This window comes from Bradyrhizobium frederickii, assembly GCF_004570865.1.
GTDB classification, from domain to species: domain Bacteria; phylum Pseudomonadota; class Alphaproteobacteria; order Rhizobiales; family Xanthobacteraceae; genus Bradyrhizobium; species Bradyrhizobium frederickii.
On record NZ_SPQS01000023.1, the window covers coordinates 56,522 to 111,310 of the forward strand.

Sequence of the window (54,789 nt, forward strand, 5' to 3'; positions counted from 1 at the left end):
ACCGAAGCGGTCAAGGAGATCGAGGCCCAGCTCGCCAAGAGCCCGCGCCGCAACGCCAAGGCGGAAGCCGCCGAGGGCGAAGCCGATGCCGAGGGCGATACCGACGATACCGATGGCGACGACACCACCGTCGCCGACGAGGCCGCGTAAGCCGCTTCGTATCGATCGCAAGCGATCAAAAGCCCGGCCGTTCGGCCGGGCTTTTTGCTTGGCGTCCTGACGCAGCGGGGGAGTTCGGCTCTACGCGCCGCGCGGCTGGGTCCAAATCGAGATCGGCTGCTGAATACCGCGGATCGCCCGCGGCTCTCGCGCTTCCAATGACTGAAACGTTGCGGCTGCGTCGCCAAGCTCGGCCTTCGCTTGGCTGACGAGGTCGTCACTTGCCACCAGCGCGCAATCGAAGGTGCGGGTCAAGGCTTCGAGACGGCTTGCCACGTTGACGGTCGCGCCGATCACCGCAAATTCCAGACAGGTCTGTCCGATGTCGCCGAGCACCACCGGCCCATAATGCAAGCCAAAGCTCACATGAAGAGGTGGCTCGCCTGACGCTGCCCGCCGATCGTTCCAACCGTCCGCCGCCGCGATCATTGCCTGGGCACATCGCAGCGCGTTGCTGGCGTCGTGCTCGCCCGCGAAGGGTGTGCCGAACGTCGCCATCAATCCGTCCCCGAGATATTTGTCGAGCGTGCCGCTATGGCGGAAGACCTCCTGCTCCATCAATCCGTGGAATTCCCGCAACGTCCGCACAACCTCCTGCGGCGAGCGCGCATCGGCAAAGGTCGTGAAGCCGACGATGTCGACGAACAGCACCGCGACGTGTTGCGTGCGCACCTGCTTCAACGGCTCGTCTTGCTTCGACAATTCCGCCACGACATTGGGCGAGAAGTAGCGTGCGAGGTTGCCGCGCTCGCGCTCCACCGCGGCATGCCGGACCAAGAGGTCGTTGCTGCGGCGGACCGCGAGCGCCAAGGTCATGGCCACGATCATGAATACGACGATCTCCTGGATGCGAACGTGGAATACGATCTCGCTGGGCGAGATCATCGCAAACAAGCGCTGATCGCTGCCTGTTGCGGCGGCTATGCGGGCCGTCAGCGCAGGATCGCGATCGGGTTGCCACCAGACCCAGACCATGCCGATGATCCAGAGCGCAGCCGTCCACACGCCGACCGCAATCACGGTTCGCCAAGTATAGGCCAGTGTGGCGCCTGCGAGCAGCACGAAGAAATAGATGAAGTTGCCGAAATGGTACTGCATCGCGACCGGCCAGTGCGAGGCTCCGAACGGATTGGGAACCACGATGAGGCACGTGAGCAGCGCCAGGTCGCAAAACAGGAGTGCCAATTCCGGACGCGACACGCCGACCCGCCCAACCCTGACCTGGGCCCAGCCGATCAGTGCGAACAAGCCGAGCAGCGCCACGTAGTAGAGTTGCTCCCAGGCCGGGTTGATCACCAGCAGCAGGCAGCCAATGACGACGAGGGCAACATAGCGCGCCCGCACCGCGAGTTGCAGGCCCTCCCGCTTGGCGGACGTCAGCGCGGCTTGTGCGAACTGAACTGTTTCGGCATCGCGCTTGCTCGGCGCGGGCGAAAGCGCAGCCGGCAGGCTGAAGCGCTCGACGAGCATTGTCACGGCAGTCTCCTCACTTGGGCCTTCAAGTCCGCTGCGTCTTTGCGGAGACGCCGATTTCACCCCGACGGTCTTCTCCGTCAGCCCCAGCCGCAACCGACGCCCACCAGCCCCCCAGGGCATCGATCAACGGCACGAGAGCATGACCGGCGGCCGTCAGATCGTACTCTACGCGCAGCGGATATCCGCCGAATTCAGTGCGGCTTACGATACCGGCGTCCTCCAGCTTGCGAAGCTCGAGCGCGAGCATCCTGTGTGAGATGGTCGGATTGTCGCGGCGCAAGTCGCTGAAGCGCTTGGTGCCCTGCTTCAAATAGTAGATCAGCAGCGTCGGCCAGCGACCGCTCAGAATCTGCATCACTTCCTCGATGGGACATCTCGAAACGAGATCCTTCATCGGCGCCTCCAGGTTACAAAAAAGTTCGTAATTTACTTGATGCGGCGAGCGACTAGGGTCGCATCACCGCTGCGCAGCGTGATCATCAGACATCACGGAGAATGGATCATGGACCCAATTCTACTCTACGGCTTCCCGAAGGGAAGCTCCATGGGGCTCGTTGCGGCTCTCGAATGGCTGGGCAAGCCATATCGGCTGTGCCGGGTCGACATGATGGGCGAGATGCGAAGCCCGTCATACGCCCGCATCAATCCGCGACATGAGACGCCGGTCTTCATCACCGAGCAGGGCGAGGTGCTGACGGAAACGATGACGATCGCGGCCCGGCTCGAGGCCAGGGATGTCGAACGGCGCATCAGCTTCGATCCGCTGACGCGGCAAGCCGATCGCATGCATCAGCTCATGGCGTTCGTGAATACCGGTTTCACCGCCGCCTTCGCACCGCTGTGGGCCGCCATGGAAGCCGAAGCCATGGAGCCCGCCACGAAGTCGGTCCTGCGTGCTTTCGGCACAGCAAGGGTCATCGAGCGTCATGACAAGCTCGAAGGGATGATCGAATCGCGGCAATTCCTGCTCGGGGACCGGCCGACCCTCGCCGACGCCTTGCTTGTCGGCGTCGCGCGCTGGCTCGACTTCCACGCGGTCGCGGAGAGGAGCCGCTGGCCGAAGCTGGCGGCGCTGCGAGCTCGCCTCGAAGCCGATCCCGCGATCCTCTACGCCACCGCTCTGGAGGACGGCGACTCTGATCCGGGAACGGGATCGTGCACCGGCCACGTCGCGCTGGCCGAATTGATTGCGCAATTCGGCAAATAGGGAAGCGGGAGGAGCCTCGACGCGCTCCTACTTCACCGGCCGCTTCTCGAGCTTCCTTGCCAGCGTGCGCCGGTGCATGCCGAGCCGCCGTGCCGCTTCCGAGATGTTGAAATCGGTCTCGATCAGGGTCTGGTGGATGCGCTCCCATTCCAGCGTCTTGATCGAGGTCGGCCGTGCATCGAGTGCGACCTCGGTGTTCCCCGCGGCCTTGGTGAAGGCGGCTTCGATGTCGTCCGTGTTCGACGGCTTTGCGAGATAATGGCAGGCGCCCAATTTGATCGCCTCCACGGCAGTCGCGATGCTGGCAAAGCCCGTGAGCACCACGATCAGCGTGTCGGGGTCGTGTGTGTGCAGCAGCTCGACGCAGGCGAGGCCCGAGGCGCCGCCAAGCTTGAGATCGACCACGGCATGGCCGAAGGAGCGCTCCTCCAGCACCTGGCGCACCTCCTCGATCGAGGCGGCCAGCACGACGTCATAGCCGCGGCGCTCGAACGAGCGCTTCAGCGTGCGCGCGAAGCCGGCATCGTCCTCGACGACAATGAGCGAACGGTCAGGCGTCAAAATTGCCTCCGATCGCGAGCGTTGCCAGCGGTAGCGTCAGGCGGACCGTGGCGCCGCGCTTCCTGTGATTTTCCGCCGTGACGCTGCCGCCCAGCTTGCGCACCACGTTCACCACCAGGAACAGGCCGAGCCCGCCGCCGGCGCGGCCCTTGCTGGAGTGATAGGGCTTTCCGAGCTGCGCCAGCATTTCCGGCGCAAAGCCGGGGCCGCGGTCGGAGATCGACAGCACGAGGTTGTCACCCTCGCGCTCGGCTACGAGCTCGACCCAGTCGCGCGAGACCTCATAGGCGTTGTCGAGCACGTTGAAGATCACCTGCTTCAAGGCGATGTCGGAGACGATGGCAACGTCCGCGCCGAACGTGTTGACGAAGTAGAGCGTCCGTGCCGAGCGCGCGTTGCGCCATTCGTCGACCAGGGCGGTCACGAAGGCCGTCACCGTGGTCGGCGACGAGCCTTCGCCGCGGGCTTCGCCGGCCGAGACCAGAATGCCCGTCACGATCGACTTGCAGCGCTGCAGCGATGTCTCCATCTCCGCGAGGTCCTCGGCGAGTTCCTGGTCGCTGGCAAGATCCGGCATGCGGCGCCAATCGCTGAGGATGACCGAGAGCGAGGCGAGCGGCGTGCCGAGCTCATGGGCCGCGCCGGAGGCAAGCAGGCCCATGCGCACGATGTGGTCCTGCTCGGCGGCATGCTGGCGCAGCGCCGCCAGATGCGCGTCGCGCTCGCGCAGGTTTCGATTGATGCGGGTGACGAACACGACCAGCAGCACGGCGTTGAGCACGAAGCCGAGCAGCATGCCGAGGACGCTGAGGGTGTAGGTCTCGCTCAATGGGTTGGGCGGCAGATCCAGCGGCCGGTACGCCAGGGTCAGCCAGACGAAACTGGCGCAGGTCAGCGCGACCAGCGACCAGGTCGAGCGGGCATCGAGCAGCACCGCGCCGAGCGTCACCTGGAGCAGGAACAGCGAGGTGAAGGGGTTGGTGGCGCCGCCGCTGAGATAGAGCTGCGCGGTCAGCGCGGCCACGTCCAGCATCAAAGCGACCAGCAACTCGTTGTTGGTGATCGCGGCGCGATGGCGCACCCAGATCAGGCTGGAGACGTTGAGCAGCACCAGCGCGCCGATCACCGCTCCCATCCGCTCCAACGGCAGGGGGATGCCGAGGCCGAAATGCACGGCGCCGATGGTCACGATCTGGCCGACCACCGCGGTCCAGCGCAGCTGGATCAGCAGCGCCATGTTCTTGCGGTTGGTCCCGTCGTCGGTCGGCGCGGCGCCGATCAGCTCGCTGCGCGCATCCGCCTGCGATTGCAGCGTGACGACCATCTCGCCAGGCGCCTGGCGAGGCGTGCTTCCGCTGTCAGGTCGGCTCGACGATCGTTCCAGCATCTGATCCCGTCCTGCGCGCGGCGACATCTGGGCCGCCGGCCGGTTCGTGGACGAAGCCATTCAGGCCTCTGTTGCGGCGGAACAGCCCGCCGCCGAATGTGACGACAAGCCTGCCGGCCAGCATGAAGGCCAGGGCAAACCACGTCAGCGCGTAGATCAGGTGGTTATTGGGAAAGCGCACCACGGTCAATCCGCCGACGGGACCGCCAGCGGATTGTGATCGGGAATCGGCATCGACGAAGAAAGGTGCGACATCGTGCAGGCCGCGGGCCGCCGCGATCGCGGCGACATCCCGCGAGTACCAGCGGTTGTGCTGGGGCACGTTGTTGCGCAGGAACCCGCCTTTGGGCTCGGTGATGCGGAGCAGGCCGGTGATCTCGACCTGGCCGTCCGGATTGCCGTCCCGGCGCGTCGATGCGTCACGTCGCTCCGACGGCACGAAGCCGCGATTGATCAGGACCTGTGTGCCGTCGTCGCGCTGGAGCGGCGTCAGCACCCAATAGCCGGGGCCTTCCTCGGTGACAGCCTGGACCAGCGTCTCACGGTCATGCAGGAAGCGGCCCTTGAGGCTGACGTGCCTGTATTCGTCGTTGGCGGCGGAAACCGCCGGCCATGACGCGGGCGGGGGGATCGGCTGGGCTACGGCATGGACGCGCTGCTCGACGCGGTCGATCAGGGTCAGCTTCCAGGCGCGGCGCTCGATCTGCCAGATTCCGAGCGCGATCAGAACGACGAAGGCGACAAGCGAGAGGACCGTGAGCCACAGGGAAGGGGCCGGCGCAGCCCTGCCGCGCGGCGCACTCTCCCTGTCCGTCACGGTCCTGACCTCGCTCACTTCATTCCGCTCATCTGGTGCATGGGCATCATGTTGGTGTTGAGGTGGCTCATCACCCACAGCGAACCCGACAGCGCGATCACCACCATGACGATGGTGAAGATCAGGGCCATCATGGTCCAGCCGTTCTCGGACGTCGCGTTCATGTGCAGGAAGTAGATCATGTGCACGACGATCTGCACGACCGCGAAGGCCATGATGACCAGCGCAGTGACCTGCTTGCTCGGCAGCGCGCCGCTCATCACCAGCCAGAACGGGATCGCCGTCAGCACGACCGAGAGCACGAAACCGAGCATATAGCTCGAGAACGTGCCGTGGGCGTGGCCGCCCTCGTGGTGATGATCCTCGGCATGGGCGGCATGGCTATTGGTGCTCATCGCAGAACTCCCAGGAGATAGACGAAGGTGAAGACGCCGATCCAGACCACGTCGAGGAAGTGCCAGAACATCGACAGGCACATCAGGCGGCGGCGGTTGGCCTCGATCAGGCCGAACTTGCCGACCTGCACCATCAGCGTCACCAGCCAGATCAGGCCGCAGGAGACGTGCAGGCCGTGGGTGCCGACCAGGGTGAAGAACGCGGACAGGAAGGCGCTGCGCTGCGGCGTGGCGCCTTCGTGAATCATGTGGGCGAATTCGGTGAGCTCGATGCCGATGAAGGCGAGGCCGAACAGGCCGGTGATCGCCAGCCAGACTTGCGTCTGGGCGACCTTGTTCTGCTGCATCGTCAGCATCGCAAAGCCGTAGGTGATCGACGACAGCAGCAGCATCGAGGTGTTCACCGCGACCAGATCGAGGTCGAACAGGTCCTTCGGCGCCGGGCCGGCGGCGTAGTTGCCGCCGAGCACGCCGAAGGTGGCGAACAGGATCGCGAAGATGAGGCAATCGCTCATCAGGTAGATCCAGAAGCCGAGCGAGGTGCTCCAGCCTTCCGGATGCGGATGTTCGTCGGCGAGGTAGAAGACCGGCTCGCCGGTTTGGGACGGATTGACAGCGACAGTCATTTACTTGGCTCCGGCGAGCAGTTTGGTGCGCGCGTCCTCGGTCCGGATGACGTCTTCAGCCGGAATGTCGAAGTCGCGGTGATAGTTGAAGGTGTGGCCGATCCCGACGGCGAGCATCGCGATGAAGCTCAACGCCGCCAGCCACCACATGTACCAGATCAGGCCGAAGCCCATCGCGGTGGCGAGGCCGGCGAGAATGATGCCGGTGCCGGTGCTGCTGGGCATGTGGATCGGCTTGAAGCCGGTGAGCGGGCGCTGGTAGCCGCGCCTCTTCATGTCCCACCACGCGTCGTTGTCGTGAACGACGGGGGTGAAGGCGAAGTTGTAGTCCGGCGGCGGCGAGGAGGTCGCCCATTCCAGCGTGCGGGCATCCCAGGGGTCGCCGGTGACGTCCTTGAGCTGCTCGCGCCTGAGGAAGCTGACCGCGAACTGCATCAGCATGCACATGATGCCGAGCAGGACGAGGCCGGCGCCGATCGCGGCGATGATGAACCAGATCTGCAGGGACGGATCGTCGAACACGCGCAGGCGGCGGGTCACGCCCATCAGGCCGAGCACGTAGAGCGGCATGAAGGCGAGGTAGAAGCCGGTGACCCAGAACCAGAACGACAGCTTGCCCCAGAACGGATCGAGCCTGAAGCCGAACGCCTTCGGGAACCAGTAGGAGATGCCGGCGAACGCGCCGAACACCACGCCGCCGATGATCACGTTGTGGAAGTGCGCGATCAGGAACAGGCTGTTGTGCAGCACGAAGTCGGCCGGCGGCACCGCGAGCAGAACGCCGGTCATGCCGCCGATCACGAAGGTCAGCATGAAGGCGATGGTCCACATCATCGGCAGCTCGTAGCGGATACGGCCGCGATACATCGTGAACAGCCAGTTGAACATCTTCGCGCCCGTCGGGATCGAGATGATCATCGTGGTGATGCCGAAGAACGAGTTGACGCTGGCGCCCGAGCCCATCGTGAAGAAGTGGTGCAGCCAGACCAGGTACGACAGGATGGTGATGACGACCGTGGCGTAGACCATCGAGGTGTAGCCGAACAGCCGCTTGCCGGAGAAGGTCGAGGTCACCTCGGAGAAGATGCCGAACGCCGGGAGAACCAGGATGTAGACCTCGGGGTGACCCCAGATCCAGATCAGGTTCACGTACATCATCGGGCTGCCGCCGAAATCGTTGGTGAAGAAGTTGGTGCCGACGTAGCGATCGAGCGACAGCAGCGCGAGCACGACGGTCAGGACCGGGAAGGAGGCGACGATCAGGACGTTGGTGCAGAGCGAGGTCCAGGTGAACACCGGCATCTTCATCATGGTCATGCCGGGGCAGCGCAGCTTGACGATGGTGCAGATCAGGTTGATGCCGGACAGCGTCGTTCCGACGCCGGCGACCTGCAGCGCCCAGATGTAATAGTCGACGCCGACATCGGGACTGTAGCCGATGTTCGACAGCGGCGGATAAGCCAGCCAGCCGGTGCGGGCGAACTCGCCGATGAACAGCGAGGCCATCACCAGCACCGCGCCGCCGACCGTCATCCAGAAGCTGAAATTGTTCAGGAACGGAAACGACACGTCGCGCGCGCCGATCTGCAGCGGCACGACGTAGTTCATCAGCCCCGTGACCAGCGGCATCGCCACGAAGAAGATCATGATCACGCCGTGGGCGGTGAAGACCTGGTCGTAGTGATGGGCGTTGAGATAGCCTTCCGAGCCGCCAAAGGCGAGCATCTGCTGGCCGCGCATCATCAGCGCGTCGGCAAAGCCGCGCAGCAGCATCACGATGCCGAGGATCATGTACATGATGCCGATGCGCTTGTGGTCCACCGTGGTGAACCATTCGCGCCAGAGATAGCCCCAGAGGCGGAAATAGGTGAGACCGCCGAGCAATGCGGCGCCGCCGAGCGCGACCACCACGAAGGTGCCGACGACGATCGGCTCGTGCAGCGGCAGCGATTCGAAGCCGAGCCGGCCGAAGATGAGCTTGAGAAGATCAGGAGACATACGAACTCTCTTTAGGAGTCTGACTTCGGACGCTGTCCGAGGAAGAAGGACGAGGACTTCAGCGGCGTGAACGACGGCCGCTTCAGGCCGGCGCCGAGCAGCGGCGCGGTGTCGACGGGGGCCGCAATGGACGCCGTGGTTCTGCCCTGCGGCGCATCCGGCGTGCAGGTGCCGGCGACGAAGCTCGGCTCGGGCCCAAATGCGGTGCCGCGGCGGGCGTATTTGTCGTAGGCCAGCGGCAGGGTGTTGTTGAGGCCCTGATGGCCGTTGCCGCCCTTGGCGTCGATCGCCATCATCTCGCTCTGGCACATCTTGCCGGTCTCGACGCACATGTTGAGAATCAGGCGGTAGAGATCGGAATCGACGGTGCTCCAGCGGCGTATCGGCTCGTTCTGGCTCGGTTTCTCGAGCTGGAGATATTCGGCGCGGCCGAGCGAGCCGCCGGCGGATTTGGCCTGCGCGACCCAGGCGTCAAAGCCCTTGTCGTCGAGGCCCTTGAAGTTGAAGTGCATGCCGGAGAAGCCGGCGCCGCTGTAGTTCGCCGAGAAGCCCTTATACGTGCCGGCGTGGTTCACCACCGCGTGGAGCTTCGTCTCCATGCCCGGCATCGCGTAGATCTGGCCGGCGAGCGCGGGGATGTAGAACGAGTTCATCACCGAGGAGGCGGTGATGCGGAAGTTGATCGGGCGATCGACCGGAGCTGCGAGCTCGTTGACGGTGGCGATGCCGTAGTCCGGGTAGATGAACAGCCATTTCCAGTCGAGCGCGACGACGTCGACCTCGAGCGGAGCCTTGGACTGGTCCACGGCGCGGTCGGCATGGATGCGGCCGAGCGTGCGATAGGGGTCGAGCAGATGCGTGCCCATCCAGGTCAGCGCGCCCAGGCAAACGATGATCAGGAGCGGCGCCGACCAGATCACGAGCTCAAGGGCGGTCGAGTGATCCCAGTCCGGCTCGTAGCGGGCCGCGGTGTTGGACTGGCGATAGCGCCAGGCGAACAGCACCGTCAGCGCCATCACGGGGAGGACGATCAGGAGCATCAGGACGGTGGAGATGACGACGAGGTCGCGCTGTTGGGCTGCGATATCGCCGGCTGGCGCCAGCACGACGTAGTCGCAGCCGCTGAGCGCGGCAGCCAGAGGTAGTAGCGCCAGGATCTTGAGACGAGACACGGGCCGAGCCTTTGAGAATGAGTTTCTTTTGCGGGGCCAACGGGTAGCTGCGGCGCAACAATCCGGACATTGGACAATTTGTCCAATGTTGCAGTGCGAGATGTTGGGTCAGACAGGGCCAGATTGCCTGGCGCCCGCCGGGCGGTCGGCTTTGGTTTTCAGGACGTTAAGGGCGCACGCATGGCGACGGCACAGACCCCCGCAATGGCAGACCTCCACTCGGGCGAGCATGGCCACGACCAGGCCAGCCCCGGCGAGATCGCCATCGGCGTCATCATCGGCCGCACCTCGGAATTCTTCGACTTCTTCGTCTTCGCGATCGCCTCGGTGATCGTCTTCCCGCGCCTGGTGTTCCCGTTCGCGAGCGAGCTGACCGGCACCCTCTATTCCTTCATGATCTTCGCGCTGGCCTTCATGGCCCGGCCGATCGGCACGGTCATTTTCATGACGGTCGACCGTGCCTACGGCAAGACGGCCAAGCTGATCTCGGCGCTGTTCCTGCTAGGCACCGCGACCGTCGCGCTGGCGTTCCTGCCCGGCTATCACGACATCGGCGTCGCCGCGATCTGGCTGCTGGCACTGGCGCGCATCGCGCAGGGCCTCGCCTGGGGCGGCGCCTGGGACGGCATGGCCTCGCTGCTGGCGCTGAACGCACCGCCCTCCCAGCGCGGCTGGTACGCGATGGTGCCGCAACTCGGCGCTCCGCTCGGGCTGATCGTGGCGAGCGCGCTGTTCGCCTATTTCGCCGGCAATCTCTCGGCCGACGATTTCTTCGACTGGGGCTGGCGCTATCCGTTCTTCGTTGCCTTTGCCATCAACGTCGTGGCGCTGTTCGCGCGCCTGCGCATGGTGACGACGGAGGAATATGCCACGCTGTTCGAGACCCGCGAATTGCAGCCGGCGCGCATCTCCGACACCGTCGCGCGCGAAGGCCAGAACATCATGCTCGGGGCGTTTGCGCCCCTCGCCAGCTTCGCGCTGTTTCACATGGTCACGGTGTTTCCGCTGTCCTGGGTGTTCCTGTTCACCCGCGAAAGCCCGGTGCGCTTCCTGATCATCGAGATCGTCGCCGCGGTGTTCGGCGTCGGCGCGATCGTGGTCTCGGGCATCATCGCCGACCGCGTGGGGCGCAAATCGCTGCTGATGGGATCGGCGATCGCGATCGCGATCTATAGCGGCTTTGCCCCGCAGCTGCTCGACGCCGGCGCGTTCGGCGAGACCATCTACATGGTGATCGGCTTCATCCTGCTCGGCCTGTCCTTCGGCCAGTCCTCCGGTGCGATCGCGTCGAACTTCAAGCAGGCCTATCGCTACACCGCTTCGGCGTTGACCTCGGACATGGCCTGGCTGTTCGGCGCCGGCTTCGCGCCGCTGGTCGCGTTGCTGCTCGCCACCAATCTCGGCGTCATCGCATCGGGTGCGTATCTGTTGTCCGGCGCGTTCTGGACCCTGCTCGCGCTCTGGCTCAGCGGCCAGCGCGAGGCGGGCGATATGGACGCGGGGCGTTGATTAGGCGCGGGCTGCACCTCCACAACAGCTTCGTAGGGTGGGCAAAGGCGCATTCGCGCCGTGCCCACCACCTGTCGCCATCATTGAGGGATGGTGGGCACGCTTACGCTTTGCCCACCCTACGCAGCGCAATCTGTCGCTCCAGATCCCGGGTTCGCGCTAAGCGCGCCCCGGGATGACGTGCGCTTAGCGCACGTCAATCCGCCACGATCTTCACGCGGTCGCGCACCTTCACCTGCGCGCTGCGATCGAGGCCGTTGAGCACGCGGAAGCGCTCGGCGGGGTGATCGACGCCGGCCATGCGGTGGGAGAGCGATTCCACGGTATCGCCCGGCTGCACGGTGATGACCTTGATGCGGAGCGGGCGGGCGGCCTGGATCTCGTCGAGCGTCAGGCGGCGGAACGAATTGACGGTCTCGCGCGCGTTGCGCTCGCTCTCGGTCGATTTCTGCCTGGTCGCGAAGATGAAGCGATAGACGTCGCTGCCGAACCGCAGCGCATAGACCTTGAACTGCCACTGGTCGCCCTTGGCGGCGGCGGACGCGGCCGGGAAGCCGTTGATTGTGAGGTCTTCGGTGGACGCCTTCTCGACGCCCTCCATCCAGCCGGAATTGAGGTAGTCGCCGAGCGACTGTTCGGCCGGCACGCGCACCACGTCGAAACGCATCGCCTGTGCGCCGCCCTCGCGCACGCCGATCACGGCCTGGGCGGTGTTGTCGAGCGTGAAATTGTCCGGCGCCTGGAAGGTGAAGCCCAGCTTCGGATGCAGGAAGCGGCGGCCGCGCACGAAACCTTCGCTGGGGTCTTCGCCGTAAACGAGGTTGTCGATCGCGGCGAGATAGCTCTCGCGGTCGCGCTCGGCGCCTTCGGGCGCAGTGTATTGCCGCGCGATATTCTGCGCGTTCTGCACGCGCTCGGGGGTTGCCGGATGCGACGAGGTGAAATCCTGCGCGCGCGGATCAAGCGAAGATTTGCCGGCCTTCAGCTCGGCATTGCGCTCCATCGCCGAGAGGAAGCGCGCCGCGCCATAGGGGTCGAAATGCGCCTTGGCGGAAATGCTCACCCCGATGCCGTCGGCCTCGATCTCCTGCTTGCGCGAGAAACTCGCCATGGTGAGCTTGGTCTTGGCCAGCGCCAGGGCGGTGAGATCGGGATCGTTGCTCATGTCGGTGACGACGCGGGTCACGATCGCGGCCTGGCGCGCCTGGTCCTCGCGCATCGCGGCGTGCTTGGACAGTACATGCGCCATCTCGTGGCTGAGCACGGAGGACAATTCCGAGGTGTCGCTCGCGAGCGCAAGCAGCCCGCGCGTGACGTAGAGCTGGCCGTTCGGCAGCGCGAAGGCGTTCACCGCGCCGGAATTGAGGATGGTGACCTTGTAGCCCTGGTCGGGACGGTCGGAGGCAGCGACCAGCCGGTCGACTGTCTTGCTGACGAGCGATTCGAGCCTGGGATCGTCATAGGTCCCGCCATAGCTCGCCAGGATGCGCTCGTGCTCCTTCTCGGTGGCGGGGGTCTGCGCGATGGCCGGCTTGGGCTTCGGCATCGCGACGGCCGGAGGGGTCGCGGCAGCCTGGAACCGGCCCATGTCGCCGCAACCCGCCAGCGCTGTGCTCAGGACAAGGCATAGCGCAGCCGGCGCAGCCCGCAGGCGGCGGCCATCACCTCGTCCGTGCCGTTCTAGCACCCCATTCACGTCGCTTAACCCGTGTCCGGCCCCGCTTTAAGGCCTTACCCCTGTCGATTCGTTTGCGCCCAGCAACTCGACCTGTCCTACGAGGCGTATATCGATCCGCGGCCCCGTATTGCCCTCAACCCAGCCCCGAACTCGAATACGCTTGTTCTCCAAGGACTTAAGGGAAATGCCAGCGCTTTCAAACGCCTGCAGCGTGCGTTTGGAGATAGTCGCCGCAAAGCCCCGTGTCCAGCTTCGTCCGAAGTTGAGGTAGGTCATTGCCCCAGCTTGCCGGACGGACAGGACTTTGCCCTCGACCACCACAAAACGCCCGATCCCTGCCAAAATATCGTCCGGACTTTCCGCGTTTTTTATGGCCGACGGGTCAGCCCAACTGCCCTTTTTTTGGCGCCGGGCTGCGGCCTCCGACGCCATCAGGGCGGTTGCGCAGTCCTTGTCCGTGATCTCGGCGGAGACCATGGCCTCGCCCTGGGCCAGCAGCATGGCCTGCACCGGATTGTCGCTTTCGTCGATGAAGACCAGCGCGCCCTGGCGGCCATAGCGGTCCGGCGTGTCGTCGCTGCCGCGGAGCCTGACGTCGCGGCCGGCGAGCAGCGACGCCAGCGCCTGCCTCGTCGTCGCCGTGGGCTCGATCCCGATGAGACGGATTTCGCGGCCGTCGTCGAGACGCACGCTGCGCGCATCGACGATGGTGGCGACGCGGCCTTCGCCTTGAGACTCGAACTGGCATGGTGTCGCGACCGCGGTGTGACTCGCGATGAGAAGGAACACGCTGATGAGCTGAAGCAGTCGCGTCACGTTGCCCGGAGAGGTTGCGTTGTGCCTCGATCTTAACTCAAACGACGCCAACCACGAAGGGGCCCTCGCAGGGTGGGCAAAGCGACTTGTCCGCCGTAGCTCGAAGAGCGAAGGCGGAAGCGTGCCCACGTCTTTGCCAATCGCACGGGCGGTGGTGGGCACGGCGCGAAGAGCGCGCCTTTGCTCACCCTACGGCAGAGAGTGTGGAGCTTCGCTGTTGCCCCAAGCAATGACGCGGAAACGTCTTATCCCCCCATTCCGTTTTGCGGAAAACACGCTGCCATCGCAAGACGCGCATGGCGCCTCGCGCTTGCTGCGCTCTTGCGCATGCGGCATGATTGCGGCAACAGCGATTGCCAAGAACCAACCAAGAGCAATAACCAAGCCGCCATCAGAGCACGGCGCGATAAGGGAGATCGTTTTCCATGAAGACTATTTTGTCGGGCATCTTTGCCGCCGCGTTTGCCCTCAATGCGAGCGCCGCGCAGGCCCAGGACAAGCCACCTCTCAAGATCGGCGGCATCTTGGATATGTCGAGCCTCTATGCCGACATCACCGGCTCCGGCAGCGAGACCGCGGCCAAGATGGCGGTGGAGGACTTTGGCGGCGAAGTGTTGGGGCGCAAGATCCAGGTGCTCGCGGCCGACCATCAGAACAAGGCCGATCTCTCCGGCAACATCGCCCGCGACATGCTCGACAATCAGGGCGTCGAGATGATCTACGACGTCGCGGCCTCTGCGACCGCGCTTGCGGCCGGCGAGATCGCAAAGGCGCGCAACAAGATCATCATGTTCAACGGCCCGGGCTCGATCCGTCTCACCAACGAGGCCTGCGGTCCCTACACCGTCCACTACGTGTTCGACACCTACGGCCAGGCCAATGTGACCGGCCTTGCGGCGGTGAAGACGGGGCTCGACAGCTGGTACTTCCTCACTGCCGACTACGCCTTCGGCCAGGACCTGGAGAAGGACACCAGTGCCGTCGTGACCAAGACCGGCGGCAAGGTGCTGGGCAGCGTGCGCCATCCGCTCAACACCTCGGATTTCTCGTCCTTCCTGCTGCAGGCGCAGGCCTCCAAGGCCAAGGTGATCGGACTCGCCAATGCCGGCGGCGACACCGTCAACGCCATCAAGCAGGCGGCCGAGTTCGGAATCATGAAGGGCGGCCAGAAGGTTTCGCCGCTGCTCGTCTTCGTCACCGACATCGACTCGATCGGCCTCGAGACCGCGCAGGGGCTGCTGCTGGCGGAAGCGTTCTACTGGGACATGAACGACGAAACGCGCGCCTTCTCCAAGCGCTTCCAGGAGCGCGTGAAGCGGCCGCCGACCTCGGCGCAGGCCGGCGTCTACTCCTCCGTCACGCATTACCTGAAGGCGGTGAAGGCGGCCGGCACGACCGACGCGGCCGCCGTGATGAAGGTGATGAAGGAGACGCCGATCAACGACTTCTTCGCCAAGAACGGCAGGATCCGCGAGGACGGCCGCATGATCCACGACATGTACCTGTTCGAGGTGAAGAAGCCGTCGGAGTCGAAGGGCCGCTGGGACGACTACAAGCTGCTCGCCACCGTATCCGGCAACGAGGCGTTCCAGTCGCTGGAGCAGTCGCGCTGTCCGCTGGTGAAGAAGTGACGGCGTGACGTAAGTCACGGCGTCATCCCGGGGCTCGCGTAGCGAGAACCCGGGATCCATCGGGCGGCATCGACGGTTGAGAAATGGATTCCGGGTTCGCGACTTTGTCGCGCCCCGGAATGACGGAGCCAAACAACAACAAGGGAGAAGCCCCATGAACGACATGGTTCTGCAAAAGCTCGAAGGTGGGCTGCTCACCATCACCATGAATCGCCCGGAGCGGAAGAACGCGCTCAATCCGGAGATGGTGGTCGGGCTGGTCGAGGCGGCGCGCCGCGCGGCCGACGATCCCGAGGTGCGCGCCGTGCTGTTCAAGGGCGCCGGCGGCTCGTTCTGCGTCGGCGGCGACGTCAAGTCGATGGCGGCCGGCCGCGCGCCGCTGCCGTTCGAGCAGAAGCTCGCGAATCTGCGCCGCGGCATGGAGGTCTCGCGCATCCTGCACCAGATGCCCAAGCCGGTGGTGGCGCAGCTCGACGGCGCGGCGGCCGGTGCCGGTCTGTCGATGGCGCTGTCCTGCGACCTGCGCATTGCATCCGAATCCTGCAAGATCACCACGGCCTTTGCCAAGGTCGGCTTCTCCGGCGATTACGGCGGCACCTATTTCCTCACCCAGCTGCTCGGCAGCGCGCGGGCGCGCGAGCTTTATCTGATGTCGCCGGTGCTGACCGCGAGGGAAGCGCACGCGATCGGCATGGTGACCAGGGTGGTGCCCGATGCCGAGATCGACGCCGCGGCCCACGAGCTCGCGCTGTCGCTGGCGCAAGGGCCGTCGATCGCGCTCGGCTTCATCAAGCGCAACATCAACAATGCCGAGCATCTGGCGCTGGAGGATTGCTTCGACGGCGAGGCCATCCACCACACCCGGTGTGGCGACACCGAGGATCACAAGGAGGCCGCCAAGGCCTTTGTCGAGAAGCGCAAGCCGACCTTCAAAGGCGCATGACCATGGCGCCCTATATGCGGCTACGCCAGATCTGCCTCGTCGCGCCGCAGCTCGCGCCCGTCGTCTCCGACATCGCGGAGATCATGGGTCTTGCCGTCTGCTACCGCGACGGCAATGTCGCCAAATACGGCCTGGAGAACGCGCTGCTCCCGGTCGACACGATCCTGCTGGAGGTGGTCGCGCCCTTCAAGGACGGCACCACGGCCGGCCGCTTCATCGAGAAGACCGGCGGTCGCGGCGGCTATATGGCGATCTTCTGCTGCAACGATCCCGACGAGCGCGGACGCCATGCGAACGCGATGGGCGTGCGCACCGCCAACGTCATCGATCACGCGCCCTATCACGGCGTGCAGCTCCACCCCCGCGACTGCCGCGCCGCCTTCATCGAGTTCAACCACACCGAAGGCAGCGACGATATTCTGGGCGCGTATCCGCCGGCGGGGCCCGACTGGCGAAAATTCATCCGCAAGGATGTGACGCAGGCGCTCACGGCCGTGGAGATGCAGAGCCCGGACCCGGTGGGGCTGGCGCAGCACTGGGGCAAGATCATCGGAGTTGCGGCTGATGGCTCCGCGTTGAAGCTGCCCAACGCGACCTTCCGCTTCGTGAAGGGCGCCAGCGAGATCATGAGCGCGCTGGAGTTTCGGGTGACCGACGCGGCTCAGGTGCTGCATGCCGCGCGAGCGAAGGGGCACGCGGTCGCGGGGAACGAGTTCCTGCTGGGCGGCGTGACGTTTCGGGTGAGCTGATCCTATTTGTTATCCGTCACCCTGAGGTGCTCGCCTTTTCGGCGAGCCTCGAAGGGCGACGGCCACTGGCCGGGCCGTTCATCCTTCGAGGCTCTCAGCACGGCGCTATGCACCGTGCTGCTCGCACCTCAGGATGACGGGTCGAGACCGCCGGCGACGAGATACGGCGGGGCAGAACTACCTTCCCCTAAAATTCGCCGCGCGCCGCTCTTCCGTGGCTTTCACGCCTTCCTTGAAATCCTCCGTCGCGCGCAGGCGCGTCTGCTCAGCCAGCTCGTGATTGGTCGCCGCCATGACGCGATCGGCGAGCCCGTTGCGCATCGTGGCACGGGTGGAGAGCAAGCCGAGCGGCGAGCATTCGGCGATCTCGCCGGCGAGCTTCATCGCGGCCGATTTGACCTGGTCCTGCGGCACCAGCTCGTTGGCGAGGCCCCACTTGTAGGCCTCCTCGCCGGTGACGCGGCGGCTGGTGTAGAACATCAGCTCGGCGTTGTTCTTGCCGATCAGCTCGGGCAGCGTCACGGTCAGGCCGAAGCCCGGATGGAAACCGAGCTTGGTGAAGTTCGCGGAGAAGCGCGCCTCGGGGCAGGTGACGCGGAAATCGGCCGAGACCGCAAGGCCCAATCCGCCGCCGATGGCGGCGCCCTGCACGGCGGCGACGATCGGCTTCTTGGCGCGGAAGATGCGCACGGCCTGAATGTAGAGGTGGTTGATCGATCCGAGGCTGTCGGCGGGGTCGCCTTTCTTCTCGGCCTCGCGGGCCTCCTGCGCCTGCCGCGCCGGATCCTGGAAGTTGGCGCCGGCGCAGAACGCCTTGCCCTGCGCCGAGAGAACGGAGGCGCGGATCTCGATGTCGCGGTCGAATTCGTCGAGCGCGTCCGCGATCTGGTTGATCAGCGAAATGTCGAAGAAGTTGAGCGGCGGGCGGCGGATCTCGATGGTGCCGACATGCCCGACCTTCTCGACGCCGATATCTTTGTACGTGCTCATGTCTAATCTCCAATATCTCGGTAGCGAAGAACCACCTCTCCCACAGGGAGAGGTCGGCGTGTAGCGCCGGGTGAGGGGCTGAGGTCCCCGGCGAGGGCGTAACCCCTCACCCGATTTGCTGGCGCAAACCGACCTCTCCCTATGGGAGAGGTGGACAGAGCACGTGGCCGAGAGTTCGTTCTCATCAGAGTCAGCGCAAACCCAGTCCGCGGGCGATGATGCCGCGCAGCACCTCGGTGGTGCCGCCCTGGATGGTGAGTTTCGGTGCGGTCTTGATCGCGAAGTCGAGCTGCCGCTCCAGCGTCTCGCGATTGCTCGCGGTCTCCTCGACGAAGGCGGCGAGATCGCGCACGCGGTGCGGAAGCTGCTGCTCCCAGACCGTGCCGATGTCCTTGACGATGGACGCCTCGACCACCGGCTCCTTGCCGGCCTCGAGCATGCCGGCCACCGAGACCGACATGCGCCGCATGGTGTGGAGCTGCGCGACCAGGCGCCCGATGCCTTCGGCGCTGCGTGTGTCCGGGTTGGGGCCGACCGCGCGCACCAGCTCGGTCAGCACATAATAGGTTTCGAGGAAACGCTCGGGGCCCGAACGCTCATAGGCGAGCTCGCTCGTCGCCTGCTTCCAGGCGCCGTCGACCTCGCCAAGCACGTGGTCGTCAGGAATGAAGTGATCGGTGAAGACGACCTCGTTGAACTCGTACTGCCCGGTGATCTGGCCGATCGGGTTCACCTTGATGCCCGGCTGCTTCATCTTGACCAGGAACTGGGTCAGGCCGTGACGGCGGTTTTCCTTGGTCGGCGGCGAGGTCCGGAAGATCGCGATCATGTAGTCGGCGATATGCGCCGACGAGGTCCAGATCTTGGTGCCGTTGATGAGATAGCCGCCGTCGGTCTTGGTCGCGCGGGTCTTCGCGGCGAACAGATCGGAGCCCGAGTTCGGCTCGCTCATGCCGATGGCAAAGCAGACCTCGCCGCGGCAGATCCGCGGCAGGATCTCCATCTTGATATGCTCCGGCGCATATTTCAGCAGCACCGGTCCGCTCTGGCGGTCGGCGACGAAGAAGCGCCGCGTCGGCGCGTTGGCAACGCGCATCTCCTCGGTCACGACGTAACGCTCGAGGAAGGAGCGCTCCTGGCCGCCATATTTCTTCGGCCAGGTCATCCCCAGCCAGCCCTTGGCGCCAACTCGGCGGGAAAATTCCGGCGCGTCGGTGTCCTCGCGGTTGGGCTTGTGCGGATCGAAAGTGCCGGCGGCGATCTCCTCGGCGAGGAAGGCGCGCACTTCCTTGCGCAGCTGTTCGCACTTTTCGGGCAGGCGGATCGGATCGAAACGAAGCGCAGCGGTCATGTGTTTCTCTCCCCGATCAGCGCGACGCCACGAGCGGCCACAATTCGTCGGCGCCGCGATTTGCCACCAGCTTGCCGAGCTCGACGGCCCAATGGCTCTCCGAGCCGAAGTCGTCGCGCCAGGCCAGCGCCCGCAGCGAATAGCGGTGCAGGATGTGCTCGATGGTGAAGCCGATCGCGCCGTGCACCTGATGCGCGATGGCGCCGCCTTTTTCGGCCGCTTCCGCGCAGCGAATCTTTGCGGAGGCCGCTTCGAGATAGACCTCGTCATTGAACGTCTTGGCGTTCGCGATGGCATCGGCGGCGGATGTCGCGGCCGCAAGCGCGGCTGCGGATTCGCCGGCGAGACGCGCCAGATTGTGCTGCACGGCCTGGAATTTCGAGATCTTCTTCTCGAAGGCGACACGCTCGTTGGAATAGCGCACGGAGATGTCGAGCATCGATTCCAGCGCGCCCGCGATCTGCAGGCTGCGCGCAACGCCGCCCATCAGCATCAGCGTGGTCTGGTCAAAGCCCTTCGGCGCGGGCTTGAGCGTGACGGGCTGGACCTTGTCGAGCGTCACGGTATCGCTGTGGTCGTAGCCGACATTGAGGCCGGATTCGATCCGGGCCTTGGCTCCAACGACCAGCGCGATCGCGACGCCGTCCTTGCCATGCGCCAGCACCGCGAAATGCTTCGCCGCCTTGGCAAAAGGCACGCCGCGGGCGCGGCCGGAGAGCGAGCCGTCGGCATCGAGGGTGATGCGATCCCTGGGGCTTGCCGGCAGCACCGTCATCTCGCCCTCGGGCGATGCGATCTTCGCCTGCGCCAGCAGCCAGCCCGCGAGCATGGTCTCGGCCAGGGGAACCGCGACGGCGAAACGGCCGGCGGCGTTCAGCAGCGCAAAACCGTCGGCCAGGCTCGCGCCGGAGCCGCCGAGTTCATCGGGCACCCAGGACAATGGCAGGCCGGCCTCGCTCAGCGCCTGCCACAGCGGCGCCTGCCACGCGCCCTTCTTGTCGTTGTTGATGGTTTGCGGATCGGCGAGATCGGCGAAGATCTTCTCCGCGGTCTCGACGACGATGTTGTCACTCTCCGCCACAGCGTTCCCCGTGTTTTGCCGTTGGCGCGTCCCGCCAGGCCAAGCGGGCGCGCAGGTCTTCTTGCGCCCGATGATCCGAAAAAGCCATGGCCCTGACAAGCGTTGATCGCAGGTCAACCTGCGGCGCGGGCATGGGCGCAAGCTAATTCCGCTTAGCGGAGTTTGCTTGATTTGCAGGGCGCCGCAAACTCGCTAAACAAGGCGCGAAAGATCAGAGCCACGGGGAAGGAAATCAGGATGGCCAAGGACAATCTGTGCGCAATCGTGACGGGGTCTGCCTCCGGGCTCGGCGCGGCGACGGCCGAAATTCTGGCGCGCAGCGGGGCGCGCCTCGTCATCAACTATTCGTCGAGCCAGAAGGAGGCCGAGGCCACCGCGGACATCTGCCGCAAGGCCGGCGCCGCGGAGGTGCTGGTCGCGCAGGGCGACGTTTCAAAGGACGAGGATTGCCGCAAGATCGTCGCGGCCGCCAGCGGATGGGGCCGGCTCGATATCCTCGTCAACAATGCCGGCACCACCAAGCATGTCGCTCATGCCGATCTCGACGGATTGTCGGCCGAGGATTTCCAGCGGGTCTATGGCGTCAACACCATCGGCCCGTTCCAGATGGTGCGGGCCGCGCGCAGCCTGCTCGAGGCCGGCGCCAAGGCCTCGGGGCGGCCCTCCGCCGTGGTCAACGTGTCCTCGGTTGCCGGCATCAGCGGCGTCGGCTCGTCGATCGCCTACGCCGCCAGCAAGGGTGCGCTCAACACCATGACGCTGTCGCTGTCGCGCGCGCTGGCGCCGCTGATCCGCGTCAACACCGTTTGCCCCGGCTATATCGACACGCCCTGGTTCACCAAGGGCCGCGGCGAGGCCGGCGCCAAGCAGGTGCGCGACAGCGTGGTGGCGAAGGTGCCGCTGAAGGTTGCTTCAAGCGCCGAGGACATCGCGCAGCTCGTCTGCTTCCTGGCGATGCCGGCCTCCAGCAACATGACCGGCGAGGTCGTGCGCATGGACGCGGGGATGCATTTGATTACGTGAATGAAGTGTCTTGCCGCAGTGAGCTCCGCTGGTGCGGCAAATGCAGGTGTCGTCCCCGCCTAGTGCGCGATTGCGCACGGGGCGCGGGGATCCATAACCATAGGGAGAAGTTTGGCGAAGACTCGGAGTGATCAGTCTTCGCCAAACCACCTCCTGTGGTTATGGATCCCGGATCTGCGCGCGCTTAGGGCGCGCTTGTCCGGGACGACACCGAGTTGGTTGATAGGTCCCGCCACGACGCGACGAAGCGACGAAGCGCTACCCCTTGATCACGCCGCTTGTCACCAGCCGGTGCCAGATGAACAGCACCACCACCGCGCCGATCGTGGCCATGATGAAGCCGGCGCCCTGGTCGGGACTGTAATGGCCGATGGCCTGGCCGATGAAGGTCGCCAGAAACGCGCCGGCGATGCCGAGAATGGTGGTGAGGATGAAGCTGCTCGGATTGTTCGGCCCGGGCGCCAGCCAGCGCGCGATGAGGCCGGCAATGAAGCCGACAACGATGATCCACAACAGGCCGCCCATGCTCATGAGTGTGCTCCCCTTCCCGAAAGCGCGTCGATCAAGGTTGGATTAGAGTCTGCCCGAGAGTTCGTTCTCGGTCGGCAGGCGTCCGTCCGGCGTCAGATGATCGACCACCTGCGGCAGATACTGGCTGAGGCCGTTGAGCAACTCCTCGCGCGACAGGCCGCTTTGGGCGGACAGGCTCTCGATCTGGTCGGCGCCGAGTGCGCTGGCAAGATCGCCCGGCGCGATCGGCTTGTTCTCGCCCTTGCCGACCCAGGAACTCGCAGCGTCGCCGTGGCCGCCCTGCTGCAACTGGTTGAGAAGGTCGCCGAGGCCGCCGCTGAGCACGGTGCCGGCCGCGCCGCCCGCGAGCAGGCCGCCGAGACCGCCTTTGAGCAGGCCTCCGAGACCGCCAAGACCGCCGCTATCGGCGGTGTTCGTGTTTACCGGTGGAGGCGCCGGCGTCGGCGACGGTTGCGGTGCCGTACCGGATTGGTTCGCGGTCATGTGCTTGAAAGCCTTCCAGGCGAGCAGACCGAGCAGCGCCATGGTCATCGGGGACATGCCGCCGGAGGATTTCTCCGTGCTCGGCGTAGAGGGGCCGCGCGGGCCGTTCTGCATGCCGTTGAGGACGTCGAGTAGACCCATGGTGCTCTCCTTTGGCGTCTCGTTCGGCGAGTGCTCGCCGCCGATTGCCCCGGGGCGAAAACATATGGGGCCGTCATGACCGTTACAAGTCGGCTGCGACGCGATTGGTTGCAGGCCTCGCCTCTGCTATCGAAGGCAGGACGTTCAGGGAGCAGGCTCAGTGGTTGTGGATCGACCGATCGTGGTGGCCGGCGCCGGCGCCATCGGCTGTTTCGTCGGCGGCATGCTGGCGGCCGGCGGCCGCCGCGTCGCGCTGCTGGTGCGGCCGCGGGTGAAGACCGAGATCGAGCGGTTCGGCCTGCGGCTGACCGATTTGGACGGCTCCGAGAAGAAGCTCAGTGCAGGCCAGCTCGCGCTGTCGGAGGATCCTGCGATCTTCCACAGTGCCGGCATCGTGCTGGTCACGGTGAAGAGCGCCGATACCGCCGCCGTCGTGGAGCAGATCGCGCAGCATGCGCCCGAGGATGCCGTCATCGTGTCGCTCCAGAACGGTATCGGCAATGTCGCGGTGCTGCGCGAGCGTCTCGGCGGCCGCCGCGTGCTCGCCGGGATGGTGCCGTTCAACGTGATCGCGATGGGCGAGGGCCGTTTCCATCGCTCGACCTCCGGCGACATCCATATCGGCGAGGATGCCGAGAACACGGCCACGGCGCTCTCGGTGCCTGGCCTTGCGCTACGCGCGAGCGCGGACATCACCGGCGTGCAATGGGGCAAGCTGATCATCAATCTGAACAACGCGCTCAGCGCGCTCTCGGACATGCCGCTCGCCGCGCAACTGGCCGACCGCGACTGGCGCAGGCTGTTCGCCGACCAGATGGCGGAGGGACTTGCCGCGCTGAAGGCCGCCGGCATCACGCCGGTGTCGTCGACGCCGATCCCGATGAGCTGGTCTCCGACCTTGCTGCGGCTGCCGGATGCGATCTTCAACGCGATCCTGGGGCGGACCATGAAGATCGACCCCGAGGCGCGCTCCTCGATGTGGCAGGACCTGAAACAGGGCCGCAAGACCGAGATCGACTATCTCCAGGGCGCAGTGATCGCGCTCGCCGAGCAAAACCGTGTCGAGGTGCCGCTGATGCGCCGTATTGTTGCGCTGATCAGGGAGGTCGAGGCGGCCGGCAACGGACCGCCGCGCCTGACGCCGCCGCAGATTCGGGGCGTGGCTTGAGGACGAGGAGGGCGCGATGAAGCGTTGTTGGATGCTGGGACTCGCGCTGGCGACGCTCTGCGGCATGTCGACGCTGGTCCATGCAAGGCCACCGACAGTCCAGAACTCTCCCGGCTATGATGCGCGATTGCAGGAGAGCCGCAAGGTGCTGAGTGGGGCGCCGGCGACCGTAGCGCCTGCGGATGCGCCGGTGACCAAACCGAAGCACCGCAAGAAGAAGCGCGCTAACTGAGGCGCGACGCTCTCGTAGGGTGGGCAAAGCGAAGCGTGCCCACCGACTCTCTCAATCACAATCAAATGGTGGGCACGGCGCTACGCGCCTTTGCCCCCACCCTACAAGTCAGTGCGAAGGCTCACCCCTTCTTCGCAGGCTTGCTCGGCGTCGGGCTGAACAGCTTCTTCAGGTCGTTCAAGCTTTCCGACAGCCGCGGCCATTCGCAGGAGAAGGAGCCCTTGGTGCAGGGCGCGCCTTTTCGCTGGCCGACGGCCTGCTGCACCTTCGGCCGCTCGACCGGCACCGGCACGCGCTCGACTTCGGTTCTCAATGCGACCTGCTGGATCTGCCGCGCCTGTTGCTCCTGCTGCTCGCGTTGCTGACGCGCGGTCGCCTGCGCCGCTTCGTTGTTGCGGCGCTCCTTGGCGAGATAGGCGGTATAGGCTTCGTCGATCTTCTTCTGTTCCTCCGGCGTCGGATTGGGGCCGGCGATGTCGAAGGTGCGATCCTGCAGGAAGTCGTAATAGGAATAGCCGCCGCCCGGCTTGCGGCGGCCGGCGAACTTGGCGTTGCAATCGGCAAGCGCGGATGTCTTCTCGGCCTTGCTCGCGGCCTTCTCGGCGGCGTCGGCGCATTCCTCGAAATCGACCGGCGCGCGCTTCCACCATTGCGCCTGGGCATGCGGCAACGTCAGCAGAAAAAATCCTGCCGCGGTGACGGGAAACAGCGCCGCACGACGCAATGCGATCACGGACGACATTCTACGAGAGCATTCCTTGCAAGACTCAACCCAAACTGAGTCGAGCCGGATTTTTGCCTCTTTATCGCCGGCTTGTCACCCGTGGAACCCGGAAATTTCATGGCTGGGATGCTGACATTTTATTCTTGACGTGGCGCAGGAGTCACAGCCTCGCGATGGCCGGCTGCTACACTTCGCCTTGCGGGCGCCTCACCTGAGGCGATGCCAATAACACTCGGGCGAGCGCGCGGCGTGGATGAAGGAAGGGCGCGCCTTCCGGATTTGGCCGGCGAAGGCGCGGGCGAACGCCGAGCAGGAAAGAAGGATCCAAGGATATGACGATCACCATCGCCGCGAACAGCGTGCCGAAGCCGCCGGCCGAGATCATCGAGGGTTTTCGGAATGCGCCGACCTCGGTCATTTCAGACAATCTCGCCCGGCTGCCGGGCGCGGTCGGGCTGAAACCCTATCATCGCGGCGGCAAGCTGGTGGGCACGGCCTTCACCGTGCGCACCCGTCCCGGCGACAATCTCGCCATCCACCGCGCGCTCGATCTGGTCGGACCCGGCGACGTCATCGTGGTCGACGGCGGCGGCGACGAGACGCGGGCGCTGGTCGGCGAGATCATGAAGAACATCGCGCAATGGCGAAAGGCCGAAGGCTATGTGATCGACGGCGCCATCCGCGACGTCGCCGCGTTTGCGGCCGACGACTTTCCCTGCTACGCCCGCGCCGTGATCCATCGCGGTCCCTACAAGAACGGTCCGGGCGAGATCAACGTGCCTGTGTCGATCGGCGGCAGCGTGATTGCGCCCGGTGACATCGTGGTCGGCGACGAGGACGGGGTGGTGTCGTTTCCCGCCGCGGGCGCCGCGGCGCTGCTGCAAGCCGTGCGCGCCCAGGTCGCGCGCGAGGAGGAGACCCTGAAGGCGATCCGCGAGGGCCGCTACCAGGGCTCTTACGGCAAGTCCTGATCCGACGACCACAAAGGGGAGAATGGCGTGAGCCAGAAGGACGAATTCCACAACATCGATGATCCCAGCGACGGCCTGTTCCGCGAGCTCGCCGCCGGCGTGACCACGCGCATCTTCTCCGGCGAGCAGGCGATGCTGTCGGTGGTGACGCTGGCGCCGCATGCGCAGGGCACGCTGCACCATCATCCCGAGGAGCAATGGGGCGTGCTGCTGGACGGCTCCGCCATCCGCGTTCAGGGCGATGAGGAAATTCCGGTGAAGAAGGGCGATTTCTGGCGCACGCCGGGCAACGTGCCGCACACCATGCGCGCCGGCGCCGATGGGGCCCGGGTGCTGGACATTTTCAGTCCGCCTCGGCCAGAATACAAGAAAGCGGGGTCGGGCTTCGGCACGCGCTGAAGCGCTTTGCGTTTCAGGTTATTTCTTGAGCATGATCTTATCGGAAAACCGCTGCACGTTTTTCCGGATCAAGCTCCAGCGCCAAAGAGCAAAAAGAGCCGGGCGCTGACATCAAAGGGAGGGGACCATGACGATCACACGACGCACGCTCTTGGCCGCGCCGGCCATTCTCGCAATGACGCCGGTGATGGCGCAAGGGAGCAAGATCACGCTCGTCGTGCCGTTTCCGCCGGGCGGATCGACCGATGCGATGGCGCGGCTGCTGCAGAGCAATCTGCAAACCAAGCTTGGCCGCATCGTCCTGGTCGAGAACAAGTCGGGCGCCGCCGGGGCGCTGGGTGCGGCGCAGGTCGCCAAGAGCCCGGCGGACGGCTCGACGTTCCTGGTGACGTTCGATTCCCATGCGGTGATCCCGTCGATCCTCGACAAGCCGCCGGTGGACGTCGAGCGCGAGCTGATCCCGGTGCTGTTGATCGGCACCGCGCCTTACGTGATCGCGGCCGGCGCCGGCCGGCCCTACAAGAGCTTTGCCGACGTGGTGGCCGCCTGCAAGGCGAGCCCGGGCGCGGTGAAATATGCCTCGGTCGGCATCGGCACGCTCGGTCATCTCGCCATGACGGTGCTCGGCAGCAAGGCCGGGGTCGAGATCATGCACGTGCCCTATCGCGGCGGCGGGCCGGCGATGAACGACGTGCTCGGCGGCCATGTCGATCTCATCGCGGGATCGGCGGCGCTGGTCGCCGCCCAGCTCGGCACCAACATGCTGCGTCCGATCCTGCAGCTCGGCCGCGAGCGGCTGGCGGCCCTGCCCGATACTCAGACCGCGATCGAGGCGGGCTTTCCCGATTTCGAGACGCTGGCCTGGTGGGGCATCTTCGCGCCCGCAGGCACGCCGCCTGACGTCGTCGCAGCCTTCGCGGCCGCGTCCAAGGAGATCCTGAGCGAGCCCGCCACCGCCACCCAGCTGAAGGAGACACAGCACATGACGCTGCTGCTCCAGGACGGCGCCGCCTTCAAGACCTTCTTCGACAAGCAGCTCGCCTATTGGGGCAAGGTGGTGAAGGACAACAATATCAAGGCGTAACCGGCCTGGCAGCGGTCCTTGCGCATTGGCCGCGGCGAGGGCTTCCGATCCCGCCGCCGCTTTGATATGTACACCCAGGCAACCCGCCTGATGCGGGTTCCGCGGTCCCGTAGCTCAGCCGGATAGAGCGACGGTTTCCTAAACCGTAGGTCGGAAGTTCGAGTCTTCCCGGGATCGCCAGCAAGCTCAGATACGTGACGTGATTGCCGGCCGCCGCCGGGCGCGGCTTGCGTCCATCTTCCCCATCCTTCGGCGTCACCCGCCTGTTCGCCTGTCGTCCCGTGGCCGATGATGGCGAGGTCAGATCATTCCGGCTGGCGGAGGAGTAACGGCGGGGCTATCCTGCTCGCTCTCTGGTTGAATGTTCGGGTGTCCCGTTACTTGTGCAGCGGCGTGCAGAAGTGCGCAGCAGTCATGTCCGCGGGCTCGCTCGCCATCTTTCGCTTCGGGAAGCTCTCGCCGTGATCAAGCAAACGTCAAACCGAACCGGCGGGATCGCGCCGCGTTCATTTCTCGACGACAACAAAGAGTTCGAGCGCTGGCTGCGCTCCGAATGCAAGGTCGTCGCGCGCGACCTCGACGCAAAGCACAAGAAGATGAAGGACGACCCGTTCGTCTTCCTTCGTGCAACCTTCTTCCGCTGGGCCAGATGTATCGAAGCGATCTGCCCGGATTTGAAGGACGCGCCGGGCGTGCCGTCGATCGGCGACACCCATATCGAAAATTTCGGGACCTGGCGCGACGTGGAGGGGCGTCTCGTCTGGGGCGTCAACGATTTCGACGAGGCCGCGATTATTGCCTATCCCTTCGATCTGGTGCGCCTTGCGACGAGCGCGCGGCTCGCCCCGAAGGCCAAGAAGAGGAAGGCGAGAGCCATGACCCACGTCGGCAATGGCGACGCCGCCAAGGCGATTCTCGATGGTTACAAGAAGGGTCTGACGCGGCCGCGGCCCTCGCTCCTGGATGAGCAGGCGAGCTGGATGCGCGCTTACGTGGCATGCACCGACGACGAACGCCAAGAGTTCTGGGACGACGTGAGGAAATATCCGCGGGCGAAGCCACGATCCCCTGTTGCCGCCGCGCTCCGCAGCGAATTGCCGCCCGGTGCCTCGTTTGGTCGCTTCGCGAGGCGCGTGGCAGGCGCCGGCAGCCTGGGCCGGCCGCGTTTCGTCGCGATCGCCGAATGGCGCGGCGGCCAAGTCGTCAGGGAGGCCAAGGCGCTGGTGCCGTCAGCCTGGGATTGGGCGCATGGCCAGCGGGGCAAGCTGCGCTTTCTCGACCTCGCAACAGGTCTATATCGCGCGCCCGATCCGCACCTCGCGCTCGAGCGCCAGGGTGGCTTCGTGATCCGGCGCCTTGCGCCCGACTCCCGCAAGATCAATCTCGGGGATCACGCGAACATGGAGGTGGAGCTCGATCTGCTCAACGTCATGGGCTTCGACATCGGCGCCATTCACGCCGCCGGAGGCGCATCGGAGAGGATCGCCGCAGACCTGAGAAAGCGCGACGATGGTTGGCTCCATGCTGCCGCAAAGGCCGCTGCCGCATTCGTCGAAGGTGATTTCAGGGAGTGGCGCAGGCACGGTTGACCGGTGAATGCCGGCTCCGGTCTCGGCTATTCCCGCGCTTTGCCTGGTTGGTGCAAGATTTGCTATAGGCGATCCGATCGAGGCAGGAGGCGGCTCGCCCGCACCAGCCTTGCCACGCCCTGCCAATCCCGGAGACCATGATGCCTTTCGATTTGATCCTGCGCGGGGGCCGCGTGATCGACCCCTCGCAGAAGCTTGATGCCGTGACCGATGTCGCCTTCGCCGGCGGCAAGGTCGCCGCCATCGGCAGCGCTCTCAAGGCCGATCCCGGCACGGACGTGCGCGACGTCTCGAAATACATCGTGACGCCCGGGCTGATCGATCTGCACACCCATGTCTATTGGGGCGGCACCTCGCTCGGCATCGACGCCGAGGAGTTCTGCCGGCTGTCCGGTGTCACCACCGCGGTGGATACGGGCAGTGCCGGGCCCGGCAATTTCGCCGGCTTCCGCAAGCATGTGATCGAGCCGAGCCAGGTCCGCATCCTCGCCTATCTGCATGTCTCGCATGCCGGCATCTTCGGCTTTTCGCACCGGATCATGGTCGGCGAGAGCGAGGAGCTCAGGCTGATGAATCCGATCGAGGCCGCGCAGGTGGCCGATGCCAACCGCGACCTCATCGTCGGCATCAAGGTGCGCGTCGGTTTGCATTCCTCGGGCACGTCGGGGGCCGTGCCGCTCGATATCGCGCTCGAGGTGGCCGACGAGGTCGGCATGCCCCTGATGGCGCATATCGACCACCCGCCGCCGAGCTACGAGGAGGTGCTGGCACGTCTGCGCCCCGGCGACGTGCTGACCCATGCGTTCCGCCCGTTCCCGAACACGCCGGCGACCGCGCAAGGCACGGTGAAGAAGGCGGTGCTGGAGGCGCGCGAGCGCGGCGTGCTGTTCGACATCGGCCACGGCAAGGGCTCGTTCGCCTTCAAGACCGCACGCGCGATGCTCGCCAACGGCTTCTATCCCGACACCATCTCGTCCGACATCCATCAACTCTGCATCGACGGCCCGGCCTACGACCAGGTCACGACCCTGTCGAAATTCCTGTGCATGGGCATGGAGCTGTCCGATGTGATCGCGGCCTCGACGGTGAATGCCGCGATGGCGCTGCGCCGCCCCGAGCTCGGCAGCCTCAAGCCCGGCAGCGTCGGCGACGCCACGCTGATCTCGGTGAAGCAAGGCCAATTCGACTACGAGGACGTCGTCGGCGAGCATTTGATCGGCGATCGCAAGATCGTCTCGGAGGGCGTCGTCATCGGCGGCCGCTGGTGGCATCCGAATTGAGCGGCGCTAGTCCTGCTCGCGGTAGAATTGCAGCAGGCGGCTGCCGGCCGGCGACAGCCAGTCGGGCGCGCCGGTGATGTAGCCTTCGACGCGCCCATTGGTGCCGATGAGATAGGTGATGGGCATGCCGACGATTGAGAACATCTCGGTGGATGCCTGGGCGGCCGTGCCGTAGGCGTCGACATAACAAGCGAGGTTTGACACGGCGAGGCTGCCAAGAAACGTGCGGACCTTGCGCAAGTCCTTCGTGTCGGTGCAGATCGCGGCGATGTCGAGCCGGTCGGGGCGCGATCCCGCAAGGCTGGCCAGCATGGGCAGATCGAGCTTGCAGGCCGCGCACCAGGTCGCCCAGAAGTTCACCAATGTGATGCGGCCCGGCTTCGCGGTGACGACGGCATCGCGGCCGTGGAGGTCCTGTAGCCTGAGCTGCGGCATCGGTGCGCGCGGCCGCACCATTGTGAATTGGCTGCGGCCGGCCTCGAACACCGGCGGCCAGCGATCCTGTGCGTGGCCTGCGCGCAGCAAGGCGAGACAGGCGGGCGCGGCCATCAGGATCGAACGCCGCGACAGCACCGGACCGCCTTCGCGCGCCGTCTCACGCATGAATATAGGCCCAGCCCTTCAGTTGCAGATCGACCACGCGTCCGATGCCGAACGGGACGAGGCTCGCTCCTGATATCAGCGGAATTGAGACCTGCTCCTTGGCTTCCGCGATCGCCTTGGATGAGGCGCACATGCTGTAGGTGAGGTTGGGCAGCGATTGCCGCAGCGTCGCCAGCGGCTCGGCCAGCGGCGTTCTGTCCGCGCGGAAGACGTCGATGCCCTTGCCATTGGCGACGACCTCGATCGGCAATTTCGCGCCTCTGTCGGCAAAATGCTTGGAGAGATTGGCCGAATAGCTGATCGCGTGCCCCATGACATAGGGTTCGTTGCTGTCGATCAGCATCACGACGCCGTCGGCAAGACGATCCTCTTTGGCCGCGGCGGTGCCGCCGGCCGTGAGGATCGACGCGCCGGCGAGCAGTCCCCTGCGGGACCATCCTTTGGCAGAGATCATGGCCGCTGCCGGTCAGAACTGACGTGGCGCGATCGGCGCCTTGCCGTGGCGTCCCCACGCCACGAACAGGCTGAGCGCCAGCAGCACCATGTTGAGCGGCGTCACCGCGGCCTCGCCGCGCGAGAGATGGAAGAAGAGCGCAATGACCTGCAACACCGTGCAGCCAAGCGCAGCGAGCACGGTCAGCCGCGGCAGGATCCGCGTCAGGGCCGGCAGCAGAATGCCGATCCCGCCGGCAAGGTCGACCAGGGCAATGGCGCGAACGAAGGTTTCCGAATACTGGCCGGCCCAGGGCATCATCGCTGCAAGCGCGGGAATGGGCGTGGTCAGCTTCACCAGCCCTGCCGAGATGAAGACGAAGGCGAGGACGACCTGCGCGGCCCAAAGGCCGATGCGAAGGGCCCGTCCCGGGGCGGCAGTCTCGAAGGCGGTGGTGGACATGGTGTGATTTCTCCGGAATGTGAGGGTTGCCACCATTTGATAGTTTCACCATTCTTGATCATTATCCGCTTCGGGATTGGTTCATTTCCTGAATGTTGATGATCTCATGGATTCTCTCGTCAGCATGAGGGTGTTTTGCCTGGTCGCCGAGCTGAAGAGCTTTGCGACCGCGGCACAGCGCCTTCGCATCTCGCCCGCCATGGCGAGCAAGCATGTAATGCAGCTCGAGAAGCGGCTGGGCACGCGGCTGCTCAACCGGACCAGCCGGCGCGTCAGCCTGAGCGAAAGCGGAGCGCTCTATTTCGAGCAGGCGCGGCAGATGCTGGATTCGCTCGATGAGATCGAGGCCGCCGTCAGCAACGCAACCGTCGTGCCGCGTGGCACGCTGCGGCTGACCGCGCCGGTGTGGATGGCGAACGCGATGTTCGCGGGCGTGCTGGCGGGTTACCAGGATCGCTATCCGGAGGTACGGCTCGACGTCGATCTCAGCGGACGGATGGTCAATCTGGTCGAGGAGGGTTTTGACCTTGCCTTGCGCGCGACCGGCGCGCCCGACGAAGCGCTGATCGCGCGTCCAATCACCAACGTTCCGTTCTACATGGTGGCCGCGCCGGCCTACTTGAAACGCGCAGGGCGTCCGGCCAGGCTCGCCGATATCGCCGGTCACGCGCTATTGCATTATGCGCTTTATCCCGGCGAGAGCTTCTCCTTTCAGGGCGAGCACGGCCCCGAAACCGTCAAGTTCAATCCGGTGCTGCGCAGCGCCAATGAGACGCTGTTGCACATGGCGGCGCTGGAAGGCATGGGCCTCGCCTTCCTGCCGAAATGGCTGGTCGCCGCCGACATCAGCGCGGGGCGTCTCGAACACGTCATGCCCGACAGGATCGTCTTCGCCGGCAAGCTGTTTGCGGTCTATCCGAGCCGCAAATACCTCTCCGCGAAAGTGAGGACCTTCATCGACTTCATCGCCGCCGACAAGCGGATGAGGTGACCGGCTGTAGCGGGCCGGCTACAGCGATCCGGCGATCAACGGCCTGCGACACGCCGATCAGTCGCGTCCCGCCTCCATGATGGCCTTGGCGAGGCGCGCCGGATCGGAGAAGCACAGTTCGTGGCTTCCCGGCACCTGTACCAGGCGGAACAGGCCGAGCTTCTCCGATAGCCGCGGATGCCAGCCATGGCTGTGCGGCAGCGCGGTGTCCTCCGTGCAGTTGATGTAGGACTTGGCCAGCGGCATCTCGGCCGGATTGCTCTTGAGCGCGATCTTGTCGGTGAAGGTCGCCAGCGGATGCGGGTTGAGGACGTCATAGGCGCGCTGTGCGGTCTGCAAATCCGCATCGTTGATGAAGGCTTCGCGCCAGACCGGGAATGGCAACACGACCGAGCCGTCGCCTCGCTCGGCCGCGATCGCGTCGAACAGTCCGATATAGTGCGGCGGCACCATGTCGTTGAGGCATTCGCCATCGTTGGGCACGAAGGCATTCCAGTAGACCAGGCGACGGATTCGATCGGGAGCAAGGTCGGCAACGCCGGTGATGATCATGCCGCCATAGGAATGGCCGAGCAGGATCACGTCCTTCAGATCGTTCTCGGCAAGGTAGTCGGCGATCGACTGGATCGCTTCCTTCAACCCTGTCGTCTTGGCGTCGCCCGGACGGTTGCCCTTGATGGTGGGGGTATGGACCTGATGGCCGCCCGCGCGGATCGGTGCGGCGACCGGTTCGAACTCGGCTCCGGTGTGCCAGGCGCCGTGGACGAGGACGTAGGTCGACATGTTGTGGCTCCTCCCGAGACTGTGATTAGATTGAGGCCGCGCCGCTTTTTAGCTGCCAGCGGTGCTGCCGCGCGTCAATTGTGCACCAGCGGCTGATGTGCCGCTTGGCTGGAAGTGAACCGGATTGGTCTCGGAGTGAACCGATGCAGCAGATCGAGCGCGCCGTTCCGTCACGCCAATCGGCCTGGGATACCGCCGGCCTGCGGCCGAACGAGCAATTCGCCTATTATCGCGAGGCGATCTGCCAGGCCTTCATGAATTTGACGCCGGAGCCGGCGGCAGCTGCCGGCTTTTCTGCCAGCGTCGACCACATCCGGCTCGGCGATGGCGCGATCAACCGCGTCAGCTTCCCCGAGCACGTGGTGCGCCGATCGGCGGCCGACATCGCGGCGTCCGAGCGCAGCTGCTTCTACCTCAATCTGAAATTGGCCGGCCGCTGTCGCATCCAGCAGGGCAATCGCGAGATCAGCCTGTCGCCCGGACAGGTCGGCATCTTCGACAGCGATCGGCAGTTTGCGCTTCTGCACGATCGTGGTCCGCAATTGCGCGTCGCCTCGATCTGGGTGCCGTCTGAGGCCTTGCGCGAACGGCTGCCGGCTTCGTTCGACGTCGCTGCGGCACGGGTCTCCGACGATCCCGTCGTCGGCCATCTCATCGTCGAGACCGCGCGCACGCTCGCCGCCGGCGCGCTGCGGATGACCGAAGACGAGGGGAGGCGGCTGTTCCGGGCGCTGATCGAGCTGGTCGCCGTAAGCCTGTCGCGGCGTGGCCGGGCAGGTGCCGCGGAGACCGAGAGTCTCGCCGATGCAACCATGCTGGCGTTGAAGCGTGCCATTCACCGGCGGCTGCGCGAGCCCGGCCTTGCGGTCTCCGATGTCGCCGACGCCGTGGGCATCAGCGAGCGCTACGTGCACAAGCTGCTGGCGCGATCGGGCTGCAGCTTCACCGATTACGTCATCGACCATCGGCTCGACGGCGCGGCCAGGGATCTCAGCGATCCCGCAATGACGGATCGTGCGATCGGCGCCATCGCGTTCGATTGGGGCTTCTCGGACCTCTCCCACTTCACGCGGCGCTTCAAGCAGCGCTTCGGCTGCCGGCCGCGCGACTGGCGCGCGGCGAAGGCGCGCAGCTGACGCCTGGGCTACAGTGACCTTGCGATCAACAGCTTCATGATCTCGTTGGTGCCGCCGTAGATCTTCTGGATGCGCGAATCGATAAAGATGCGCGAGATCGGATATTCCTGCATGTAGCCGTAGCCGCCGAACAGCTGGAGGCATTCGTCGGCGGTCTCGACCTGTTTCTCCGAGCACCAATATTTCGCCATCGATGCGGTGACCGTGTCGAGATCCCCGGCGACCAGGCGCTCGATGCACCAGTCGACGAAGACGCGCGCGATCATCGCCTCGGTCTTGCGCTCGGCCAGCTTGAAGGCGGTGTTCTGAAAATCCATCAGCGGCTTGCCGAAGGCTTTCCGCTCCTTGGTGTACTCGGTGGTGAGCTTGATCGCGCGTTCCATCGCGGCGACGGCGCCGACCGCGAGCGCAAGGCGCTCCTGCGGCAATTGCTGCATCAGCTGCACGAAGCCCTGGCCTTCTTCCTTGCCGAGCAGGTTTTCCGGCGGCACGACGACATTGTCGAAGAACAATTCCGACGTGTCGGAGGCATGCAGGCCGATCTTGTCGAGGTTGCGCCCGCGCTTGTAACCGTCCGCGCCCGCGGTCTCGACCACGATCAGCGAAATGCCCTTGGCGCCGGCTTCGCCGGTGCGCGCGACCACGATGACGAGATCGGCGGCCTGGCCGTTGGTGATGAAGGTCTTCTGGCCGTTGATGACGTAGGAATTGCCCTGCTTCTTCGCCGTGGTCTTCACGGCTTGCAGGTCCGAGCCGGTGCCGGGCTCGGTCATGGCGATGGCGCCGACCATCTCGCCGGACGCCATCTTCGGCAGCCAGCGCTTCTTCTGCTCCTCCGAGCCGTAATTGAGGATGTAATGCGCGACGATGGCGCTGTGCACGGAGACGCCGGTCGTCAGCTCCGGCACCGTGCTTTCGAGATCGTCCAGCACCGCCGCGTCATAGGCGAAGGTGGCACCGAGGCCGCCATATTCCTCCGGTACGCTTGCCAAGAGCGCGCCCATCTCGCCGAGGCCGCGCCAGGCGAAGCGGTCGACCATCTTCTGCTCGCGCCATTTTTCCGCATGCGGCGCCAGATCCTTGGCAAGATATTTCCGGAACTGGTCGCGGAAGACGTCGAGCTCTTCGGTCATCCAGGAGGAGCGGTAGGACATGATTACCTCGGTTGATGCGGCGTTTCCGCTTGGTAGGCCGGCGGGCGGCGGCAATTATTGTGTTTTCAGGCTGCCGCGGTGCCGCTACCAAGGCGGCGGTAACAGCTTCTGTCGGGATGGTTGATTGTGACTGTCAAAACAAGAGAGCTCAAGCTCGACATCGCGCGCATCGGCGCGGTCTCCGCGATCCTGACGCAGCCTGACAAGGCGCGCGCCTGCTATGCGTTGGCGCATGGCGCGGGCGCCGACATGCGGCATTCCTTCATGGAGAAGGTCGCCCAAGGCCTCGCAAGCCGGGGCATTGCGACGTTCCGCTTCAATTTCCCCTACATGGAAGAGAAGAAGGGACGCCCCGACCAGCCGGCCGTCGCTCACGCTGCGATCCGCGCGGCGGTCGCGGAGGCCGCGCGACTGTGTCCCGGGGTGACGCTGGTCGCCGGCGGCAAATCGTTCGGCGGGCGCATGACCTCGCAGGCGCAATCGAAAGCACCGCTGCCCGATGTGAAGGGGCTCGCCTTCCTCGGCTTCCCCCTGCATGCCGCCAAGAAACCGTCGTCCGAGCGTGCCGAGCACCTCGCCGGCATCGCGATTCCCATGCTGTTCCTGCAGGGCACGCGCGATGAGCTGGCCGATCTCGGCCATCTCAAACCCGTCATTGCGGCGTTGGGGGCGAAGGCGACGCTGCACGAGGTCGAAGGCGGCGATCACTCCTTCGCGGTGTTGAAGAAGTCGGGCCGCACCAATGACGAAGCGCTCACCGAGGTGCTGGACACGCTCGCGGCCTGGATCGATCGAATCGCCTGATGCTCACGCCGCATAAAGCCCCTTGTCGCGCGCTTTCTGGATCGCCAGCGCGGCGATCAGGTCGAGCGTCGGCGTCGACAGGCCGGCGGTGCGCGCGAAGGCGGCGGGCGCCCTGACCAGCACGTCGATCTCCATGGCGCGGCCGAGCTCGTAATCCTGCAGCAGCGAGGGCTTGTGATTGGGGGCGGGGCCGCTGCGGGTCACGCGCTTGACCTCGGGGATGAAATGCTGGGCGATGTCGTTGGCCTCGTTCAGCATGCGCGGGATGACCTCGGCGAAAGCCGGGTCGTCGCGCACGCCGCGCGCGGTCTGGCCGGTGAGCAGGCATAGCACCGACAGCGACATGTTGGTCAGCAGCTTTGACCAGATCGCCTCACGGATATCGGCCACCGGCGGCGATTCCAGCCGCGCGTCGTTGAAGACATTGCGCAGCTTGGTGATCCGCTCGCAATTGCGGTCGTCGCATTCGCCGATCAGGAGGCGATTGCGGTCCGGCGTCAGGTTGTGCACCACGCCGGGCGCGGTCACCTCGTTGGAGGAGAATACGACCCCGCCGACGATCCGTTCCTTCGGAATGCAGGCGCGCAGGCGCCCGCCGGGATCGAGGAAGGAGATATCGGGCGGCGTCGGATGCCGCGGCGGCAGGCCGATCCCGTACCACCAGGGGATGCCGTTCTGCGCGAACACGATGGCGGTATCGTCCTGCAGCAGCGGCTTGATGCTGGAAACCAGCCCCTGAAGCGCCGTCGCCTTCAGCGTCGAGATCACGACGTCCTGAGGTCCGAGCTGGGCCGCATCGCCCGATGCGTTCACCTTGGCGCTGACCTCGGAATCGCCGACCCGCAGCTTGAGGCCGCCCGCGCGCGCCGCCTCCAGATGCGCGCCTCGCATCACGCATGAAACGTCATGGCCGGCCCGCGCCAGCCGTACCGCAATGTGGCTGCCGACGGCGCCCGCGCCGAAAATGCAGATGCGCATGATGATTCCGTCCTGTCCCTTGCTGCCACCCGGGCGCCAGCATGACACAAGCCGCCATGCGATGGGCGCGACCGCCCCACGCTGGAAAGATATGGATCGGGATGCGTCGCCTCGGCCATAGTGCGCGCGCCAAGCAAACGACCGGAGGATCGCCGATGACTGCCAGCCCCGTCCTGTGGACCCTTGACGAGCGTGGGGTTGCGACCGTCACGTTGAACCGGCCCGAGGTCAACAACGCCTATGACGGCGCGCTGATCGCGGGCGTGCTCGCGGCCATGGACGATCTGGGGACGAAGCCTCACCTGCGCGTCGTCGTGCTCAAGGGCAATGGCAAGCACTTCCAGGCCGGCGCCGATCTGAAATGGATCAACGGCGTGCGGCCGCAATCGGCTGAAGCGAACGAGGCGGCCTCGCGCGCGACCTTCGAGGCGGTGCAGCGGCTCAACACGCTGCCGATCCCGACCGTCGCGCTGGTTCAGGGCGGCTGCTTCGGCGGCGGCACCGGCGTGATTGCGGCCTGCGATGTCGTGATCGCAGCGGATAATGCGCTGTTCTCGATCACCGAGGTGCGCTGGGGCCTGACCGCGGCGATCATCATCCCGCAGCTCTGCGACGCCATCGGCGTCCGCCAGGTCCGCCGCTACGCGCTGACCGGCGAGCGTTTCGGCGCCGAGGACGCCCGCCGCATTGGCCTTGTGCACGAGGTCGTGCCGCTGGCCGAACTCGAGGCCGCAGGCAGCAAGCTGGTCGAGCAATTGCTCGCCAACGGGCCGGAGGCGATGGCCGAGACCAAGAGGCTCGCACTGGAGAGCTCGTTCGGCGGCATGGCGGTGGACGATGCCGCCTACACCCGGCTCGTGCAGCTGCATTCGCTCAAGCGCCAGAGCGCGGAGGCGGCGGAGGGATTGGCCTCGTTCGCGGAGAAGCGGGCGGCGAAGTGGGGCGGCGGGAAGAGCTGAACGTCAGCAGCCGCGGCAGATGTTGTTGATGCTGCGATAGACCGCGTCGTCGTCCTGTCGCATCTGGCGCAGCGTTTCGAGCGTCCTGCCCGCGTCGGTCGCGGGCGCCGGCTTGCGCCTGGCCGCGAGCTCGTCCTCCTGCTGCTTGTAGCAGGCTTCGCGCTCCGGCTTGGCCTGGATGAAGCGGCAGTTCTGCTCCACGGCTGTGGCGGGAGCGGCGCCGGAGATCGCGAAAGCGATCAGGGCGGCGAAACAATATCTGACGATGATCGAATCCATGGCCGCCCTTGTCTCAGGTCCACCGAGGGTGAGCAACCGCGATCTTGCGACGATGGCGCCTGCCGGCTAATCCGTGGTCCTGTTCGAAGGGTTTGGGAAGGGACGCGCCATGCGGGCCGTGACGATCGAAGAACCGGCACGACAGGTGCCGCTCTATGGCGAATATGAAGTCGTGGTGCTCGGCGGCGGGCCCGCCGGCATCGTCGCGGCGGCTTCAAGCGCGCGCGCCGGGCGGAAGACGCTGCTGATCGAGCGCTATGGCTTTCTCGGCGGCATGGGCACCGCGGCCGGCGTCACGAACTTCTGCGGCCTGCATGGCAATGTCTATGGCGAGCACCGGCGGCTGGTGCAGGGCATGGCCTCCGAGCTGCTGATGCGGATTGATCGGTTGGGCGGCCTGAACACGCCGCATCTGATCCTCGGCAAGCTGTTCGCTCAGGCCTATGACACCGCAGCCTACAAGATCGCGGCCGACGAGCTGCTGGGCAGCCACAAGGTGCACATCCTGTTTCACGCGCTCGGCGCCGGCGTCGTGATGGGCGACAACAGCCGCATCGACGCGCTGATGGTCGAGACCAAGGCCGGCCGGCAGGCGGTGCGATCGGAGATCTTCATCGACTGCTCCGGCGACGGCGATCTCGCGGTCTGGGCCGGCGCGCCGTTCGAGATCGGCGACGCGCACGGTCATCCGCTGTACCCCTCGATGATGCTCCGTCTGAACGGCATCGATCCCGCCAAGGCTGGCGAGGCCTGGCGCACCATTCCGCAATTGATGGAAAAAGCCGTCGCGGCCGGAACCCACACATTCCCGCGCAAAAGCGCGATCGTGCGGCCGCAGAAGTCCGGCATCGAATGGCGGGTGAACTTTACGCAAGTGGCGCGCGAGGATGGCCACGCCATCAATGGCGTCGAGCCCGACGATCTCACCCGCGGCGAGATCGAGGGCCGCAAGCAGGCGCTCGCCGCTTACGAGTTCTTGCGCAGCACTGTCCCGGGCTTTGAGAAGTCCTACATCGTCGATTTGCCGCCGCAGCTCGGCATCCGCGAGACCCGCCGCATCACGGGCGGCTATCAGCTCAGCGGCGAGGACGTGCTCGGCTGCGCCTCGTTCGAGGATTCCATCGGCGTCAATGGCTGGCCGATCGAGGCCCATGTGCCCGGCGACGTCGTCTTCACCTTCCCGCCGATCCCGGAATCCCGCGGCTATAATGAGCTGCCGTACCGCATGCTGGTGCCCGAAGGGGTCGAGAACCTGCTCGTTGCCGGCCGCTGTGCCTCCATGACCCATGAGGGCCAGTCCGCGGCGCGGGTATCCGGGGCCTGCTTCGCGATGGGGGAGGCCGCCGGCTCCGCCGCCGCGCTGGCGCTCTCCGGAAACCGGATTCCACGCGAAATCCCCATTGAAAAATTGCAGGAAACGTTGAAACAACAGGGTGCCTTCATCGGCCGGGACCAAATGGTGCCGGAAGGATTGTGACGGGCGGCAATAGAACGACGGCGGAGGAAACGGGATGATCGGAATGGTGCGGCTCGCGCTTGCGGGCCTTCTGGCGATCACGGCGATGGGCGGTGCAAGGGCCGAGGACGCGCTGAAGGCCAGGATCGGCGTGCTCCGCCTGTCCTCCTCCGCGCCCGTCTTCATCGCGCAGGACAAGGGCTATTTCCGCGAGGCCGGCCTCGACGTCGAGCTGAAATTCTTCGACGCGGCCCAGCCGATCGCGGTCGCGACCACGTCGGGCGACGTCGATTTCGGCATCACCGCCTTCACCGCCGGTCTCTACAATCTCGCCGGCAAGGGCACGCTGAAGGTGATCGGCGGCATGAGCCGCGAGAAGGCCGGCTATCCCCTGATCGGCTATTTCGCCAGCAACAACGCCTACGCGGCCGGCCTCAAGACGCCAAAGGACCTCGCCGGCAAGCGCGTGGCGATGACGCAGGTCGGATCGAGCTTTCACTATTCGCTCGGCCTGCTCGCCGACAAATACGGCTTCAAGCTCGCGGACGTGAAGATCGTGCCGCTGCAATCGCTGTCGAATGCCGCGGCCGCGCTGAAGGGCGAGACCGTCGATGCGGCGCTGCTGCCGATCTCGACCGCGCGCAAGCTCATGGACGAAGGCGGCGCGAAATTCCTGGGCTGGGTCGGCGACGAGACGCCCTGGCAGCTGGGCGCGGTGTTTGCCTCGCCGAAGACGCTGACCAACAAGGCGCTGGTGACAAAGCTGCTCGGCGCCTTGGCCAAGGCCGACCGCGAATATTACGACGTCATCCTCGCGGCGATGAAGGACGGTGTCGCGCCGATCAACGACAAGACGAAGCCGCTGCTGGAGATCATCGCCAAATACACCAATCTGCCGGTCGAGCAGGTGGTCGGCAATTGCGCCTACATCGATCCCGACGGCAAGCTGGACGTGAAGAACGTCGACAACCAGATCAAATGGCTCCAGGAGCAGGGCTTTGCCGACAAGGGCTTTGACGCGGATGCGATCATCGCCAAGGAATTTGTGAAGGCGGATTGATGCTGCGCGCTCATCTCTCTCTCCGTCATCCTGAGGCGCGAGTAGCGCAGTGCATCCGCACTGCGCTGCGAGCCTCGAAGGATGAACGGCCCGGATGCATCGGGGCCGTCGCCCTTCGAGGCCTGCGCTTCGCTCCGGCACCTCAGGGTGACGGATCAAGGAGTTGTGCGTGAGATGGACCTGATCGCCAGCCACATCTCCCATCGCTTCGGCGATCTCGCCGTGCTCGACGACGTCTCCTTCACCGTTGGCGCCGGCGAGGTGGTGGCGGTCGTCGGGCCCTCGGGCTGCGGCAAGAGCACGCTGCTGTCGATCCTCGGTGGGCTGCTGCAGCCGACGTCCGGTGCGCCCGAATTGCGCGGCTCGCCGCCGGCGGACAGTCTCAATCCGCTTACCTTCGTGTTCCAGGATTTCGCGCTGCTGCCCTGGGCGACGGTCGAGCAGAACGTCGAGTTCCCGCTGCTGCACGCCCAGCTTTCGGCGGCGCAGCGCCGCGCGCTGGTCGACGACGCCTTGCGCCGCACCGGCCTGACCGATTTCCGCAAGACCTATCCGAAGCAGCTCTCCGGCGGCATGCGCCAGCGGGTCGGCATTTCGCGCGCGCTGGCGGTGAAGCCTGCCATCCTGCTGATGGACGAGCCGCTGTCGGCGCTGGATTCGCAGACCCGCGAGCTCCTGATGGAGGATTTCGTCCGCCTGCTCGCCGATGGCGGCATGGGCGCGGTCTATGTCACCCATAATCTCGAAGAGGCGGCGCGGCTCGCCGATCGCATCGTGGTGCTGTCGCGCAGACCCGGCCGCATCCGGGAGGTCGTGACCGTGCCGATGACGCGCACCGAGCGCGGCGAAGCTGCGGCGCGCGAGAAGCTGCTAGCGCTGCAGACCCAGATCTGGTCGCTGATCCGCAACGAGGCGATCGATGCCGAGCGCGAGGTCCAGCATGCTTGACCGCGCGGGCCTCCCCGCCAAGGACGAAGTGACGCGGCGCGTCCGTTTCCGCGGCGCCGGCTTCGTGCCCGCGAGCAGCCGCTGCGGCGGGTGGATCGCGCTCGCCCTCGTCATCGCGATCTGGCAGGCCGCCGGCAGCGCCGGCCTCGTCAATGCGCTGTTTCTGCCGACGCCCTCTGCAATCGTCCGGGCGATCTACCAGCTCGCGATCTCCGGCGCGCTCTGGCAGCATCTGTCCGCCTCGCTGCTGCGCATCGGCGTCGGCTGGCTGCTCGGGACTGCCGCCGGCATCGCCGTCGGTTTTGCCATTGGCCTGTCGCGGCTCGCGCGCAGCGTCGGCATCACCTTCATCTCGGCGCTGTTCCCGATCCCGAAGATCGCGCTGCTGCCGCTGCTGATCCTCTGGCTCGGCATCGGCGAAGAGCCGAAAATCGCGACCATTGCGCTCGGGGTGTTCTTCTCGACTGCGATCTCGGTCTATAGCGGCGTCGATGCCGTGCCGCGCAACCTGATCCGCATGGCGCAGAGCTTCAACGTTCCCTTCGCCACCATCGTGCGCAAGGTGATCTGGCCCGGCGCGCTGCCGGCGATCCTCGCCGGCTTCCGCATCACCGCATCCGTCGCGCTGCTGCTCGTCGTCAGCGCCGAGATGATCGGCGCCCAATACGGCATCGGCGCCTTCGTGCTCCAGGCCGGCAATCTGATGCAGACCGATCAGCTGCTTGCCGGCGTGGTGATCCTGTCGGTGTTTGGGCTTGCGGTCGGCAAGGTGATCGGCTGGCTGGAGATGCGGTTGCTGCACTGGCGGTAGCCGCAATCCGCGCTGCCGTAGGGTGGGTTAGCCTCGCGGATTGCGCGAAGCGCAAACCGCTAGGCGTAACCCACCTCTTATGCTTCCGCGTTTGCCGAACGAGTTGGTGGATTACGCCTTCGGCTAATCCACCCTACGCGACGCTCACGCGTTCCCGCGATCTTCCCTGAACAGATCCAGCTTCTGCTGCACCGGGCGGTCCGAGAAGCTGAACAGCACGGCGTCGTCGTCGGCCTCATGCGTGACCCAGTGCCAGCTCGGCACCACGAACAGATCACGTGGACCCCATTCGAACACGGTATCGCCGATCCGGCTGCGGCCCCTGCCTTCGATCGGGCAGAATACCGTCGCATCGGTTGAGCGATAGCGCACGGTCTTGAAGCCCTTGGGCAGCAGCTGGATGAAGGTGCCGATGGTCGGCATCGCGAAATCGCCGGTCTCGGGGTTGCTGAACTTCAGCTTCAGCCCGTGGCAGGCGTCCCATTCCTGGCTCGTCCTGGCCTTCTCCAGCGCTTCGCGCGTATGAGCGTAGGGATAGCTGAAGATCGGCGAGGTCTTCGACGAGCGCTTCATATCGACCGGCAGCAGATTGTGACCGTAGCGCGCAAAGCTGTCGCCGGCGGGCTTTGTGATCTTCTGCTGGTCCTCCTTGGCGCCTTCCGCGAACGAGCAGTCGAAGAACTGCACCATGGGAATGTCGAGGCCGTCGAGCCAGAACATCGGCTGGTCGGTCTCATTGGAATGATCATGCCAGGTCATCGACGGCGTGATGATGAAGTCTCCCGGCTCCATCGCGGTGCGTTCGCCGTCGACAGCGGTGTGGGCGCCCTTGCCCTCGAGCACGAAGCGCAGTGCCGACTGGCTGTGCCGGTGCGCCGGTGCGACGTCGCCCGGCACCACCATCTGCACGCCGGCATAGAGCGAGGTCGTGATCTTGGACTGGCTGCGCAGGCCGGGATTTTCCAGCACCAGCACGCGCCGCTCGGCCTCCTTGGCGGTGATGAGCTTGCCGGCTTCAATCATGTAATCGCGGATGACGTCGAATTTCCACAAATGCGGCCGGCAGGCGCTCTTCGGCTCCGGCGTGATCAGATCGCTCATCACCGTCCACAGCGCGGTGAGGTTTTCGCCGTCGATCTTCTTGTAGAACGCCTCGCGTTCCGGTGTCTTGGTCACGGCTTCCATGGCGGCGCTCCCGATCGTTTGTTGATTGACAGTATACTGACGATCTAGGTAGCGTCAATGTGGGTCGCCGCTGGTTGCCGTCATTCCGCAGCGATGCGATAGCATCAAATCCGGAAATATCGAGGTTCCGGGTGCTCGCTTCGCGAGCCCCGGAATAACAGGAAAGGGAGGTCTCGATGAAGCTGCACGGCTATTTCCGCTCCAGCGCCGCCTATCGGGTGCGGATCGCGCTGAACCTGAAGGGCCTCAAGGCCGCGCATCTGCCGCATCATTTGCGCAAGGGCGAGCAATGCGCGCCCACCTATCTCGCCATCAACCCGCAAGGCCTGGTGCCGGCGTTGGAGAACGATGCGGGTGCGGTGCTGACGCAATCGGTCGCCATCATCGAATGGCTCGACGAGACGCACCCCCATCCGCCGCTGCTGCCGAAGGATGCGCTGCAGCGCGCCAAGGTGAGGGCATTTGCGCTGGCGATCGCCTGCGACACCCATCCGGTGCAGAACCTGAAAGTGTTGGCGCGGCTGCGCGAGCTCGGCCTGCCCGAAGAGAAGGTCCAGGACTGGGCCGCCTGGGTCAATCGCGAAGGCCTGTCGGCTTGCGAGATCCTGATCAAGGACGAGCCGGGCCCGTTCTGCTTCGGCGATGCGCCGACGCTGGCCGATCTCTGTCTCGTGCCGCAGCTCGCCAATGCGCGCCGCTTCGGTGTCGATGTTTCGGCCTATCCGCGCCTGCTCAAGGCCGAGGCCGCGGCCAAGGCGGTGCCGGCGTTCGCCGAGGCTGCGCCGGAGAAGCAGCCCGATGCCGAGTAAGCCGCCCGCTCCGATCACGATCGACGCAGTCTATGCCGCGCCGGGCTATCTGTTCCGGCGCATGCAGCAGATCGCGGTCTCGATCTTCATGGAGGAGTGCAAGGCGTTCGACCTGACCCCGGTGCAATATGCGGCGCTGATCGCGATCCACACCCATCCCGGCATCGACGCCACGCGGCTGTCGGCGGTGATCGCCTTCGACCGCTCCACGCTCGGCAGCGTGATCGAGCGGCTGCAGGCCAAGGACTATATCGAGCGCAAGCCGGCGCCCGAGGACAAGCGGATCAAGCTGCTCTATCTGACCAGGTCAGGCGCGGCGATCCTGCGCGAGATCATCCCCGCCGTGGAGCGCGCCCAGGCGCGCATGCTGGAGCCGCTGAAGCCGGCGGACCGCAAGACGCTGATGGGCCTGTTGTCGCAGCTCGTCGACCTCAACAACGAAGCCTCACGCGTGCCGCTGCGGGCCGAGGATGCGCTGGAGCATCTGGGCAAGACGGGGTGAGGGACGTATGAGGCGATATGCGCGCCTCAATCTCATATCTCGTAGGGTGGGCAAAGGCGCCCTTGCGCCGTGCCCACGACCTCCTTCCAGCTGATCAGAAGTGGTGGGCACGCTCCGCTTTGCCCACCCTACGATTGCGATGCGTGGATCTCCGCCCCTGGCGCCTTGTTCACCACTGTCGTCCCGGACAAGCGAAGCGCAGATCCGGGACCCATAACCACAGGGAGAAGTTTGGCGAAGACTCGGAGTTTCCAGTTTCTCGCTACAACCACTCCCTGTGGTTATGGTTCCCCGCCTTCGCGGGGACGACACCGAGGGTGTGGCGGCGCCGTCGCCTCAACATCCTCAACGTCGCCTCACATCCTCAGCAATGCCTGCCGGTCGATCTTCCCCGTGCCGGTCTTCGGCAGCTCGTCGATGAAGATCACCTCGCGCGGATATTTGTAGGGCAGCAGCCTGCCCTTCACGTAATCCTGTAATCGCCGCGTCGTCTCACCCTGGTTGGCCGTGCGGTCGTTCATCACCACCACGGCCTTCAGCGTCATGCGGCGGTCGGGCAGCTCGGCGGCGAACACCGCGCATTCGCGGATCTCGGGGTGGTCGGCGAGGCAGAGCTCGACCTCGAGCGGATAGACCCACTGGCCGGAGATCTTGACCAGATCATCGGCGCGGCCGCGGAAGAAGTGGAAGCCGTCGGCATCCCTGACGAAGCGGTCGCCGGTGTAGATCCACCCTTCCTCGCGGATCGTCTCGGCGGATTTGTCCGGCCGGTTCCAGTACAGCGGCGTGTTGGAATCGCCGCGGACCCACAAGATGCCTTCCTCGTTGTCGCCGACGTCGCGGCCCTCCTTGTCGCGCAGCGCGACCTCGTAGCCGGGTACGCGCAAGCCGGCGGCGCCGAGCTTCTTCCGCTCGGGCCGGTTGGAGAGATAGATGTGCAGCACCTCGGTGGAGCCGAGGCCTTCGACGATCTCCAGGCCGGTGAGCGCCTTCCAGCCGTTGAAGACCTCGGCCGAGAGCACCTCGGCGGCGGAGAGCGCCATGCGCAATGACGAGAAGTCGGTCTTGTCCGCGCCCTCGGCCTTGGTCAGCGACGTGTACAGCGTCGGCAGGCCGAAGAACACCGTCGGCCGGTACCGCGCGATCGCTGCGAAGATCGCGGCGGGTTTCGGCTGGCCCGGCAGCAGCAGCGTCGCTGCTCCCGCCGAGAACGGGAAGGTGACGGAATTGCCGAAGCCATAGGCGAAGAAGATCTTCGGCACGGAGAAGCAGATGTCGTCGGGCGTGAGCTTCAGGATGTTCCGCGCGAAGGCGAGATCGCTGTAAGCCATGTCGTGCTGGAGATGCACGATGCCCTTGGGCCGGCCGGTCGAGCCGGAGGAATACATCCAGAACGCCATCTCGTTGCGATGCGTGTGGGCTTCGGCCAATTCGGTCGAAAACTGCGTAAGCCAATCCGCCGCCGCAACCGCTGCTGGCGCCGCGTGATCGCCCACCGCGCCATTGACGACGATCAGCGTACGCAGCTGCGTGTCCTTGCAGGCTTCGACGTTGAAGCGCGCGGAGAATTCGGACTCCGCCACCGCCACGACGGCCCCGGAATCGGCGAGATAGAATTGCAGCAGGTCCGGCGGCGTCAGCGTGTTGATCAGGAGCGGCACGAAGCCGGCGCGCACCGCGCCGAAAAACGCGGCCGGATAGGCCGGGGTGTCGTCGAGGAACAGCAGCACGCGGTCGCCGCGCTTCAGGCCGAGCGAAGCAAAGCCGTTGCCCCAGCGGCAGGCGTCCGCGCACAGCTCGGCATAGGTCCGCGTGCCCGCGGGCCCCAACAGCGCCAGCTTGTCACCGCGGCCCTTGCCGAGGTTGTCAAACAGCACTCGGCTGGCGTTGTAGATGTCGGGAACGGCAAAGCCGATCTCGCGTGTCCCCGCGCTGTCGGCGGGCACCTGATCGAAAATCTCGTTGCTCATGCCTCGTCTCCGCCGTTCTTGGCCGCCTCGTAGCGGGACATGAAGGCCGGCGACATCGCGCGCAGCCGGGAATCGTCGATCCGGCCCGAGCGGGTGATGTAGCTGTAGGCGAAATCCATCAGGGGAAGCTTCATGTGCTCGGCAAAGCGCTCATACCAGAACGCCGAGGTGCGCGCGGCGTTGACGAGCTTCTGCACCACCGGTTTGCGCGCGGCCTGGTAGCGATGCAGGGCGGTCGCAAGATGCGCATCCGATTCCAGCGCCTTGACCAGCGCAATGGCGTCCTCGATGGCAAGCCGCGTGCCCGAGCCGATCGAGAAATGCGCCGAATGCAAGGCGTCCCCGAGCAGCACCATGTTCTTGAACGACCAATGCTCGTTCCAGACCCAGGGGAAGTTGCGCCAAACCGATTTGTTGGAGACGAGGCAATGGCCGCCAAGCGTGTCCGCGAACACTTCTTCGCAGACGCCCTTGGACTGCTCGACGTCCTTGTAGGCGAAGCCGTAGGCCTGCCAGGTCGCGTGGTCGCATTCGACCAGGAAGGTGCTCATGGCCGGCGAGTAACGGTAATGATGGGCGTTGAAGGCGCCGCGGTCGGTCTTCACGAAGGTCTGCGACAGCGTGTCGAAGCGCTTCGAGGTGCCGTACCAGACGAACTTGTTGGAAGAGTAGGACAGCGAGGTGCCGAAATCGCCCTCATAGGCGCGGCGCACCAGCGAGTTCAAGCCGTCGGCGGCGACGATCAAATCGTGACCATTGAGCTGGTCGATGGCGTGGATCTGCGTGTCGAAGCGAGGCGTGACGCCGACGTCGAGCGCGCGCTGCTGCAGGAATCGGAGCAGCTCCAGCCGCCCGATCGAGGAAAAGCCGACCCCGTCGATGGCGACGCAGTCGCCATGAAGGTTCAGCGTGATGTTCTCCCAGCTCTCCATATGCGGCGCGATCGCGTCGACCGTCTCGGGGTCGTCGGCGCGCAGGAATTCCAGCGCCTGGTCGGAGAACACGACGCCAAAGCCCCAGGTCGCGTCGGCCGGGTTCTGTTCGAACAGGTCGACCTGATCCTCGGGGTGACGCTTCTTCCAGAGATAGGCGAAATAGAGCCCACCGGGCCCCCCGCCAATCACGGCGATCTGCAACGTCTGCCTCCCTAATTGACAGTATACTTACTATCTAGGGGTAGACTAATGTGCTCCGGCGTCCGGCGCCAGCGGAAATTATCCGCCGAGCGCGGCACGCCAAAGCACTGTCCGGGCACGCATTTTGCGGGTCCGAAACTGTCAGGCGCGAATCATAGCCAAACCGGGGCGGATTGGCCACCGGGGGTCAGACGCAGCGTTTCACATAGACCCCATTCACCAGAACCCTGGTGCAGCGGACCGCCGGCACCGGCTTGCGGACGACCACGGCCGCGTTCGGGCCCGCGCAGCCGGCGCGAACGACGCCGCGGGCGCACACCACCGCGTTGGCGTCGGTGACCTCGAAGGTCATGGTGGCGGCAAAAGCGAAGAGCGCAGAAGCAACGAGCAGCAATGAACGCATGTTGTCCTCCCGGGGCTTGTCGTGGTCGAAACTGGGTCTGAAGAAAGTATCTGTGTCAGCGTGCGAGCAACTGGTCGCGCACGGCGCAATTCATCTCCGTGCTGCGGATAAACATCATCCGCTCCGCCCTATCTGGCGGCGAAAGGCGCGAGCACCTCCTTGCAGGCCGGCGAGAGCGATGCCGCCCGGTTGGAAATGCATTGGATGATCCGGCCGCCGCCGGGCGCCACGCCGGCGCAGAGGGTGCGGATGTCGGCGCCGCAAGCCGACCGCGCGATGAACAGCTCTTCGCGCGGCAGCAATGGCCGCAGCACGATAGTGGCCGGTGCCGCGGCAGGCGCCGCCGCGGCGGCCGGTGCAGCCCCCGAAGCGGGCGCGGCCGCTCCGCCACCGAACGCCGCATTCACGGCCTTGGCGCAACCGGCCGACACCTTCGCCTTGTTCTTCTCCAGGCATTCGATGGCGGGCGCGCCGCCGGGCGGCACGCTGGCGCAGACCTTGGGATAATCGCCGCGGCAGGCGCTCTTGATCGCGGAAACCTGGGCAGGACTCGGCTGCTTTGCTGCTGCAGCCGGCTTGGCTGCTGGCTCGGCGGCGGGCGCCGCTTCCGTTTTTGCCGGTTCAGATTTGGCAGGCTCGGATTTGGCAGGCTGGGATTTGGCGGGCGCCGCTTCTGTCTGCGGCGCGGCGGCCGGCTCGACCGCGCGAACCGCAGCCTGGCACCCCGACGACAAGCTCGACATGTTCTTGGCGAGGCATTGAACCGCCTCCACTCCGCCGGGCGTCACGCTCGAGCAATGCGCCATGAAGTCCGAGCGGCATGCGGACCGGATGGCGCTCTTCTGGGCCTCGGTCTGCGCGAGCGCTCCTGTTGCAGTTGCGAAGAGTGCCGTCGCCAGCAACGCAGTGCGCGTCGATGCATGTTTCAACGTGTTGAGCATTTGAATGAATTCCTGCCCGGTCGGGAACGCCGACTATTTTGAAAAGATATGTAAGCGCAATCGTCGCGAGGGTCAGCTCGCGAGCGGCATCTTTGGCTGCTTCGGCCTCCACCGCAAGTCAATTATCCGGCGCAATTGGGCGCGACTACGTCGTCAGTCGCACCATGCGCTTGCCGCGGTTCTCGCCCGCGAGCAATCCGATCAGCGCCCTTGGCGTGTTCTGCAATCCGTCGATGATGTCTTCCTGCACCTTCAGCTTGCCGGATTTGACCCAGGCCTGGAGCTCGGCGAGCGCGCGCTGGCTCTCCTTCATGTAGTCCATCACGATGAAGCCCTGCATGACGAGCCGCTTCACCACGATCAGTCCCGGCACGCCGCGCGGGCCGTGCGCTGCGGGCGCGCCGTCGTATTGCGAGATCGCGCCGCAGCAGGCGATGCGGCCGTAATTGTTCATCTGCGGCAGGCAGGCTTCGAGAATGTCACCGCCGACATTGTCGAAATAGACGTCGATGCCCTTCGGAGCAGCCGCGCGCAACGCCTTGAAGACCGCACCGTCCTTGTAGTCCACGGCGGCATCGAAACCGAGCTCGGAAGTAAGCCAGTTGCACTTGTCCGCGCCGCCGGCAATGCCGACCACGCGGCATCCTTTGATCTTCGCGATCTGTCCGACGATCGAGCCGACCGAGCCCGCAGCCGCAGAGACCACGACCGTCTCGCCCTCTCTGGGCTTGCCGATCTCCAGCAGACCAAAATAGGCGGTGAGGCCGGCGATGCCGAACACGCTGAGCAGATGCGTCATCGGTTCGAGCTTCGGCATCTTGGTGAGATGCTTCGCCGGCACCGCGGCAAATTCCTGCCAGCCGGTGTCGCCGAACACGATGTCGCCGGCAGCCAAGTCCGGCGCCTTCGAGCTGACGACCTCGGCAATGGCGCCGCCGGCCATCACGCTGTTGGCCTCGACCGCGGAGCGATAGGTCGCGCCGTGCATCCAGGCGCGGTTGGCGGCGTCGAGTGAAATGTATCGCACGCGCAGCAGGGCCTCGCCGTCTTTCGGTTCCGGCATTGCGCCGTCCACCATCTTGAAATGCTCCGGGCCGAGCTTGCCGCTGGGCTTTTCGACCAGCAGAATTTGGCGATTGGCGTTGTCGCTCATGGCGTTTCCCTCATTGATGTTTTGACGGTTATTGATGCAGCCGCCGCAAACAAAACGTGCAGGCCGCATATGTTGTGCGCCGCATGAAGGCTAGAGCGCGGCGTGCGATTTCACAACGGGAACATCCCGAAAACGCGACCACACGCAAAGCGTGTTGCGCCGCTGTCATATCTGCGACATCATGAAGCGCCGATGTACGTGGGGGTCAACGATGTCCAACAGGTTTACGCAATACATTCTGGCGGCGATGGTGCTCGGCATCATCATGGGGGCGGCGATCTACAGCTTCTTGCCCGACACGCGCGCCGAGTGGGCCTCCGCCATCAACCTGATCGCCATGATGTTCCTGCGCCTGATCAAGATGATCATCGCGCCTCTGGTGTTCGCGACCCTGGTCGGCGGCATCGCCCATATGGGCTCGGGCTCCAAGCTCGGCCGCATCTTCGCCAAGACCATGGGCTGGTTCGTCAGCGCCTCCTTCATCTCGCTGCTGCTCGGCCTGATCATGGTCAATCTGCTGCAGCCCGGCGCGAATTTCCCCGGCACGTTGCCCGCTGCGGGTCAATCGACCGGCCTGCCGGTGTCGGCCTTCTCGATCGAGAAATTCCTCACCCATCTGATTCCGACCTCGATCGCGGATGCGATGGCGCAGAACGAGATCCTGCAGATCGTGATCTTCGCCGTGTTCTTCTCGGTGGCGATGGGCGCGATGCCCGAGCGCTCCAAGCCGATCCTGGCGCTGATCGACGACATCGGCCACATCATGCTCAAGGTCACGAGCTACGTGATGCTGTTCGCGCCGCTCGCGGTGTGGGCCGCCATCACCGCCACGGTCGCCAAGAACGGCCTTGGCGTGCTCTGGAAGCTGGTCGTCTTCATGGGCGGCTTCTATCTCTCGCTGATGATCCTGTGGGCGATCCTGATCGTCGTCGGCTTCATCGTGATCGGTCCGCGCTACAGCCATCTCCTGAAGCTGATCCGCGAGCCGCTGATGATCGCGTTCTCGACCGCGAGCTCGGAGGCGGCCTATCCGAAGACGCTGGAGGGCCTCAATCGCTTCGGCGCCTCGTCGCGGATCTCGAGCTTCGTGCTGCCGCTCGGCTATTCCTTCAACCTCGACGGCACGATGATGTATTGCACCTTCGCGAGCGTCTTCATCGCGCAGAGCTATCACATCGACATGCCGCTCGGCACCCAGCTCGCGATGCTGGCGACGCTAATGATCACCTCCAAGGGCGTCGCCGGCGTGCCGCGCGCCTCCCTGGTCGTGATCGCCTCGACGCTGGCGCAGTTCAACATCCCCGAGGCGGGCCTCCTGATGATCATGGGCATCGACACCTTCCTCGACATGGGCCGCAGCGCCACCAACGTGATCGGCAACACGCTGGCGACCTCGGTCGTGGCCAAATGGGAAGGCGAGCTCGGGCCCGAGCACGCGCTCGGACCCGGCGACGTCGTGCCTGAGGACATGGTGCCGGGCGAGGTGCCCGCGATGGCCGGCCATGGCTAGGAGCGAACCATGGTCCAGATCCTGGCGAGGTCGTTGACCTCAGGCCGCCTGTGGCTCGCGGCAGCGCTGCTCGCGACCGCCATGTCCGCGACCTCTTTGTTCGCGACTTCTGCGCGCGCGCAGACTGGCGAAGGGCTCAGTCCGACGCTGGCCGCGATCAAGAAGGCGCATAGTGTGCGGCTGGGTTATCGCGAGAGCTCGCCGCCGTTCTCCTTCCTCGACCAGTCGGGCCGCCCGATCGGCTATAGCCTGGAGCTCTGCGAGGCCATCGTCGAGGAGATCGGCGTCGAGGTCGACGATCCCAACCTCAGGATCGACTACGTCAAGGTCACCTCGGACGACCGCATCGACGCCGTGCTCCAGAACAAGATCGACCTGGAATGCGGCTCGACCACCGCCAATGCCGAGCGTGGCAAGCGCGTCGCCTTCTCGCCTTTGATGTTCGTCGCCGGCACCAAGCTGATGGTGCCGAAGGGAGCGTCTGTTTCCGGGGTCGCGGACCTCAAGGGCAAGACCGTGGTGGTGACCAAGGGCACCACCAACGAACAGGCGATGCACGCCGTCGACAAGAAGCTCTCGCTCGGCCTCAACATCGTGACCGCGCCGGATCACGAGCAGTCGTTCCAGATGGTGAACGACGGCAAGGCGGATGCGTTCGCAACCGACGACATCCTGCTCTATGGCCTGATCGCGCGTCACAAGGCGCAAGGCTATTTTCGCGTGGTCGGGGACTACTTGTCCTACGATCCCTACGGCATCATGTTCAGGAAGGGCGAGCCGCAGCTCGCGGCATTGGTCGAGCGCGCCTTCCGCAAGCTCGCCTCCAACCGCGACCTCGTCCCGCTCTACAACAAATGGTTCACCGCACGGCTGCCCACCGGCGAACGCCTGAACGTGCCGATCTCGCTGCAGCTGGAAGAGGCGTTCAAGGCGATGGACGATTCGGCGGGCGCGAATAATTGAGCCGGGGGCGTCTCCCTCATTCTCTCTCTCCGTCATCCTGAGGTGCGCGCTCGGCGGTGCAAGCGCACCGTCGAGCAAGCCTCGAAGGATGAACGGCCGAGGTGCCAGTTGGGCCGTCGTCCTTCGAGGGCCGCTGAAGAAGCGGCCACCTCAGGGTGACGGTGATGGCTCAGCGTTCGTGGCGCGATTCGTCAAACACCCGGTCCAACGCCGCGTCATACGTCGCCTGCACCAGCTCGGGATGCAGCTTCGCCAGCGCCTCCATCATCACGCCGGAATTGATCTCGAGCACGCGCCACGTGCCGTCGACACGAACCACGTCGATCGAGGCAAAGACAATGCCGATGGCGCGCGCGGCCTCGATCGCGAGCTTGACGCAGGCGGTGCGGACATCGCCATCCTCCAGCAGCACCGCCCTTGCGCCGGCATCGAGATTGTGCCGCCAATCCGCGCCACGCAGCTTGCTGTAGGCGACGCGCGGCAAATCATCCAGCAGCACCACCCGGACCTCGTCCTCGATCGCGACATAGGGCGAGATCACAAGCCCCGCGCTCATCGAGAAGACCTCGCTGGCCGCGCGGTCGAGGTCCGCCTCGGTCGCCACCTTGAATACCGAGCGGCCCGATGTTCCCTCGTTCGGCTTCACCACAACGCCCTGCGGATTGTCGCCGAGCAGCTCGCGCATGGCCTCTCGCCAGCCGGCGCCGACCACGTTCCTGCCCAGCTTCGGATTGAGGAAGAGGTGATGGGGAACGCAGGGCACGCGCGCCAGCGTCAGCACCTCGGCGGTGGCCGATTTGTCGTTGGCGAGACGGTGCGCGATCGCGCTGTTGAGGCCGATGTCGTAGCCGAAGGCAAAGCGGCGCAGCTGGCCCCGGCGCATCGCGATCAGCCAGCCGCCGGCGCGGACATCGACGGCGATGCCGTGGTCCGCGCAATAGCGCCGGATTGCCTGAACGAAGATTCGCTCGTCGCCTGTCATGTCTCTTGTCGTTCCTGTCGCCGAAGGCCGCAAAAACGCGGGCAAAGGCGCCAACCGCGCGGGAAATCAGAGCTATTCTTAATGAAATTCTCGCGAGCGCGACGGAAATTAAGTGCTGCAATCGAGCCCTGGAGGGAAAAGAAATTGCCCTCTGTGCAGCAGCGGCAGCAGATTCGTCAATGATGCGTCCAATTCCGCCGCAAATGC

The 54,789-nt window shown here is 65.3% G+C and carries 57 protein-coding genes and 1 tRNA gene (1 of these 58 running past the window's edge); 27 read left to right on the plus strand and 31 right to left on the minus strand.

What is annotated here, in order from left to right; translation table 11 throughout:
- Positions 1 to 150, plus strand: the final stretch of a protein-coding gene (locus E4K64_RS31170) for a CarD family transcriptional regulator (protein WP_167772350.1). 681 nt of this gene lie to the left of the window's left edge; 150 of the gene's 831 nt are visible here — the last part of the coding sequence; its start codon lies beyond the left edge, outside the window; it ends in the stop codon at positions 148 to 150.
- 90 nt (positions 151 to 240) lie between these two features.
- Here E4K64_RS31170 and E4K64_RS31175 read toward each other — a convergent pair whose 3' ends face one another.
- Both E4K64_RS31175 and E4K64_RS31180 read right to left on the minus strand, forming a co-directional pair.
- Positions 241 to 1,629 (minus strand): adenylate/guanylate cyclase domain-containing protein, encoded by a 1,389-nt coding sequence (locus tag E4K64_RS31175; RefSeq protein WP_235884846.1) that lies wholly within the window; start codon positions 1,627 to 1,629, stop codon positions 241 to 243.
- 28 nt (positions 1,630 to 1,657) lie between these two features.
- Positions 1,658 to 2,029 (minus strand): winged helix-turn-helix transcriptional regulator, encoded by a 372-nt coding sequence (locus E4K64_RS31180; protein ID WP_135166816.1) that lies wholly within the window; start codon positions 2,027 to 2,029, stop codon positions 1,658 to 1,660.
- 108 nt (positions 2,030 to 2,137) lie between these two features.
- Between E4K64_RS31180 and E4K64_RS31185 the strand changes: the two genes are divergently transcribed.
- Entirely contained in the window at positions 2,138 to 2,842 is a 705-nt protein-coding gene (locus E4K64_RS31185) for a glutathione S-transferase family protein (protein ID WP_135166817.1), read from the plus strand.
- Positions 2,843 to 2,869: 27 nt separating this feature from the next.
- Here the strand turns inward: E4K64_RS31185 and E4K64_RS31190 are convergent, their stop codons facing one another.
- From E4K64_RS31190 to cyoA, 7 genes are read right to left on the minus strand one after another with little or no spacing between them, the layout of a single operon-like run.
- Positions 2,870 to 3,403, minus strand: coding sequence for a response regulator transcription factor (locus E4K64_RS31190; RefSeq protein WP_135166818.1), 534 nt, complete (start codon positions 3,401 to 3,403; stop codon positions 2,870 to 2,872).
- Entirely contained in the window at positions 3,393 to 4,790 is a 1,398-nt protein-coding gene (locus tag E4K64_RS31195; protein WP_167772352.1) for an ATP-binding protein, read from the minus strand. Before E4K64_RS31195 ends, E4K64_RS31190 begins: the two co-directional genes overlap by 11 nt.
- Entirely contained in the window at positions 4,762 to 5,625 is an 864-nt protein-coding gene (locus E4K64_RS31200) for an SURF1 family protein (RefSeq protein WP_135166819.1), read from the minus strand. Before E4K64_RS31200 ends, E4K64_RS31195 begins: the two co-directional genes overlap by 29 nt.
- The gene (gene cyoD, locus E4K64_RS31205) at positions 5,622 to 6,002 is read right to left on the minus strand and encodes a cytochrome o ubiquinol oxidase subunit IV (protein WP_135166820.1); all 381 of its coding nucleotides are present in this window, start codon (positions 6,000 to 6,002) and stop codon (positions 5,622 to 5,624) included. Before cyoD ends, E4K64_RS31200 begins: the two co-directional genes overlap by 4 nt.
- Positions 5,999 to 6,628 (minus strand): cytochrome o ubiquinol oxidase subunit III, encoded by a 630-nt coding sequence (gene cyoC / locus E4K64_RS31210; RefSeq protein WP_135166821.1) that lies wholly within the window; start codon positions 6,626 to 6,628, stop codon positions 5,999 to 6,001. The genes cyoD and cyoC overlap by 4 nt, the downstream gene beginning before the upstream one ends.
- Positions 6,629 to 8,626, minus strand: coding sequence for a cytochrome o ubiquinol oxidase subunit I (gene cyoB / locus E4K64_RS31215; protein ID WP_135166822.1), 1,998 nt, complete (start codon positions 8,624 to 8,626; stop codon positions 6,629 to 6,631). It abuts the gene before it with no gap.
- 11 nt (positions 8,627 to 8,637) lie between these two features.
- Positions 8,638 to 9,798, minus strand: a complete 1,161-nt coding sequence (gene cyoA / locus E4K64_RS31220) for a ubiquinol oxidase subunit II (protein WP_135166823.1) — start codon at positions 9,796 to 9,798, stop codon at positions 8,638 to 8,640.
- Between the two features lie 180 nt (positions 9,799 to 9,978).
- Here cyoA and E4K64_RS31225 point away from each other — a divergent pair, with 180 nt between their 5' ends.
- Positions 9,979 to 11,307: an MFS transporter gene (locus tag E4K64_RS31225; protein WP_135166824.1), complete on the plus strand. Its 1,329-nt coding sequence runs from the start codon at positions 9,979 to 9,981 to the stop codon at positions 11,305 to 11,307.
- A 196-nt stretch (positions 11,308 to 11,503) separates the two neighbouring features.
- On the opposite strand, the gene E4K64_RS31230 is transcribed toward E4K64_RS31225, so the two are convergent.
- Positions 11,504 to 12,895 carry a M48 family metalloprotease gene (locus tag E4K64_RS31230; protein WP_235884845.1) on the minus strand — a complete coding sequence of 464 codons (1,392 nt, stop codon included), beginning with the start codon at positions 12,893 to 12,895 and terminating at the stop codon, positions 11,504 to 11,506.
- A gap of 135 nt (positions 12,896 to 13,030) precedes the next feature.
- The gene (locus tag E4K64_RS31235) at positions 13,031 to 13,801 is read right to left on the minus strand and encodes a thermonuclease family protein (protein ID WP_430642545.1); all 771 of its coding nucleotides are present in this window, start codon (positions 13,799 to 13,801) and stop codon (positions 13,031 to 13,033) included.
- Between the two features lie 425 nt (positions 13,802 to 14,226).
- Here E4K64_RS31235 and E4K64_RS31240 point away from each other — a divergent pair, with 425 nt between their 5' ends.
- The 3 genes from E4K64_RS31240 (at position 14,227) to E4K64_RS31250 (ending at position 17,124) form a co-directional block, all read left to right on the plus strand.
- Complete coding sequence (locus E4K64_RS31240; RefSeq protein WP_135166826.1) at positions 14,227 to 15,432, plus strand: ABC transporter substrate-binding protein; 1,206 nt, start codon at positions 14,227 to 14,229, stop codon at positions 15,430 to 15,432.
- 154 nt (positions 15,433 to 15,586) lie between these two features.
- Complete coding sequence (locus tag E4K64_RS31245) at positions 15,587 to 16,375, plus strand: enoyl-CoA hydratase (RefSeq protein WP_135166827.1); 789 nt, start codon at positions 15,587 to 15,589, stop codon at positions 16,373 to 16,375.
- Positions 16,376 to 16,377: 2 nt separating this feature from the next.
- A complete protein-coding gene (locus tag E4K64_RS31250; protein ID WP_167772353.1) occupies positions 16,378 to 17,124 on the plus strand; it encodes a VOC family protein in 747 nt (248 codons plus the stop codon).
- Between the two features lie 177 nt (positions 17,125 to 17,301).
- Here the strand turns inward: E4K64_RS31250 and E4K64_RS31255 are convergent, their stop codons facing one another.
- The 3 genes from E4K64_RS31255 to E4K64_RS31265 all read right to left on the minus strand — a co-directional run bounded on the left by E4K64_RS31255 (position 17,302) and on the right by E4K64_RS31265 (position 20,546).
- Positions 17,302 to 18,114 (minus strand): enoyl-CoA hydratase/isomerase family protein, encoded by an 813-nt coding sequence (locus E4K64_RS31255; RefSeq protein WP_135166829.1) that lies wholly within the window; start codon positions 18,112 to 18,114, stop codon positions 17,302 to 17,304.
- A 190-nt stretch (positions 18,115 to 18,304) separates the two neighbouring features.
- Complete coding sequence (locus E4K64_RS31260) at positions 18,305 to 19,465, minus strand: acyl-CoA dehydrogenase family protein (protein ID WP_135166830.1); 1,161 nt, start codon at positions 19,463 to 19,465, stop codon at positions 18,305 to 18,307.
- Between the two features lie 16 nt (positions 19,466 to 19,481).
- Entirely contained in the window at positions 19,482 to 20,546 is a 1,065-nt protein-coding gene (locus E4K64_RS31265) for an acyl-CoA dehydrogenase family protein (RefSeq protein ID WP_135166831.1), read from the minus strand.
- A 237-nt stretch (positions 20,547 to 20,783) separates the two neighbouring features.
- Between E4K64_RS31265 and E4K64_RS31270 the strand changes: the two genes are divergently transcribed.
- The gene (locus tag E4K64_RS31270) at positions 20,784 to 21,569 is read left to right on the plus strand and encodes an SDR family NAD(P)-dependent oxidoreductase (RefSeq protein WP_135166832.1); all 786 of its coding nucleotides are present in this window, start codon (positions 20,784 to 20,786) and stop codon (positions 21,567 to 21,569) included.
- A 258-nt stretch (positions 21,570 to 21,827) separates the two neighbouring features.
- Here E4K64_RS31270 and E4K64_RS31275 read toward each other — a convergent pair whose 3' ends face one another.
- Both E4K64_RS31275 and E4K64_RS31280 read right to left on the minus strand, forming a co-directional pair.
- Positions 21,828 to 22,100 carry a GlsB/YeaQ/YmgE family stress response membrane protein gene (locus tag E4K64_RS31275; RefSeq protein ID WP_209311999.1) on the minus strand — a complete coding sequence of 91 codons (273 nt, stop codon included), beginning with the start codon at positions 22,098 to 22,100 and terminating at the stop codon, positions 21,828 to 21,830.
- A 42-nt stretch (positions 22,101 to 22,142) separates the two neighbouring features.
- Positions 22,143 to 22,724 (minus strand): YidB family protein, encoded by a 582-nt coding sequence (locus E4K64_RS31280; RefSeq protein WP_135166833.1) that lies wholly within the window; start codon positions 22,722 to 22,724, stop codon positions 22,143 to 22,145.
- Between the two features lie 160 nt (positions 22,725 to 22,884).
- Here E4K64_RS31280 and E4K64_RS31285 point away from each other — a divergent pair, with 160 nt between their 5' ends.
- On the plus strand, positions 22,885 to 23,892 hold the full coding sequence (locus tag E4K64_RS31285) for a 2-dehydropantoate 2-reductase (protein WP_135166834.1): 1,008 nt from the start codon (positions 22,885 to 22,887) through the stop codon (positions 23,890 to 23,892).
- A gap of 16 nt (positions 23,893 to 23,908) precedes the next feature.
- Positions 23,909 to 24,124 (plus strand): hypothetical protein, encoded by a 216-nt coding sequence (locus tag E4K64_RS31290; RefSeq protein WP_135166835.1) that lies wholly within the window; start codon positions 23,909 to 23,911, stop codon positions 24,122 to 24,124.
- 121 nt (positions 24,125 to 24,245) lie between these two features.
- Here E4K64_RS31290 and E4K64_RS40665 read toward each other — a convergent pair whose 3' ends face one another.
- A complete protein-coding gene (locus tag E4K64_RS40665; protein WP_167772354.1) occupies positions 24,246 to 24,866 on the minus strand; it encodes a hypothetical protein in 621 nt (206 codons plus the stop codon).
- A gap of 314 nt (positions 24,867 to 25,180) precedes the next feature.
- Between E4K64_RS40665 and E4K64_RS31300 the strand changes: the two genes are divergently transcribed.
- From E4K64_RS31300 to E4K64_RS31325, 6 genes are all read left to right on the plus strand, one after another.
- Positions 25,181 to 25,819 carry an RraA family protein gene (locus E4K64_RS31300; RefSeq protein WP_135166836.1) on the plus strand — a complete coding sequence of 213 codons (639 nt, stop codon included), beginning with the start codon at positions 25,181 to 25,183 and terminating at the stop codon, positions 25,817 to 25,819.
- A 27-nt stretch (positions 25,820 to 25,846) separates the two neighbouring features.
- The gene (locus E4K64_RS31305; protein ID WP_126260983.1) at positions 25,847 to 26,218 is read left to right on the plus strand and encodes a dimethylsulfonioproprionate lyase family protein; all 372 of its coding nucleotides are present in this window, start codon (positions 25,847 to 25,849) and stop codon (positions 26,216 to 26,218) included.
- Positions 26,219 to 26,345: 127 nt separating this feature from the next.
- The gene (locus tag E4K64_RS31310; RefSeq protein WP_135166837.1) at positions 26,346 to 27,302 is read left to right on the plus strand and encodes a tripartite tricarboxylate transporter substrate-binding protein; all 957 of its coding nucleotides are present in this window, start codon (positions 26,346 to 26,348) and stop codon (positions 27,300 to 27,302) included.
- Between the two features lie 103 nt (positions 27,303 to 27,405).
- Positions 27,406 to 27,482: transfer RNA gene (locus E4K64_RS31315), tRNA-Arg, on the plus strand.
- A gap of 281 nt (positions 27,483 to 27,763) precedes the next feature.
- Positions 27,764 to 28,891, plus strand: a complete 1,128-nt coding sequence (locus E4K64_RS31320; protein ID WP_135166838.1) for a DUF2252 family protein — start codon at positions 27,764 to 27,766, stop codon at positions 28,889 to 28,891.
- A gap of 140 nt (positions 28,892 to 29,031) precedes the next feature.
- Entirely contained in the window at positions 29,032 to 30,171 is a 1,140-nt protein-coding gene (locus tag E4K64_RS31325) for an amidohydrolase/deacetylase family metallohydrolase (RefSeq protein WP_135166839.1), read from the plus strand.
- Positions 30,172 to 30,177: 6 nt separating this feature from the next.
- Here the strand turns inward: E4K64_RS31325 and E4K64_RS31330 are convergent, their stop codons facing one another.
- The 3 genes from E4K64_RS31330 to E4K64_RS31340 are packed head-to-tail and all read right to left on the minus strand — an operon-like array spanning position 30,178 to position 31,669.
- The gene (locus tag E4K64_RS31330; RefSeq protein WP_135166840.1) at positions 30,178 to 30,774 is read right to left on the minus strand and encodes a TlpA family protein disulfide reductase; all 597 of its coding nucleotides are present in this window, start codon (positions 30,772 to 30,774) and stop codon (positions 30,178 to 30,180) included.
- On the minus strand, positions 30,767 to 31,228 hold the full coding sequence (locus tag E4K64_RS31335) for a DsrE family protein (RefSeq protein ID WP_135166841.1): 462 nt from the start codon (positions 31,226 to 31,228) through the stop codon (positions 30,767 to 30,769). Before E4K64_RS31335 ends, E4K64_RS31330 begins: the two co-directional genes overlap by 8 nt.
- A gap of 12 nt (positions 31,229 to 31,240) precedes the next feature.
- On the minus strand, positions 31,241 to 31,669 hold the full coding sequence (locus E4K64_RS31340) for a DoxX family protein (RefSeq protein WP_135166842.1): 429 nt from the start codon (positions 31,667 to 31,669) through the stop codon (positions 31,241 to 31,243).
- A 106-nt stretch (positions 31,670 to 31,775) separates the two neighbouring features.
- Between E4K64_RS31340 and E4K64_RS31345 the strand changes: the two genes are divergently transcribed.
- Entirely contained in the window at positions 31,776 to 32,660 is an 885-nt protein-coding gene (locus E4K64_RS31345) for a LysR family transcriptional regulator (RefSeq protein WP_135166843.1), read from the plus strand.
- 57 nt (positions 32,661 to 32,717) lie between these two features.
- Here E4K64_RS31345 and E4K64_RS31350 read toward each other — a convergent pair whose 3' ends face one another.
- A complete protein-coding gene (locus E4K64_RS31350) occupies positions 32,718 to 33,443 on the minus strand; it encodes an alpha/beta fold hydrolase (RefSeq protein ID WP_135166844.1) in 726 nt (241 codons plus the stop codon).
- 143 nt (positions 33,444 to 33,586) lie between these two features.
- Here E4K64_RS31350 and E4K64_RS31355 point away from each other — a divergent pair, with 143 nt between their 5' ends.
- A complete protein-coding gene (locus E4K64_RS31355) occupies positions 33,587 to 34,579 on the plus strand; it encodes a helix-turn-helix domain-containing protein (RefSeq protein WP_135166845.1) in 993 nt (330 codons plus the stop codon).
- An 8-nt stretch (positions 34,580 to 34,587) separates the two neighbouring features.
- On the opposite strand, the gene E4K64_RS31360 is transcribed toward E4K64_RS31355, so the two are convergent.
- Positions 34,588 to 35,733 (minus strand): acyl-CoA dehydrogenase family protein, encoded by a 1,146-nt coding sequence (locus tag E4K64_RS31360; protein ID WP_135166846.1) that lies wholly within the window; start codon positions 35,731 to 35,733, stop codon positions 34,588 to 34,590.
- A gap of 126 nt (positions 35,734 to 35,859) precedes the next feature.
- Here E4K64_RS31360 and E4K64_RS31365 point away from each other — a divergent pair, with 126 nt between their 5' ends.
- Positions 35,860 to 36,537, plus strand: a complete 678-nt coding sequence (locus tag E4K64_RS31365) for an alpha/beta hydrolase family protein (protein WP_135166847.1) — start codon at positions 35,860 to 35,862, stop codon at positions 36,535 to 36,537.
- A gap of 3 nt (positions 36,538 to 36,540) precedes the next feature.
- Here the strand turns inward: E4K64_RS31365 and E4K64_RS31370 are convergent, their stop codons facing one another.
- Complete coding sequence (locus E4K64_RS31370; RefSeq protein WP_135166848.1) at positions 36,541 to 37,515, minus strand: ketopantoate reductase family protein; 975 nt, start codon at positions 37,513 to 37,515, stop codon at positions 36,541 to 36,543.
- Between the two features lie 155 nt (positions 37,516 to 37,670).
- On the opposite strand from E4K64_RS31370, the gene E4K64_RS31375 reads away from it, so the two are divergent.
- Positions 37,671 to 38,474 carry an enoyl-CoA hydratase-related protein gene (locus E4K64_RS31375; RefSeq protein ID WP_135166849.1) on the plus strand — a complete coding sequence of 268 codons (804 nt, stop codon included), beginning with the start codon at positions 37,671 to 37,673 and terminating at the stop codon, positions 38,472 to 38,474.
- Between the two features lie 3 nt (positions 38,475 to 38,477).
- Here the strand turns inward: E4K64_RS31375 and E4K64_RS31380 are convergent, their stop codons facing one another.
- Complete coding sequence (locus E4K64_RS31380) at positions 38,478 to 38,753, minus strand: hypothetical protein (RefSeq protein ID WP_135166850.1); 276 nt, start codon at positions 38,751 to 38,753, stop codon at positions 38,478 to 38,480.
- Positions 38,754 to 38,862: 109 nt separating this feature from the next.
- Between E4K64_RS31380 and E4K64_RS31385 the strand changes: the two genes are divergently transcribed.
- From E4K64_RS31385 to E4K64_RS31400, 4 genes are all read left to right on the plus strand, one after another.
- On the plus strand, positions 38,863 to 40,230 hold the full coding sequence (locus E4K64_RS31385; protein WP_135166851.1) for an FAD-dependent oxidoreductase: 1,368 nt from the start codon (positions 38,863 to 38,865) through the stop codon (positions 40,228 to 40,230).
- A gap of 34 nt (positions 40,231 to 40,264) precedes the next feature.
- Positions 40,265 to 41,269, plus strand: coding sequence for an ABC transporter substrate-binding protein (locus E4K64_RS31390; protein ID WP_135166852.1), 1,005 nt, complete (start codon positions 40,265 to 40,267; stop codon positions 41,267 to 41,269).
- A 174-nt stretch (positions 41,270 to 41,443) separates the two neighbouring features.
- Positions 41,444 to 42,217: an ABC transporter ATP-binding protein gene (locus E4K64_RS31395; protein WP_135166853.1), complete on the plus strand. Its 774-nt coding sequence runs from the start codon at positions 41,444 to 41,446 to the stop codon at positions 42,215 to 42,217.
- The gene (locus E4K64_RS31400) at positions 42,210 to 43,028 is read left to right on the plus strand and encodes an ABC transporter permease (RefSeq protein WP_167772355.1); all 819 of its coding nucleotides are present in this window, start codon (positions 42,210 to 42,212) and stop codon (positions 43,026 to 43,028) included. The genes E4K64_RS31395 and E4K64_RS31400 overlap by 8 nt, the downstream gene beginning before the upstream one ends.
- 144 nt (positions 43,029 to 43,172) lie before the next feature.
- Here E4K64_RS31400 and gtdA read toward each other — a convergent pair whose 3' ends face one another.
- Positions 43,173 to 44,213 carry a gentisate 1,2-dioxygenase gene (gtdA, locus tag E4K64_RS31405; RefSeq protein ID WP_135166855.1) on the minus strand — a complete coding sequence of 347 codons (1,041 nt, stop codon included), beginning with the start codon at positions 44,211 to 44,213 and terminating at the stop codon, positions 43,173 to 43,175.
- 176 nt (positions 44,214 to 44,389) lie between these two features.
- Here gtdA and maiA point away from each other — a divergent pair, with 176 nt between their 5' ends.
- Complete coding sequence (gene maiA, locus E4K64_RS31410) at positions 44,390 to 45,022, plus strand: maleylacetoacetate isomerase (RefSeq protein ID WP_135166856.1); 633 nt, start codon at positions 44,390 to 44,392, stop codon at positions 45,020 to 45,022.
- On the plus strand, positions 45,012 to 45,524 hold the full coding sequence (locus tag E4K64_RS31415; protein WP_126261002.1) for a MarR family winged helix-turn-helix transcriptional regulator: 513 nt from the start codon (positions 45,012 to 45,014) through the stop codon (positions 45,522 to 45,524). The genes maiA and E4K64_RS31415 overlap by 11 nt, the downstream gene beginning before the upstream one ends.
- 356 nt (positions 45,525 to 45,880) lie before the next feature.
- Here the strand turns inward: E4K64_RS31415 and E4K64_RS31420 are convergent, their stop codons facing one another.
- The 5 genes from E4K64_RS31420 to E4K64_RS31440 all read right to left on the minus strand — a co-directional run bounded on the left by E4K64_RS31420 (position 45,881) and on the right by E4K64_RS31440 (position 51,127).
- Positions 45,881 to 47,494, minus strand: a complete 1,614-nt coding sequence (locus tag E4K64_RS31420) for a benzoate-CoA ligase family protein (RefSeq protein ID WP_135166857.1) — start codon at positions 47,492 to 47,494, stop codon at positions 45,881 to 45,883.
- A complete protein-coding gene (locus E4K64_RS31425; protein ID WP_167772356.1) occupies positions 47,491 to 48,630 on the minus strand; it encodes an FAD-dependent monooxygenase in 1,140 nt (379 codons plus the stop codon). The genes E4K64_RS31420 and E4K64_RS31425 overlap by 4 nt, the downstream gene beginning before the upstream one ends.
- A 187-nt stretch (positions 48,631 to 48,817) precedes the next feature.
- Positions 48,818 to 49,033, minus strand: a complete 216-nt coding sequence (locus tag E4K64_RS31430; protein WP_135166858.1) for a hypothetical protein — start codon at positions 49,031 to 49,033, stop codon at positions 48,818 to 48,820.
- A 128-nt stretch (positions 49,034 to 49,161) separates the two neighbouring features.
- A complete protein-coding gene (locus E4K64_RS31435; RefSeq protein ID WP_135166859.1) occupies positions 49,162 to 49,974 on the minus strand; it encodes a cysteine rich repeat-containing protein in 813 nt (270 codons plus the stop codon).
- A gap of 145 nt (positions 49,975 to 50,119) precedes the next feature.
- Positions 50,120 to 51,127, minus strand: coding sequence for an NADP-dependent oxidoreductase (locus tag E4K64_RS31440; RefSeq protein WP_135166860.1), 1,008 nt, complete (start codon positions 51,125 to 51,127; stop codon positions 50,120 to 50,122).
- A 211-nt stretch (positions 51,128 to 51,338) separates the two neighbouring features.
- On the opposite strand from E4K64_RS31440, the gene E4K64_RS31445 reads away from it, so the two are divergent.
- Together E4K64_RS31445 and E4K64_RS31450 are read left to right on the plus strand one after the other, a co-directional pair.
- Entirely contained in the window at positions 51,339 to 52,637 is a 1,299-nt protein-coding gene (locus E4K64_RS31445; protein WP_135166861.1) for a dicarboxylate/amino acid:cation symporter, read from the plus strand.
- A gap of 9 nt (positions 52,638 to 52,646) precedes the next feature.
- Positions 52,647 to 53,600, plus strand: coding sequence for an amino acid ABC transporter substrate-binding protein (locus E4K64_RS31450; protein WP_135166862.1), 954 nt, complete (start codon positions 52,647 to 52,649; stop codon positions 53,598 to 53,600).
- Positions 53,601 to 53,769: 169 nt separating this feature from the next.
- Here E4K64_RS31450 and E4K64_RS31455 read toward each other — a convergent pair whose 3' ends face one another.
- A complete protein-coding gene (locus tag E4K64_RS31455; RefSeq protein WP_135166863.1) occupies positions 53,770 to 54,582 on the minus strand; it encodes an ATP-grasp domain-containing protein in 813 nt (270 codons plus the stop codon).
- Positions 54,583 to 54,789 lie beyond the last annotated feature (207 nt).

Coding starts and splice junctions, on each gene's coding strand:
- E4K64_RS31180 (WP_135166816.1), bottom strand. CDS start 2,029: ATGAAGGATCTCGTTTCGAGATGTCCCATCGAGGAAGTGATGCAGATT.
- E4K64_RS31385 (WP_135166851.1), top strand. CDS start 38,863: ATGCGGGCCGTGACGATCGAAGAACCGGCACGACAGGTGCCGCTCTAT.
- E4K64_RS31290 (WP_135166835.1), top strand. CDS start 23,909: ATGAAGCGTTGTTGGATGCTGGGACTCGCGCTGGCGACGCTCTGCGGC.
- E4K64_RS31440 (WP_135166860.1), bottom strand. CDS start 51,127: ATGAGCGACAACGCCAATCGCCAAATTCTGCTGGTCGAAAAGCCCAGC.
- E4K64_RS31435 (WP_135166859.1), bottom strand. CDS start 49,974: ATGCTCAACACGTTGAAACATGCATCGACGCGCACTGCGTTGCTGGCG.
- E4K64_RS31195 (WP_167772352.1), bottom strand. CDS start 4,790: ATGCTGGAACGATCGTCGAGCCGACCTGACAGCGGAAGCACGCCTCGC.
- E4K64_RS31325 (WP_135166839.1), top strand. CDS start 29,032: ATGCCTTTCGATTTGATCCTGCGCGGGGGCCGCGTGATCGACCCCTCG.
- E4K64_RS31375 (WP_135166849.1), top strand. CDS start 37,671: ATGACTGCCAGCCCCGTCCTGTGGACCCTTGACGAGCGTGGGGTTGCG.
- E4K64_RS31355 (WP_135166845.1), top strand. CDS start 33,587: ATGCAGCAGATCGAGCGCGCCGTTCCGTCACGCCAATCGGCCTGGGAT.
- gtdA (WP_135166855.1), bottom strand. CDS start 44,213: ATGGAAGCCGTGACCAAGACACCGGAACGCGAGGCGTTCTACAAGAAG.
- maiA (WP_135166856.1), top strand. CDS start 44,390: ATGAAGCTGCACGGCTATTTCCGCTCCAGCGCCGCCTATCGGGTGCGG.
- E4K64_RS31185 (WP_135166817.1), top strand. CDS start 2,138: ATGGACCCAATTCTACTCTACGGCTTCCCGAAGGGAAGCTCCATGGGG.
- E4K64_RS31330 (WP_135166840.1), bottom strand. CDS start 30,774: ATGCGTGAGACGGCGCGCGAAGGCGGTCCGGTGCTGTCGCGGCGTTCG.
- E4K64_RS31270 (WP_135166832.1), top strand. CDS start 20,784: ATGGCCAAGGACAATCTGTGCGCAATCGTGACGGGGTCTGCCTCCGGG.
- E4K64_RS31310 (WP_135166837.1), top strand. CDS start 26,346: ATGACGATCACACGACGCACGCTCTTGGCCGCGCCGGCCATTCTCGCA.
- E4K64_RS31230 (WP_235884845.1), bottom strand. CDS start 12,895: ATGGGCCGGTTCCAGGCTGCCGCGACCCCTCCGGCCGTCGCGATGCCG.
- E4K64_RS31390 (WP_135166852.1), top strand. CDS start 40,265: ATGATCGGAATGGTGCGGCTCGCGCTTGCGGGCCTTCTGGCGATCACG.
- cyoD (WP_135166820.1), bottom strand. CDS start 6,002: ATGAGCACCAATAGCCATGCCGCCCATGCCGAGGATCATCACCACGAG.
- E4K64_RS31455 (WP_135166863.1), bottom strand. CDS start 54,582: ATGACAGGCGACGAGCGAATCTTCGTTCAGGCAATCCGGCGCTATTGC.
- E4K64_RS31450 (WP_135166862.1), top strand. CDS start 52,647: ATGGTCCAGATCCTGGCGAGGTCGTTGACCTCAGGCCGCCTGTGGCTC.
- E4K64_RS31255 (WP_135166829.1), bottom strand. CDS start 18,114: ATGAGCACGTACAAAGATATCGGCGTCGAGAAGGTCGGGCATGTCGGC.
- E4K64_RS31175 (WP_235884846.1), bottom strand. CDS start 1,629: ATGCTCGTCGAGCGCTTCAGCCTGCCGGCTGCGCTTTCGCCCGCGCCG.
- E4K64_RS31280 (WP_135166833.1), bottom strand. CDS start 22,724: ATGGGTCTACTCGACGTCCTCAACGGCATGCAGAACGGCCCGCGCGGC.
- cyoB (WP_135166822.1), bottom strand. CDS start 8,626: ATGTCTCCTGATCTTCTCAAGCTCATCTTCGGCCGGCTCGGCTTCGAA.
- E4K64_RS31260 (WP_135166830.1), bottom strand. CDS start 19,465: ATGACCGCTGCGCTTCGTTTCGATCCGATCCGCCTGCCCGAAAAGTGC.
- E4K64_RS31245 (WP_135166827.1), top strand. CDS start 15,587: ATGAACGACATGGTTCTGCAAAAGCTCGAAGGTGGGCTGCTCACCATC.
- E4K64_RS31415 (WP_126261002.1), top strand. CDS start 45,012: ATGCCGAGTAAGCCGCCCGCTCCGATCACGATCGACGCAGTCTATGCC.
- E4K64_RS31400 (WP_167772355.1), top strand. CDS start 42,210: ATGCTTGACCGCGCGGGCCTCCCCGCCAAGGACGAAGTGACGCGGCGC.
- E4K64_RS31240 (WP_135166826.1), top strand. CDS start 14,227: ATGAAGACTATTTTGTCGGGCATCTTTGCCGCCGCGTTTGCCCTCAAT.
- E4K64_RS31360 (WP_135166846.1), bottom strand. CDS start 35,733: ATGTCCTACCGCTCCTCCTGGATGACCGAAGAGCTCGACGTCTTCCGC.
- E4K64_RS40665 (WP_167772354.1), bottom strand. CDS start 24,866: ATGTCGTCCGTGATCGCATTGCGTCGTGCGGCGCTGTTTCCCGTCACC.
- E4K64_RS31300 (WP_135166836.1), top strand. CDS start 25,181: ATGACGATCACCATCGCCGCGAACAGCGTGCCGAAGCCGCCGGCCGAG.
- cyoC (WP_135166821.1), bottom strand. CDS start 6,628: ATGACTGTCGCTGTCAATCCGTCCCAAACCGGCGAGCCGGTCTTCTAC.
- E4K64_RS31370 (WP_135166848.1), bottom strand. CDS start 37,515: ATGCGCATCTGCATTTTCGGCGCGGGCGCCGTCGGCAGCCACATTGCG.
- E4K64_RS31445 (WP_135166861.1), top strand. CDS start 51,339: ATGTCCAACAGGTTTACGCAATACATTCTGGCGGCGATGGTGCTCGGC.
- E4K64_RS31380 (WP_135166850.1), bottom strand. CDS start 38,753: ATGGATTCGATCATCGTCAGATATTGTTTCGCCGCCCTGATCGCTTTC.
- E4K64_RS31420 (WP_135166857.1), bottom strand. CDS start 47,494: ATGAGCAACGAGATTTTCGATCAGGTGCCCGCCGACAGCGCGGGGACA.
- E4K64_RS31350 (WP_135166844.1), bottom strand. CDS start 33,443: ATGTCGACCTACGTCCTCGTCCACGGCGCCTGGCACACCGGAGCCGAG.
- E4K64_RS31335 (WP_135166841.1), bottom strand. CDS start 31,228: ATGATCTCTGCCAAAGGATGGTCCCGCAGGGGACTGCTCGCCGGCGCG.
- E4K64_RS31430 (WP_135166858.1), bottom strand. CDS start 49,033: ATGCGTTCATTGCTGCTCGTTGCTTCTGCGCTCTTCGCTTTTGCCGCC.
- E4K64_RS31250 (WP_167772353.1), top strand. CDS start 16,378: ATGGCGCCCTATATGCGGCTACGCCAGATCTGCCTCGTCGCGCCGCAG.
- E4K64_RS31340 (WP_135166842.1), bottom strand. CDS start 31,669: ATGTCCACCACCGCCTTCGAGACTGCCGCCCCGGGACGGGCCCTTCGC.
- E4K64_RS31345 (WP_135166843.1), top strand. CDS start 31,776: ATGGATTCTCTCGTCAGCATGAGGGTGTTTTGCCTGGTCGCCGAGCTG.
- E4K64_RS31275 (WP_209311999.1), bottom strand. CDS start 22,100: ATGAGCATGGGCGGCCTGTTGTGGATCATCGTTGTCGGCTTCATTGCC.
- E4K64_RS31225 (WP_135166824.1), top strand. CDS start 9,979: ATGGCGACGGCACAGACCCCCGCAATGGCAGACCTCCACTCGGGCGAG.
- E4K64_RS31395 (WP_135166853.1), top strand. CDS start 41,444: ATGGACCTGATCGCCAGCCACATCTCCCATCGCTTCGGCGATCTCGCC.